57 protein-coding genes and 3 riboswitches (1 of these 60 cut by a window edge) are annotated in these 57,319 nt (G+C 63.1%); of the genes, 24 read left to right on the top strand and 33 right to left on the bottom strand.

Annotation, left to right across the window (positions count from 1 at the left end; all coding sequences use genetic code 11):
- Positions 1-166 precede the first annotated feature (166 nt).
- The 3 genes from QM716_RS20015 to thiO all read right to left on the bottom strand — a co-directional run bounded on the left by QM716_RS20015 (position 167) and on the right by thiO (position 2,203).
- Positions 167-919: a thiazole synthase gene (locus QM716_RS20015; RefSeq protein WP_283305827.1), complete on the bottom strand. Its 753-nt coding sequence runs from the start codon at positions 917-919 to the stop codon at positions 167-169.
- Positions 912-1,127 carry a sulfur carrier protein ThiS gene (thiS, locus tag QM716_RS20020; protein ID WP_003944402.1) on the bottom strand — a complete coding sequence of 72 codons (216 nt, stop codon included), beginning with the start codon at positions 1,125-1,127 and terminating at the stop codon, positions 912-914. The genes QM716_RS20015 and thiS overlap by 8 nt, the downstream gene beginning before the upstream one ends.
- The gene (gene thiO / locus QM716_RS20025; RefSeq protein WP_283305829.1) at positions 1,124-2,203 is read right to left on the bottom strand and encodes a glycine oxidase ThiO; all 1,080 of its coding nucleotides are present in this window, start codon (positions 2,201-2,203) and stop codon (positions 1,124-1,126) included. The genes thiS and thiO overlap by 4 nt, the downstream gene beginning before the upstream one ends.
- A riboswitch (TPP riboswitch) is annotated at positions 2,203-2,350 on the bottom strand. (Overlaps the previous gene by 1 nt.)
- A 26-nt stretch (positions 2,351-2,376) precedes the next feature.
- On the opposite strand from thiO, the gene thiE reads away from it, so the two are divergent.
- Both thiE and QM716_RS20035 read left to right on the top strand, forming a co-directional pair.
- Positions 2,377-3,072, top strand: coding sequence for a thiamine phosphate synthase (gene thiE / locus QM716_RS20030; protein WP_283305830.1), 696 nt, complete (start codon positions 2,377-2,379; stop codon positions 3,070-3,072).
- 249 nt (positions 3,073-3,321) lie between these two features.
- Positions 3,322-3,453, top strand: coding sequence for a hypothetical protein (locus QM716_RS20035; protein ID WP_269068504.1), 132 nt, complete (start codon positions 3,322-3,324; stop codon positions 3,451-3,453).
- A gap of 93 nt (positions 3,454-3,546) precedes the next feature.
- On the opposite strand, the gene QM716_RS20040 is transcribed toward QM716_RS20035, so the two are convergent.
- On the bottom strand, positions 3,547-4,161 hold the full coding sequence (locus tag QM716_RS20040) for an NUDIX hydrolase (protein ID WP_283305831.1): 615 nt from the start codon (positions 4,159-4,161) through the stop codon (positions 3,547-3,549).
- Positions 4,162-4,322: 161 nt separating this feature from the next.
- Here QM716_RS20040 and QM716_RS20045 point away from each other — a divergent pair, with 161 nt between their 5' ends.
- Genes QM716_RS20045 through QM716_RS20055 form a run of 3 tightly spaced genes read left to right on the top strand, consistent with a single transcriptional unit; the run spans position 4,323 to position 9,110 of the window.
- Complete coding sequence (locus QM716_RS20045; RefSeq protein WP_283305832.1) at positions 4,323-5,684, top strand: GlnX family signal transduction membrane protein; 1,362 nt, start codon at positions 4,323-4,325, stop codon at positions 5,682-5,684.
- Positions 5,685-5,710: 26 nt separating this feature from the next.
- Positions 5,711-6,715 (top strand): glutamate ABC transporter substrate-binding protein, encoded by a 1,005-nt coding sequence (locus QM716_RS20050; protein WP_283305833.1) that lies wholly within the window; start codon positions 5,711-5,713, stop codon positions 6,713-6,715.
- 7 nt (positions 6,716-6,722) lie between these two features.
- Positions 6,723-9,110, top strand: a complete 2,388-nt coding sequence (locus tag QM716_RS20055) for a serine/threonine-protein kinase (RefSeq protein WP_283305834.1) — start codon at positions 6,723-6,725, stop codon at positions 9,108-9,110.
- A gap of 15 nt (positions 9,111-9,125) precedes the next feature.
- Here the strand turns inward: QM716_RS20055 and QM716_RS20060 are convergent, their stop codons facing one another.
- From QM716_RS20060 to QM716_RS20085, 6 genes are all read right to left on the bottom strand, one after another.
- Positions 9,126-10,325 carry an acetate kinase gene (locus QM716_RS20060; protein ID WP_283305836.1) on the bottom strand — a complete coding sequence of 400 codons (1,200 nt, stop codon included), beginning with the start codon at positions 10,323-10,325 and terminating at the stop codon, positions 9,126-9,128.
- A gap of 2 nt (positions 10,326-10,327) precedes the next feature.
- Positions 10,328-12,406, bottom strand: coding sequence for a phosphate acetyltransferase (gene pta / locus QM716_RS20065; RefSeq protein WP_283305837.1), 2,079 nt, complete (start codon positions 12,404-12,406; stop codon positions 10,328-10,330).
- A 148-nt stretch (positions 12,407-12,554) separates the two neighbouring features.
- The gene (gene fgd, locus QM716_RS20070; protein ID WP_003944371.1) at positions 12,555-13,568 is read right to left on the bottom strand and encodes a glucose-6-phosphate dehydrogenase (coenzyme-F420); all 1,014 of its coding nucleotides are present in this window, start codon (positions 13,566-13,568) and stop codon (positions 12,555-12,557) included.
- A 95-nt stretch (positions 13,569-13,663) separates the two neighbouring features.
- Positions 13,664-14,011, bottom strand: a complete 348-nt coding sequence (locus QM716_RS20075; RefSeq protein ID WP_230816265.1) for a YidH family protein — start codon at positions 14,009-14,011, stop codon at positions 13,664-13,666.
- Complete coding sequence (locus tag QM716_RS20080) at positions 14,008-14,481, bottom strand: RDD family protein (protein WP_283305840.1); 474 nt, start codon at positions 14,479-14,481, stop codon at positions 14,008-14,010. The genes QM716_RS20075 and QM716_RS20080 overlap by 4 nt, the downstream gene beginning before the upstream one ends.
- Positions 14,481-15,215: a hypothetical protein gene (locus QM716_RS20085; protein ID WP_283305841.1), complete on the bottom strand. Its 735-nt coding sequence runs from the start codon at positions 15,213-15,215 to the stop codon at positions 14,481-14,483. The genes QM716_RS20080 and QM716_RS20085 overlap by 1 nt, the downstream gene beginning before the upstream one ends.
- A 115-nt stretch (positions 15,216-15,330) precedes the next feature.
- On the opposite strand from QM716_RS20085, the gene QM716_RS20090 reads away from it, so the two are divergent.
- Entirely contained in the window at positions 15,331-16,272 is a 942-nt protein-coding gene (locus tag QM716_RS20090) for an alpha/beta hydrolase (RefSeq protein ID WP_283305842.1), read from the top strand.
- A 39-nt stretch (positions 16,273-16,311) separates the two neighbouring features.
- On the opposite strand, the gene QM716_RS20095 is transcribed toward QM716_RS20090, so the two are convergent.
- The 14 genes from QM716_RS20095 to QM716_RS20155 form a co-directional block, all read right to left on the bottom strand.
- Positions 16,312-17,454 (bottom strand): LLM class flavin-dependent oxidoreductase, encoded by a 1,143-nt coding sequence (locus tag QM716_RS20095; RefSeq protein WP_283305843.1) that lies wholly within the window; start codon positions 17,452-17,454, stop codon positions 16,312-16,314.
- On the bottom strand, positions 17,451-18,275 hold the full coding sequence (locus tag QM716_RS20100; protein ID WP_283305844.1) for a DUF1684 domain-containing protein: 825 nt from the start codon (positions 18,273-18,275) through the stop codon (positions 17,451-17,453). Before QM716_RS20100 ends, QM716_RS20095 begins: the two co-directional genes overlap by 4 nt.
- Positions 18,272-19,642 carry an NtaA/DmoA family FMN-dependent monooxygenase gene (locus QM716_RS20105; protein ID WP_283305845.1) on the bottom strand — a complete coding sequence of 457 codons (1,371 nt, stop codon included), beginning with the start codon at positions 19,640-19,642 and terminating at the stop codon, positions 18,272-18,274. The genes QM716_RS20100 and QM716_RS20105 overlap by 4 nt, the downstream gene beginning before the upstream one ends.
- Before the next feature lie 15 nt (positions 19,643-19,657).
- Positions 19,658-20,785 carry an LLM class flavin-dependent oxidoreductase gene (locus tag QM716_RS20110; protein WP_283305846.1) on the bottom strand — a complete coding sequence of 376 codons (1,128 nt, stop codon included), beginning with the start codon at positions 20,783-20,785 and terminating at the stop codon, positions 19,658-19,660.
- Complete coding sequence (locus QM716_RS20115) at positions 20,772-22,394, bottom strand: dipeptide ABC transporter ATP-binding protein (protein ID WP_283305847.1); 1,623 nt, start codon at positions 22,392-22,394, stop codon at positions 20,772-20,774. The genes QM716_RS20110 and QM716_RS20115 overlap by 14 nt, the downstream gene beginning before the upstream one ends.
- Entirely contained in the window at positions 22,391-23,281 is an 891-nt protein-coding gene (locus QM716_RS20120; RefSeq protein ID WP_283305848.1) for an ABC transporter permease, read from the bottom strand. Before QM716_RS20120 ends, QM716_RS20115 begins: the two co-directional genes overlap by 4 nt.
- On the bottom strand, positions 23,274-24,272 hold the full coding sequence (locus tag QM716_RS20125) for an ABC transporter permease (RefSeq protein ID WP_283305849.1): 999 nt from the start codon (positions 24,270-24,272) through the stop codon (positions 23,274-23,276). Before QM716_RS20125 ends, QM716_RS20120 begins: the two co-directional genes overlap by 8 nt.
- 2 nt (positions 24,273-24,274) lie before the next feature.
- Positions 24,275-25,915 carry an ABC transporter substrate-binding protein gene (locus QM716_RS20130; protein ID WP_283305850.1) on the bottom strand — a complete coding sequence of 547 codons (1,641 nt, stop codon included), beginning with the start codon at positions 25,913-25,915 and terminating at the stop codon, positions 24,275-24,277.
- A 160-nt stretch (positions 25,916-26,075) separates the two neighbouring features.
- On the bottom strand, positions 26,076-26,180 hold the full coding sequence (locus tag QM716_RS29270) for a putative leader peptide (protein WP_019749498.1): 105 nt from the start codon (positions 26,178-26,180) through the stop codon (positions 26,076-26,078).
- A riboswitch (SAM riboswitch) is annotated at positions 26,174-26,268 on the bottom strand. Its footprint overlaps the gene before it by 7 nt.
- Before the next feature lie 17 nt (positions 26,269-26,285).
- On the bottom strand, positions 26,286-26,876 hold the full coding sequence (locus QM716_RS20135; protein WP_283305851.1) for a GNAT family N-acetyltransferase: 591 nt from the start codon (positions 26,874-26,876) through the stop codon (positions 26,286-26,288).
- 8 nt (positions 26,877-26,884) lie between these two features.
- The gene (locus tag QM716_RS20140) at positions 26,885-27,994 is read right to left on the bottom strand and encodes an FAD-dependent oxidoreductase (RefSeq protein ID WP_283305852.1); all 1,110 of its coding nucleotides are present in this window, start codon (positions 27,992-27,994) and stop codon (positions 26,885-26,887) included.
- Positions 27,995-28,004: 10 nt separating this feature from the next.
- Positions 28,005-28,976: an ABC transporter substrate-binding protein gene (locus QM716_RS20145; RefSeq protein WP_283305853.1), complete on the bottom strand. Its 972-nt coding sequence runs from the start codon at positions 28,974-28,976 to the stop codon at positions 28,005-28,007.
- Positions 28,977-29,010: 34 nt separating this feature from the next.
- Positions 29,011-29,796, bottom strand: a complete 786-nt coding sequence (locus QM716_RS20150; protein WP_411742576.1) for an amino acid ABC transporter ATP-binding protein — start codon at positions 29,794-29,796, stop codon at positions 29,011-29,013.
- A complete protein-coding gene (locus QM716_RS20155; RefSeq protein ID WP_502942100.1) occupies positions 29,793-30,767 on the bottom strand; it encodes an amino acid ABC transporter permease in 975 nt (324 codons plus the stop codon). Before QM716_RS20155 ends, QM716_RS20150 begins: the two co-directional genes overlap by 4 nt.
- Before the next feature lie 230 nt (positions 30,768-30,997).
- Positions 30,998-31,092, bottom strand: a riboswitch (SAM riboswitch).
- 199 nt (positions 31,093-31,291) lie between these two features.
- Between QM716_RS20155 and QM716_RS20160 the strand changes: the two genes are divergently transcribed.
- From QM716_RS20160 to QM716_RS20195, 8 genes are all read left to right on the top strand, one after another.
- Positions 31,292-32,059 carry a sulfite exporter TauE/SafE family protein gene (locus tag QM716_RS20160; protein ID WP_283305854.1) on the top strand — a complete coding sequence of 256 codons (768 nt, stop codon included), beginning with the start codon at positions 31,292-31,294 and terminating at the stop codon, positions 32,057-32,059.
- A 37-nt stretch (positions 32,060-32,096) separates the two neighbouring features.
- Complete coding sequence (locus QM716_RS20165; protein WP_283305855.1) at positions 32,097-32,912, top strand: HAD-IIA family hydrolase; 816 nt, start codon at positions 32,097-32,099, stop codon at positions 32,910-32,912.
- A gap of 286 nt (positions 32,913-33,198) precedes the next feature.
- On the top strand, positions 33,199-33,756 hold the full coding sequence (locus QM716_RS20170) for an alternate-type signal peptide domain-containing protein (protein WP_283305856.1): 558 nt from the start codon (positions 33,199-33,201) through the stop codon (positions 33,754-33,756).
- A 4-nt stretch (positions 33,757-33,760) separates the two neighbouring features.
- Positions 33,761-34,345: a hypothetical protein gene (locus QM716_RS20175; RefSeq protein ID WP_283305857.1), complete on the top strand. Its 585-nt coding sequence runs from the start codon at positions 33,761-33,763 to the stop codon at positions 34,343-34,345.
- On the top strand, positions 34,342-34,986 hold the full coding sequence (locus tag QM716_RS20180; RefSeq protein WP_283305858.1) for a signal peptidase I: 645 nt from the start codon (positions 34,342-34,344) through the stop codon (positions 34,984-34,986). Before QM716_RS20175 ends, QM716_RS20180 begins: the two co-directional genes overlap by 4 nt.
- A complete protein-coding gene (locus tag QM716_RS20185) occupies positions 34,970-35,572 on the top strand; it encodes a SipW-dependent-type signal peptide-containing protein (RefSeq protein WP_283305859.1) in 603 nt (200 codons plus the stop codon). Before QM716_RS20180 ends, QM716_RS20185 begins: the two co-directional genes overlap by 17 nt.
- A gap of 5 nt (positions 35,573-35,577) precedes the next feature.
- The gene (locus tag QM716_RS20190; RefSeq protein ID WP_283305861.1) at positions 35,578-37,188 is read left to right on the top strand and encodes a signal peptidase I; all 1,611 of its coding nucleotides are present in this window, start codon (positions 35,578-35,580) and stop codon (positions 37,186-37,188) included.
- Positions 37,188-37,784: an alternate-type signal peptide domain-containing protein gene (locus QM716_RS20195; RefSeq protein ID WP_283305863.1), complete on the top strand. Its 597-nt coding sequence runs from the start codon at positions 37,188-37,190 to the stop codon at positions 37,782-37,784. Before QM716_RS20190 ends, QM716_RS20195 begins: the two co-directional genes overlap by 1 nt.
- Positions 37,785-37,842: 58 nt before the next feature.
- Here QM716_RS20195 and QM716_RS20200 read toward each other — a convergent pair whose 3' ends face one another.
- The 3 genes from QM716_RS20200 to QM716_RS20210 are packed head-to-tail and all read right to left on the bottom strand — an operon-like array spanning position 37,843 to position 39,963.
- Positions 37,843-39,066 carry an O-succinylhomoserine sulfhydrylase gene (locus QM716_RS20200; protein WP_283305864.1) on the bottom strand — a complete coding sequence of 408 codons (1,224 nt, stop codon included), beginning with the start codon at positions 39,064-39,066 and terminating at the stop codon, positions 37,843-37,845.
- On the bottom strand, positions 39,063-39,491 hold the full coding sequence (locus tag QM716_RS20205; protein WP_230816478.1) for a rhodanese-like domain-containing protein: 429 nt from the start codon (positions 39,489-39,491) through the stop codon (positions 39,063-39,065). The genes QM716_RS20200 and QM716_RS20205 overlap by 4 nt, the downstream gene beginning before the upstream one ends.
- 46 nt (positions 39,492-39,537) lie before the next feature.
- Complete coding sequence (locus QM716_RS20210; protein WP_283305865.1) at positions 39,538-39,963, bottom strand: Rv0361 family membrane protein; 426 nt, start codon at positions 39,961-39,963, stop codon at positions 39,538-39,540.
- Between the two features lie 230 nt (positions 39,964-40,193).
- Between QM716_RS20210 and QM716_RS20215 the strand changes: the two genes are divergently transcribed.
- A complete protein-coding gene (locus QM716_RS20215; protein ID WP_283305866.1) occupies positions 40,194-41,591 on the top strand; it encodes an FAD-dependent oxidoreductase in 1,398 nt (465 codons plus the stop codon).
- 109 nt (positions 41,592-41,700) lie between these two features.
- Positions 41,701-42,540 (top strand): amidohydrolase family protein, encoded by an 840-nt coding sequence (locus QM716_RS20220; RefSeq protein ID WP_283305867.1) that lies wholly within the window; start codon positions 41,701-41,703, stop codon positions 42,538-42,540.
- Here the strand turns inward: QM716_RS20220 and QM716_RS20225 are convergent.
- From QM716_RS20225 to QM716_RS20235, 3 genes are read right to left on the bottom strand one after another with little or no spacing between them, the layout of a single operon-like run.
- Positions 42,444-42,926, bottom strand: coding sequence for a DUF456 domain-containing protein (locus QM716_RS20225; RefSeq protein ID WP_283305868.1), 483 nt, complete (start codon positions 42,924-42,926; stop codon positions 42,444-42,446). The genes QM716_RS20220 and QM716_RS20225 overlap by 97 nt on opposite strands.
- Positions 42,923-44,158, bottom strand: a complete 1,236-nt coding sequence (gene purT, locus QM716_RS20230; protein ID WP_283305869.1) for a formate-dependent phosphoribosylglycinamide formyltransferase — start codon at positions 44,156-44,158, stop codon at positions 42,923-42,925. The genes QM716_RS20225 and purT overlap by 4 nt, the downstream gene beginning before the upstream one ends.
- 40 nt (positions 44,159-44,198) lie before the next feature.
- On the bottom strand, positions 44,199-45,704 hold the full coding sequence (locus tag QM716_RS20235; protein ID WP_283305870.1) for a sensor domain-containing diguanylate cyclase: 1,506 nt from the start codon (positions 45,702-45,704) through the stop codon (positions 44,199-44,201).
- Positions 45,705-46,238: 534 nt separating this feature from the next.
- Between QM716_RS20235 and QM716_RS20240 the strand changes: the two genes are divergently transcribed.
- The 3 genes from QM716_RS20240 (at position 46,239) to QM716_RS20250 (ending at position 51,234) form a co-directional block, all read left to right on the top strand.
- The gene (locus QM716_RS20240; RefSeq protein ID WP_283305871.1) at positions 46,239-47,972 is read left to right on the top strand and encodes an ABC transporter ATP-binding protein; all 1,734 of its coding nucleotides are present in this window, start codon (positions 46,239-46,241) and stop codon (positions 47,970-47,972) included.
- Positions 47,969-50,026 (top strand): ABC transporter ATP-binding protein, encoded by a 2,058-nt coding sequence (locus tag QM716_RS20245; RefSeq protein WP_283305872.1) that lies wholly within the window; start codon positions 47,969-47,971, stop codon positions 50,024-50,026. The genes QM716_RS20240 and QM716_RS20245 overlap by 4 nt, the downstream gene beginning before the upstream one ends.
- A gap of 107 nt (positions 50,027-50,133) precedes the next feature.
- The gene (locus QM716_RS20250; RefSeq protein ID WP_283305873.1) at positions 50,134-51,234 is read left to right on the top strand and encodes a CaiB/BaiF CoA transferase family protein; all 1,101 of its coding nucleotides are present in this window, start codon (positions 50,134-50,136) and stop codon (positions 51,232-51,234) included.
- A gap of 59 nt (positions 51,235-51,293) precedes the next feature.
- Here QM716_RS20250 and QM716_RS20255 read toward each other — a convergent pair whose 3' ends face one another.
- On the bottom strand, positions 51,294-52,397 hold the full coding sequence (locus QM716_RS20255) for a class I SAM-dependent methyltransferase (RefSeq protein ID WP_283305874.1): 1,104 nt from the start codon (positions 52,395-52,397) through the stop codon (positions 51,294-51,296).
- 47 nt (positions 52,398-52,444) lie between these two features.
- Positions 52,445-53,920 (bottom strand): MocR-like transcription factor YczR, encoded by a 1,476-nt coding sequence (yczR, locus tag QM716_RS20260; RefSeq protein WP_283305875.1) that lies wholly within the window; start codon positions 53,918-53,920, stop codon positions 52,445-52,447.
- A gap of 61 nt (positions 53,921-53,981) precedes the next feature.
- Between yczR and QM716_RS20265 the strand changes: the two genes are divergently transcribed.
- From QM716_RS20265 to QM716_RS20275, 3 genes are read left to right on the top strand one after another with little or no spacing between them, the layout of a single operon-like run.
- Positions 53,982-54,212 carry a hypothetical protein gene (locus QM716_RS20265; RefSeq protein WP_283305876.1) on the top strand — a complete coding sequence of 77 codons (231 nt, stop codon included), beginning with the start codon at positions 53,982-53,984 and terminating at the stop codon, positions 54,210-54,212.
- A gap of 60 nt (positions 54,213-54,272) precedes the next feature.
- Positions 54,273-54,443 (top strand): HAD family hydrolase, encoded by a 171-nt coding sequence (locus QM716_RS20270; RefSeq protein ID WP_283305877.1) that lies wholly within the window; start codon positions 54,273-54,275, stop codon positions 54,441-54,443.
- Positions 54,431-54,610, top strand: a complete 180-nt coding sequence (locus tag QM716_RS20275; protein WP_283305879.1) for a hypothetical protein — start codon at positions 54,431-54,433, stop codon at positions 54,608-54,610. Before QM716_RS20270 ends, QM716_RS20275 begins: the two co-directional genes overlap by 13 nt.
- 52 nt (positions 54,611-54,662) lie before the next feature.
- Here QM716_RS20275 and QM716_RS20280 read toward each other — a convergent pair whose 3' ends face one another.
- On the bottom strand, positions 54,663-55,952 hold the full coding sequence (locus QM716_RS20280; RefSeq protein ID WP_003944351.1) for an adenylosuccinate synthase: 1,290 nt from the start codon (positions 55,950-55,952) through the stop codon (positions 54,663-54,665).
- Between the two features lie 283 nt (positions 55,953-56,235).
- On the opposite strand from QM716_RS20280, the gene QM716_RS20285 reads away from it, so the two are divergent.
- Both QM716_RS20285 and QM716_RS20290 read left to right on the top strand, forming a co-directional pair.
- Entirely contained in the window at positions 56,236-56,910 is a 675-nt protein-coding gene (locus QM716_RS20285; RefSeq protein WP_283306149.1) for a hypothetical protein, read from the top strand.
- Positions 56,907-57,319 carry the 5' portion of a site-2 protease family protein gene (locus QM716_RS20290; RefSeq protein WP_283305880.1) on the top strand. 358 nt of this gene lie beyond the right edge of the window, so 413 of the gene's 771 nt are visible here — the first part of the coding sequence; it begins with the start codon at positions 56,907-56,909; its stop codon lies beyond the right edge, outside the window. Before QM716_RS20285 ends, QM716_RS20290 begins: the two co-directional genes overlap by 4 nt.

A 57,319-nucleotide genomic window follows, 5' to 3' on the forward strand; every position in this document is an offset into this window, starting at 1 on the left:
GTCCGTAAACCTTGGTCAATCCCCTCAGTTCAATCATGAGGAGAACTGTGCCCTATCGGCAATGACCAGCACATCGGCCACAGGTCTAGTTCCGAGTGGTACTCAGGTAGGACACGAAGTCGGGCAATCCGGGCATAACCCTGAGAAAACACCCGGGAATGGTCCGTCAGGACGACGCTTGGGCCCAGAACCGCTTCGGGATTCGGCCGGCGTGACGCGCCTCGAAACCGGCTACCACTGCGTGCCGCATCGCCGACGCCATCAGCGCGGGATTCTTGGCGCGCGTCACCGCTGTCGCAAGTAGGACGGCGTCGCAGCCCAACTCCATGGCAAGGGTGGCGTCACTGGCCGTTCCGATTCCGGCGTCGAGGATGACGGGCACGCCGGCGCGCTCGACGATCATCTCGATGTTGTGCGGATTCGCGATACCAAGCCCGGTGCCGATAGGTGAACCGAGCGGCATGACTGCCGCGCAACCGACCTCTTCGAGGCGGAGCGCCAGCACCGGGTCGTCTGTCGTGTACGGCAGGACGGTGAAACCGTCGTCCACCAATTGTTCTGCGGCGGAAACTAGTTCGATCGCATCGGGCAGCAGTGTCCGCTCTTCGGCGATGACTTCGAGTTTCACCCAGTTCGTCTCGAGTGCTTCCCGTGCCAGCTGCGCCGTCAGCACTGCTTCAGCGGCTCCGCGACAACCGGCGGTGTTCGGCAACGGTTCGATTCCGAGGCGTCGGAGCAGGTCCAGTACCCCCGTGCCGCCGGCCGCGTCGACTCGCCGCATCGCGACGGTGGTCAGTTCGGTGCCGGAGGCAACCAGCGCTTCTTCGAGCACCGCGAGGTTGGCGGCGCCACCTGTCCCGGTGATGAGCCGGGAACCGAAACTACGGCCCGCAATGGTGAGAAGATCCTGCTCAGCCACCCTGCACCGCCGTGAGGATCTCGATTTCCCAACCACGTCCGACGGATTCGTCCCAACGCCCGCGCGGAAACAGTGCACCGTCGACGGCGACGGCGATGCCCTTACTGGGCAACTCGAGGTGCGTCAGTAGTTCGGTCACCGTGACTGCTCGATCGAACTCGAGATCTTCGCCGTTGACGGTGATCCCGATCGGGACCTGCTCACTCATGAATTTTCCTTAGCTGCTGCGAACCGCTCGGGTTCGGTTCCTTTTACCTCGACCAAAGATGTGCCGTTCAACAACGCGAGCGTTGCATCTGCGGTGACGGGCGTCAGTAGAACGCCGTTGCGGCCGTGCCCGGTGGAGACGACAACACGATCGGACACGCGCCCGATCAACGGCAGGTTGTCCGGCGTCATGGGACGCAGGCCTGCCGCGCATTCGTAGAGTTCGTATTCGCCGATGGCGGGCATCAGCGCCTCGGCGTCGTTGATCAGGTCCCGCACTCCCGCCAGGGTGACCTGTGTGTCTTCACCGGACTCGTATTGTGTTGCGCCGACGACGATTCCGTCGCCGCGCGGGACGAGATACGCGGGTCGTCCGTGGACGCTTCCGCGGATTGTGCGGCTGGGCGCCGGGGTGACTCCAGGTCTGCTGCGCAGACGAAGGATCTCACCCTTGACCGGCCGCACTGGCAGCCCGGGCCACAGCTTGGGTGACGCGATACCGGCGGTGAGCACTATCTGATCGGTATCCAGTTCGGCGAGGTCGTTGACGGCACGCGCGATCAATTCGACGCCGGATTCCACACAGGCCTTCTGCAACGCCTCCAGCAGCAGTCTGTTGTCGACGGCGGACTCACCGACAGCCATGAGTCCCGATCTGATGCCCCGGCCGAGCATCGGTTCGAGTTCACGGATGCGAGCGCGGCCGAGGATTTCGAGTTCATGGCCCTGCGAGCTCACCCATTCGGCGATGGTCTGCAGGTCCTGCGCGTCGGCAGCATCGAGAGCGACCGTCAGCGAGCTGTCCGCAGTGAAGACCGAGGGCCCGAATTTTCCGAGCTCTTCACCGAACGTCGGCCACCGCTCCAGGGAGGCCGCGCCGACGGTCAACGCTGTTTCCTCACCCGGCCAGCCTTCGGACAGTGGGGCAAGCATTCCGCCCGCCACCCACGAAGCCCCTGATCCGATGGACGGGTCGTACAACCGAACGGACCAGCCGTCGCGGGCTGCGCGCCACGCTATGGCGAGACCGATGACACCGCCGCCGACCACCGACACCGTACGAGCGTGTGTATTCACGAAACTCCACCTCCACTTCCTGCGCCGGCATGATCCGGGTCAGGTCTGACGGTCGGGATCTGGTCGCGATCCCCTCTCAGCCCTACGAACCTCGCAGTCACGACCAAAAAGTGACGACGACGTTTCAGGACTCCCGTGTCGAACCTTGCTCCCTAGAGGCTACCGTTTGCTCCGTGCACCCCACACATCCCAGTAACGTCATCGACCGGCGCGAGCGCCTGGCAGCAGCACGGCTGTACCTGTGCACCGACGCGCGCCGCGAGAAAGGCGACCTCGCGCAGTTCGCCGAGGCAGCATTGTCCGGCGGAGTCGACATCATCCAATTGCGCGACAAGGGCTCTGCCGGTGAGCGCGAGTTCGGTCCGCTCGAGGCCAAAGACGAACTGGTAGCGCTGGGCATTCTCGCAACTGCAGCGCGACGCCACGGCGCGTTGTTGGCCGTCAACGATCGCGCGGATCTCGCCATGGCTTCCGGTGCCGACATCCTCCACCTCGGCCAGAACGACATTCCCGTCCCCTACGCGCGAGCTGTTGTCGGCGAAGACGTCGTCATCGGCCGTTCGACGAGCAGCCGCGCGCAGGCGAGTCTTGCCGCCATCGAAGAGGGCGTCGACTACTTCTGCACCGGGCCGGTCTGGGCGACGCCGACAAAACCGAATCGAAGTGCTTCCGGCCTGGAACTGGTTCGATCGACTGCCGACGCCGCACCGCCGCGCCCCTGGTTCGCGATCGGCGGCATCGACGAGGAACGCCTGCCCGAGCTGCTCCATGCCGGTGCCACTCGCATCGTCGTCGTGCGTGCAATCACGCAAGCGTCGGATCCCCAGGCGGCCGCGCAACGCCTCGCCGCGGCAGTCGCCGGACGCTGAAAACCGGTAACTGGCGACTGTCAACTGTTTGCCGGGACAAATCCGCACAGTTACGGGTCAGCACGCCTCGCGTGAAACATGAACGGAAGTTGTCCGATCAGACAACAAACCCCCAGTTCCTAGGTGTGATTGAATATCCAATATGCCCCATTGAGTGATTTTGATCACACTTATTTCGATTGCGTGTTTCATCCCATTCGGTTTGTTGTAGTTTACTCCCAGTTACTAACCGAAACCTAGGAGTTTTAAATGGGATCCCTCGACACCGGCTCACTCAGCACCGAATCGCTCGAAGACCTGAACCTCGGCAAGGTCAGCGAGCTGCTCAAGCTCGGTATCACCGCGGTCAGCTTCATCACGGCGCTGAACTCGCTCAGCTGAGCCTCGTTTCGGTCGACGACCGAAACACAGAAGGGCCGGACTCTTGAGGAGTCCGGCCCTTCTGCTGTGTGTGAACTGTTGAGACTCGAGTTGTTACGACTGGGTACTGCTCACCTCAGACAGGTTCTGGTCACTGTCCTCGGTGGAATTGCCCGACAACCATCCGAATCCGCCGCCTTCGAATACGACGGTGTGCGGGGCTGCGTTGTGCTGATCGCCGGGCTGCTGGTCTCCGGTCTCGGTTGGAACAGGCGCAGTCCGGAGTTCGGGCCACGAGGAACCGAATCCCGGATGCAGTGGCAGCGAGTCGACGTCGGCTTCACGGACCCACCGCAGCTCGGTGCTCTCACCGTTGGCAACCGTCGACAGTGGATGCGCCGCATCAGCTACGACGGTGGTGTAAGTCCACCCGCTCTCGGCGCGCATGGTGACTACCTCCCCGCGAACGCGGACGGCGTCCTCGGCGATACCTGCTTCTTCGTGTGCCTCGCGGACAGCGGCGTGCGTCGTGCTCTCGTGTGAGTCCCGCGCTCCGCCGGGCAGTGCCCACGTTCCGCCCTGATGGCTCCACGCAGCACGATGCTGCAGCAGGACCATGGGCGATCCGTCCGAATCGGGGGCGCGCAAGAGCAGCCCGGCGGCACCGTGTTTACCCCAATGCCGCGTACCGTCCGACCCGATGGACCAACCGTCACCGTCACCACGCATCGACTACCTCGCTCCGCCTGCACTCGCCGTTGTCCCACACTAACCGTTTCAATCTGCTCCAGGTGTAGGTGATGCTTATATGCTCGCGAAGATGCCCTGAATCATTTCTCGGCGGCATCATTTCTCGGTAGCCCGACTACAGCAGCGAAGTGAGGTGCTCGATGGTCGACCGTGTCGTCCCGTCCATCGAACCCCGGTCGCTGCCGCCCTCCGAAGCCACGTCCGTGTCGCCGCAGGACGAGCGCGCGCTTCTGAGGCGCGAACTCCAGGCATTCGTGTCGTCCACACCTGGTCGGCTGACTGTCGTCGGACTGATCCTGATCGCGATCACCCTGATCGCCGGACTTCTCGCCACTGCAGCGATCGAGAACCGTCAGGCAAATCTCGACCTCCTCCTCGTCGAAACCGAACCTCTCGCCAACTCCGCTCAGAATCTCTACAGCGCGCTGTCGTTGGCAGACGCCGCCGCGGCCACTGCCTTCATCTCCGGCGGCCTCGAACCCGCCGACGTACGCGACCGCTACACGCAGTCGATCGGTGAGGCGTCGGCCGAGATCGTGCAGGCATCGGCCGGCCTCGACTCGACGGATCTTGCCGGCCACAGCGCGTTGACCACCATCTCGACCGACCTGTCCGTCTACACCGGGCTGGTAGAAACCGCACGGGCAAACAATCGCGTCGGAAACCCGGTCGGGGCAGCGTACTTGAGCGAGGCCTCGCAGTTGATGCAAACCTCGCTGCTGCCGATGGCTCAGCAACTGCACGCGTCGCAGGAGACTCTGGTCTCCCAGGTACAGCGAGATTTCGAGACTCCACCGTGGTGGCCGATCGTGGCATTCGTCCTTGTCCTGTGCGCGTTGGTCGCGGTGCAGGTGTACTTCTCCCGCAAGAGTCGCCGACGCTTCAATCTCGGGTTGATCCTCGCCTCGCTCGCGGTCGCGGCAGCGCTGCTGTGGCTGCTCACTGTCGGACTGGTCTCCGCGCTGGCCACCGGACGCGCTCTCGACGCGGGCGCCGAGCCACTGCACGAACTGACCGAAGCACGAATCATGGCGCAGCAAGCACGCACCGTCGAAACTCTCACCTTGGCGAGACGGGATTCAACCGCCGAGGACAACGTGACGTTCACCCGCAAGGTCGACGCTCTGCGCGACATCCTCGAGCGCCTGCAAGACGATGATCGCGCCCGAGTGAACAGCGAAGTGCTGACCGCCGCACTCGACTCGCGCCAGCAGTGGGTGGCTGCGCACACGCGCATGTACGACCGTCTCGGAAACGGCGACTTCACATCCGCCGCAGCCATCACCATCGGCGCCGGAGAACAGGATTCGGCCGCGGAGTACGGAAAGCTCGATCACGAACTCTGGCAGGGAATCGTGGATTCGCGTACAAATCTGCGATCCGACGTCTCGTACGCCTCACGTGTGTTGGCGGCCTCCGCACCGGGCATGACTGTATTGGCAGTTCTCGGTGTATCCGGAATCTTCATCGGGTTCTGGCCCCGACTGCGGGAGTATCAGTGACAAGAACAGCGGTGACAAGAACAGCGGTGACAAGAACAGCAGGGGTACAGCGGAAGCGCCCGGTTGCATGCATCGCGATTCTTGCCGCGACCGTGCTGCTACTCGCTGGGTGCGGTGCGGAACGAGTCGAAGACCTGAACAACGCAGCCGCCACGTCGTACACGGAACCGCCACTACCCGCCGAGGCCACGATCGCTCCCAGCCCGACGCCGACGACCACCACCGCGTGCACCAACCTCACTGCAAGCCTGCGGCCCACCCCCGCGGACGCTTCGCCGCAACCACCCACACCGAGCCTCGACGCCATCCGAGCCCGCGGGCGACTGATCGTGGGCCTGGACACCGGTTCCAATCTCATGAGCTTTCGCGATCCCGCCACCGGACGCCTCGAGGGTTTCGACGTGGACATCGCCCGCGAGATCGCCCGTGATCTGCTCGGCGACCCGGAGAAAATCGAGTACCGGATCCTGACGTCGGACGACCGGATCGCTGCGCTTCAGGAATCGATGGTCGACGTGGTCGTCAAAACCATGACCATCACGTGTGACCGGCGCGAGAAGGTCGACTTCTCGACGCAGTACTTCTCCGCTGAACAACGAATTCAGGTCTTGCAGGGGTCACCCGTCCGCGGCATCGACGACCTCGCAGGCAAACGGGTCTGCGCTGCCCGGGGAACGACGTCGGCCACTCGAATCCAGCAGCTCCAACCGGAAGCCACCGTCGTGACCGTCCCGATGTGGTCCGACTGCCTGGTCGTCCTGCAGCAGGGTCAGGTGGATGCGATCAGCACCGACGACACGATTCTCGCCGGCCTCGCCTCGCAGGATCCGTACCTGATGATGGTCGGCGGATCACTGGGCGTCGAACCGTACGGAATCGGCGTCAACAAGGACAACTCCGATCTGGTCAGATTCGTCAACGGAACACTGGATCGGATCCGGGGCGACGGGACCTGGAACCGCATCTACGACCGCTGGCTCAGTGTCCTCGGTCCGTCACCCGGTCCCCCGCCGGCCGTCTACCGGGATTGAGGCTGACATGACCGAAGAGACCGGCCCCGAGCCCGACGCCACCCAGGCCGCCCTACGCCCCGAGCCCGATTCCACCCAGGCAGTTCACCGCGAGCCTGACTCCACGCAGGCAGTTCACCGCGAGCCTGACTCCACGCAGGCAGCCCTACGACCCGAACCCGAAGCCACCGGCGCCTACGAGCGTCTCGAACCGACTTCGGCCCAGATGCGGGGAACCACGCCGTCTGCGTCCTCCTCCCCCACCGGCCGTTCCACCCGATCCCGCCGCAGCCGGTCGGGACGCAAGCTGCGCCTCGGCGGCGGTCTGGTCGAGGTTCCCCCCGTTCCCCAGATCGACCCGGCATCCGCGGTGATGAGTGACCCGACGGTCCCCGAACGAAAACGGTTCTGTTGGAAGTGCAACGAACCTGTCGGCCGTAAGAGTGCAAGCACCAAGGCAACTCAGCACGGAACGTGCCCCAAATGCGGTTCCACCTTCGACTTTCGCCCGCTCCTCGAAGAGGGCGAATTGGTGTCGGGCCAGTACGAGGTTCAAGGACCGATCGCGCACGGCGGTCTGGGATGGATCTACCTCGCAATCGATCGCAATGTCAGCGACCGATGGGTTGTTCTCAAGGGACTCTTGCATTTCGGTGATTCCGAAGCGCAGGCCGTCGCGGTGGCCGAGCGTCAGTTCCTCGCCGAGGTTGCCAACCCCAGCATCGTCAAGATCTTCAATTTCGTCGAGCATCCGCGCCCGGACGGCACACCCATGGGGTACATCGTCATGGAGTACGTGGGCGGACGATCGTTGCGCGAGGTGCTGGCCGAATTCCCCGACAGCAAGCACATGCCGATCGAGCAGGCGATCGGCTACGTACTGGAAATCCTTCCGGCGCTGAGCTATCTGCATTCCACCGGCCTGGCGTACAACGACCTCAAACCCGAGAACGTGATGGTCACCGAGGATCAGTTGAAGTTGATCGACCTCGGCGCCGTGTCCGGAATCGAAGATTACGGATACCTGTACGGCACTGCCGGTTATCAAGCGCCGGAGATTATCGAGACCGGCCCGACTATCGCGTCCGACATCTTCACCGTCGGAAGAACACTCGCGGTTCTCACCCTCGACATGCCCTCGAAGCACGGGCGGTACCTCGAGGGCCTCCCCGAACCCGAGGACGAGCCACTGCTGCGAGACCACGAGTTCTTTCACCGCCTGCTGCTGCGCGCCACCGACCCGGACCCGAAGAAGCGATTCCAGTCCGCCGAGGAGATCGCGGGCCAGCTCACCGGCGTTCTGCGAGAAATCCTCGCGGAGCAGACCGGGCAGGAGAATCCCGGACTCTCGCTCGTGTTCAGTAGGCAGCGAACATCTTTCGGCACCGACGAATTGGTCGGACAAACCGATGTGTACGTTGACGGCGTCAGCCACGACGCCGCTCTCGATCCGCGTGAAGTCGCGCACGCGCTTCCCATTCCACTGGTCGACCCCACCGATCCCAGTGCGCCGTTGCTGGCGGCAGCCGTGCACAGTGAACCGTCTCAGACTCTCGATGCGCTCAAGCACGCCCGCGAGAACGGCATCGACCGAACATCCGGCATACCGGCGGCTTCCATCTCGGGCGAGGTTCGGCTGGCAGAGGCCAAGGCTCATCTCGATCTCGGCGATCCGGAAACCGCACTGACTGTTCTGGATGAACTCCAGCAGAGCATCGGTGACCACTGGAAGATCGAGTGGTATCGAGGACTTGCGGCGTTGCAGTCAGGCCGATTCGAGCCCGCTTTCAGTCATTTCGAGACAGTCCTCACCGCGCTGCCCGGCGAGGCTGCACCCAAGCTGGCGTTGGCAGCGACGGCAGAACTGATTCTCCAGCACTGGGAGAGCGACGACCCGGACCAGTGGTGCCGCTTTTCCGAAAAGTACTACCGCACCGTCTGGCGGACCGAACGGAACTACGTGAGCGCTGCGTTCGGGCTCGCTCGCCAACTCGCCGATCACGGCAACAAGAAGGCCGCGATCGCCGCCCTCGACGAAGTACCCACGTCATCTCGGCACTACAACGTCGCACGGATGTCGAGCGCGCTGACGATGCTGTCCGGCGTTCCGATCGCCGAACTCGACGAATCGACTCTGCGGGAAGCCGCCCGGCGCGTTCGGGCGCTACCGGCCGAGGAGAGCCGAAGCCTGCAGATGCGAACCCTGGTGTTGGGCACGGCACTCGATTGGATTCGCTACGGCAACCGCTCGCACACCGAACTCGAACCCATCCTCGATCTCCCCTTCACCGAGCAGGGTCTGCGTACGGGAGCCGAGGCCTGCCTTCGCGCCCTCGCTCGCGCCACGACTTCCCGCACGCACCGCTACGCCCTCGTCGACCGGGCGAATGCGGTGCGTCCCCGCAGCAATTTCTGACGGACGCCCCGAGGTTTACAGCGCGACCACCAAAGCCTTTGCCGCGCGGGCGATCGCCAATTCCTCGTTCGTGGGGACCACGAGTACCTCGACGGCCGACGAGGACGCGGAGATACGACGCTCGCTGCGACTCTTCGCCTCGTTGAGAGCTGGGTCGACCTCGATACCGAGACGGGAAAGGCCGGCCAGGCTGTCGCGTCGTACGTCGATGTTGTTCTCCCCGACGCCGCCGGTGAAGGTGATGACATCGACGCCGCCGAGTTGAACGATGAAGGCACCGATGTACTTACGGAGCATGTGTACGTAGACGTCGTACGCAAGTTTTGCGTCTTCGTCGCCGCCCTCGATCAGTGCGAGCAGAGCACGGAAATCGTTGACTCCCGAGAGACCTTTCAAACCGGAACGACGGTTGAGGAGGTCGTCGATCTCGTCGACCTTCATTCCCGAGTTGCGGTTGAGGTGCAAGATGATGCCGGGGTCGATGTCGCCGCTACGGGTGCCCATGACAAGACCCTCGAGCGGGGTGAGACCCATCGTGGTGTCGATAGCCTTGCCGCCCTTGATCGCCGAGGCCGAAGCGCCGTTTCCGAGGTGCAGAACTATCTGATTCAGCTCGGCCGGATCCTTGCCGAGGAAGTCCGCGACGCGTCCCGACACGTATTCGTGTGAGGTCCCGTGGAAGCCGTATCGGCGAATCTGGTTGGCCTTGGCCACGTCCCGATCGATCGCGTACGTCGACGCTGCCGCGGGCAACGTATGAAAGAACGCTGTGTCGAACACGGCTACGTGCGGAACATCGGGCAGTTCTTCGCGCGCCACCTCGATACCGATCACGTTGGCCGGATTGTGCAGCGGCGCAAGGTTCGACAGATCCGCGATGGCTTTCACGACGCCGTCGTCGATGAGCGTCGGCGAATAGAAGATGTCACCACCGTGCACGACGCGGTGACCGACTGCGATGATTCCGGCCTCGCTCAGCGGCCGTCCGACCTCGGCGACGATGTCGAGCACCATCTTCAGACCCGCGCGGTGATCGGCGATGGGAAGGCTTCGATCTTCGACTCCGGTGCGGTGGTTGTAGACGATGTGTCCGTCGGGTTCACCGATGCGTTCGATGAGACCGTGCGCCACCGATTCCGCAGTATCCGGGTGCACAAGTTGAAATTTGATGGATGACGAGCCGGAATTGATGACCAGTACGGTGCCGTCGCTCACTCTTACGCTCCCTGTGCCTGAATTGCCGTGATAGCCACGGTGTTGACGATGTCCTGGACCAACGCACCACGCGAGAGGTCGTTGACCGGCTTGTTCAGTCCCTGCAGAACCGGGCCGACGGCAATTGCGCCGGCGCTACGCTGGACTGCCTTGTACGTGTTGTTGCCGGTGTTCAGGTCCGGGAACACGAACACCGTGGCTTTGCCCGCCACCAACGAATCCGGCATCTTCTTGTCCGCGACACTCTGCTCGACAGCGGCGTCGTACTGAATGGGCCCTTCCACTAACAAATCCGGGCGACGCTCGCGCACCAGTGCGGTCGCGCTACGAACCTTGTCGACGTCAGCTCCGCTACCCGAATCGCCGGTGGAGTACGAGAGCATCGCGATACGCGGATCGATCCCGAACTGCGACGCCGTCTGTGCCGACGAGATCGCGATGTCCGCCAACTGCTCCGACGTCGGATCCGGAACCACGGCGCAGTCGCCGTAGGAGAGAACGCGGTCGGCCAGGCACATCAGGAAGATGCTCGAGACCGTCGAGACGCCGGGGGCCGTCTTGATGATCTCGAAGGAGGGCCGGATCGTGTGAGCGGTGGTGTGGGCGGCACCGGAGACCATGCCGTCGGCAATACCCAAGTGCACCATCATCGTTCCGAAGTACGAGATGTCGGCGATCACCTCGCGGGCTCGTTCGATGGTCATGCCCTTGTGTGCACGAAGCGCGGTGTATTCCTGTGCGAAGCGCTCGGTGTACTCGGACTGCGCAGGTGCGAGTACCTGTGCGCCACTGATGTCCACACCGAGTTCCGCTGCGCGCCGACGCACACTGGGTTCGTCGCCGAGGATCGTCAGGTCGGCAACCTGGCGTTGCAGCAGTCGACCGGCAGCACGCAGGATCCGGTCGTCGTCACCCTCCGGCAGGACGATGTGCTTGCGGTCGCGTCGAGCACGATCGATCAGCTTGTACTCGAACATCTGTGGGGTCACGACCGACGGAATCGGCAGCGCCAGTCGGTCCATCAGGACGTCGGCGTCGACGCGCTGTTCCATCAAGCTCAGCGCGGTGTCGACCTTTCGCTGCGAACCGACTGCCACGCGTCCGCGGGTTTGGGCTGCGGCGCTTGCGGTGTCGAAAGTGCCGAGGGTTGTCGTGAGAATCGGAAGCCGCTGCTTGAGGCCGGCCATCAACGCCGCGATGGCCGGGTGCGGTGTGATCCCGCCGTTCATGATGATGCCCGCGAGCGACGGAAAACCCTCCGCCTCATGAGCATTGAGCAACGCGAGCAGGACGTCCGAGCGGTCGCCCGGTGCGATCACGACCATGCCCTCGACGAGACGCTCGAGGATGTGCTCGGCGGTCATACCGCCCACCATCACCTTCAGGGCCTCGCGGTGCAGCAGTTCCGGGTCACCCGAATACAACTCGCCGCCGGTGGCTTCCATCAACTCGGCCATCGTCGGTGAGACGAGTAGGGGAATCTCCGGCAGGCTCCACGTCGGAACACCGATGTCGGACAGCGCTGCGGTGACCTCGTCGAGCTTGTCGGGATCGCAACGGTTGGCGACGACGGCGAGCAGATGAGCGTGGTTGGCTGCCAACTCGGCGGCGCACAGGTGCGCGAGTTGGGCGACTTCCTCGACGCTGCGCCGAGCGCCGCGTACCGCCAACAGGACCGGGGCGCCGAGGTTCACGGCGATGCGGGCGTTGAAGCTCAGTTCGCTGGGGCTTGCGACGTCGGTGTAGTCACTTCCGATGATGACGACAGCGTCGCACTGCTCTGCCACGGTGTGATACTTCGCGACGATGTCGGCCAGAGCGGCTTCAGGGTCAGCGTGAACCTGCTCGTAGGTGACGCCGAGTGCGTCGGTGTAGGAGAGATCGGCGGTGGTGTGCTCGAGCAGCAGTTCGAGGATGTAGTCGGTTTCCTCGGTCGAGCGAGCAATCGGGCGGAACACACCGACCCGGGCGACGGTCGCGCACAGCATCTGCAGCACGCCCAGCGCGATGGTGGATTTTCCGGTGTCACCTTCAGGAGAGGCGACGTAGACACTCGACACGGCAGCGGGCGCTTCTGGCATGCCCAACAGCCTAGTGTGGGCCGCCGCCCACCTTGCCACTGATCGTGGCCACGCTCACGCTCGTGCCGATAACCGGCAGCTACGAGAAAGACGAACGGTGCCTGCCACACGTCGAGTGGCAGGCACCGTGATCAGCTTCTGGGTTACGTCAGCCCAGTGCGCGGAGCCGCGGCGCCAGGTCGCGCTCGAACAGTTCGAGGAACCGGCGCTGATCGTGGCCCGGTGCATGGAACACCAGGTGGTTCAGGCCGGCGTCGACGTAGGCCTTGACCTGCTCGACCGCGTCGTCGGGATCGGAAGCGACGATCCAGCGCTTGGCCACCTGCTCGATGGGCAGAGCGTCGGCAGCAGCTTCCATTTCGATCGGATCCTCGATGCTGTGCTTCTGCTCCGGTGTCAGGGACAGCGGCGCCCAGAAGCGCGTGTTCTCGAGCGCAGCCTCCGGGTCGGTGTCGTAGCTGATCTTGATCTCGATCATCTTGTCGATGTCGGCGACGTCGCGCTCGGCCTTGGCTGCGCCCTCGGCGACCGCCGGAAGCAGCTTCTCGGTGTAGAGCTCCATGCCCTTGCCCGAGGTGCAGATGAAGCCGTCGCCGGCACGTCCCGCATACCGGGCGACAACCGGTCCACCGGCCGCGATGTAGACGGGAATCCCGCCCTCGGGAACGTCGTAGATCGAGGCGCCGCGAGTGGTGAAGTACTCACCTTCGAAGTCGACGCGATCGCCGAGCCACAGCTCACGCATCAACCGCACGGACTCACGCAGCCGCGCGAACCGTTCCTTGAACTCGGGCCACTCGCCCTGGAAGCCGGTCGCGATCTCGTTGAGAGCCTCGCCGCTGCCGACGCCGAGCATGATGCGTCCCGGGTAGAGACATCCCATCGTCGCGAACGCCTGAGCGATGACCGCCGGGTTGTAGCGGAACGTCGGCGTCATCACGGACGTGCCGATCTGCACACGCTCGGTGCGCTCACCGACGGCCGTCATCCAGGCGAGCGAGAACGGCGCGTGCCCACCGTTGTGGCGCCACGGCTGGAAATGATCGCTCACCGCAACGGAATCCATGCCGTGCTGCTCGGCCAGAACTGCCAGCTCTACCAGTTCGCGAGGGCCGAATTGCTCAGCCGAGGCCTTGTATCCGAGCTTGAGTTCCTGCGCCACCGTGCACTCCCTTGTCGTCTGTTTCGTTTACTTCTCTGACATGCTTCTCGTTCTTTGCAGACTATCCAGACACCGCAAGGACTTCTCTGCGTATATCAGCGAGCGAGGCTGGTGACCACCGTCGCGATACCGGCTGCCACGGCAACCCCCGCCAACGCCAGGGCAAACAGCCACAGTGCGTGCGGTTCCGGCATCGCGGCTCCGTCCTCGAGCGCCTTCTTCACCTGTAGCCAGCGTCGCATACCTACCAGTGCGGCTGCCGCCGAGAGTGCGATCAGGATCAAACCGAGCGCCGTGCGGACCCACCCGGTGCTCCACTCCGGCACCAACTGGACAACGGCGATGCCGCCCGCCAACAAGGCAAGTGAGCTACGCATCCAGGCGAGGAAGGTGCGCTCACTGGCGAGAGTGAAGCGCTCGTCCGGGCGATTGGGTTCACTCATGCGTGCTCGCCTCCGTGCGGTGCCACCAGATCCGGGTCCTGACGCCAGTCGTAGACGACCTCGGTGCGCAGAACGATGTCCTGCAGCGATCGTCGTCGTCGATCGACCGCCGACCACAACAACCCGAAGGCGAAGAGTACGCAGAGCACCGCGCGGACGAACGCCAACGGCCAGCGCACGAGGCGATGCCCGGACGTGATCACCCGCAGCCCCATCACGAGGGAGCCGACGGTCCGGCCGGTGGTCGCCCAGCAGGCAGTCAGATAAGCCACCGAGACACCGAGAAATGCCGTCGTGGACAGAAAGATTCCCGGTTCCGAGAAAGTGAAACTCTGCGGTGAGAAGAGCAGTCGTACGAAGGCGAAGCCCACGTACACGGAACCCATCAGGAGCAGGACGACGCCCAGGTCGATCAGTCCGGCAAGTCCACGGGTGACGATGCCGGCCGGGCCGGAACTCTCCTGGGCCACTAGCGTTCGCCTGCGTTCGTGTCCGGATCGGTCTCTGGTGACGGCTTTTCTGGCGACGGCTTTTCTGGCGACGGTGCGTTGTCGCGGCCGAACAGCCGCCCGACGAACCCGGCGACAGCGTCGTCCGCCTGCATGCCCTGCACCCGCGCTCCGTGCACGGCTTCCGTGGAGAGTGAGCCGGTCGATTCACGAATCATCTGTGGGAGGTCGACTCCCTCGATGACCTGGTCGGCAATCTTGACGAGGTCGATGCGATTGACCTGGCGTTCGAGGTCGACCGTGTCGACTATCCCGTCGAGATCGAGGCGATCGATCACCGCTTTGACGTCGAGACGACTTGCGATCTCGTCCACGTCGACCCGGTCGATGATCGGTTCGAGCGAGACCCGCTCGGCAATCTTGTCCACGTCGATGTTTTCGGCGATCCTGTCGATGTCCACGTGGTCGACGACGATCTTCGTGATGTCGACTTCGGCCAGAGCAGCGTCGACGACTGCTTTGATCACCGTCCGCAAGGCGGAGTCGGCGAATTCCGCGGTCGAACGAATCGCTTCGGTGCCACGGGTGGTGACCTGGGTGATCGCGTCGTCGAGAGTGCCGCCGACTACGGGGATCCGCTGCACGGAATCAAGGGCGAGACCAGCGGTTCTGCGCGCCGCACCGGCAGTGATCGCAGCCAGCCCGAAGGCCAGCCGAATCACGTCGGATTCGGGGTGATGCGACTGCGGTCCCACGCAATTGTCTCCATCTTCTTATCGGACTGTTACCCGGACATTCGTCACTCTTCTTCGCATTGTGCCACTGTTGGAAGGCACAAATACGCTGTCCGGCTTGCGCCTGGGGGGAAATATGAAGACACGTCGTTTCACGGTTCGGCTGACGATGGCGGTGGCCATGGCTGCCGGCTTTCTCGGCCTCAGCGCGCCGACCGCGAGCGCGGATTCCGTGGTCAGTCGCATCGACGTCTACTCCCCCTCGATGGACCGTTGGATCGCCAACGACGTGATTTCCCCGGCCGGCGGCGGCGCTGCCCCGACGTTCTATCTGTTGACCGGCGTCGGCGGCGGCGAGGACGGGATCTCGTGGTTCAACAACACCGGAGTTCGTGACTTCTTCAACGACAAGCACGTCAACGTGGTCATGCCGGTCGGCGGCAAGTTCAGCATGTACACCGATTGGAACGCCGACGATCCGGTGCTCGGGCGCAACAAATGGCAGACGTACCTCACCAAGGAACTACCGGCAGCAGTCAACGCTCGGTACAACACGACCGGCGTCAACGCGCTCGGTGGTGTGTCGATGGCCGGTGGACCGGTTCTGGACCTTGCGATCCAGTCGCCGGGCACCTATCGCGCCGTCGGCTCGTACAGCGGCTGCCCGCGCGCCGGCGACCCGCTCGGTCAGGCTGCGGTGCGTTCGATGGTCGAGATACTCGGCGGCGGTAACGCAGGAAACATGTGGGGGCCGTGGGGTAGCCCGCAGTGGGCTGCGCACGACCCGCTGATCAACGCCGAGAAACTGCGCGGTACAACACTGTTCATCTCGACCGGCAACGGACTTCCCGGCCCGGTGGACGGAATCAACTCACTGGCGATGGCTGCCGGGGTCGTTCCCGGCGCTGTGCTCGAAGGCATCACCAACATGTGCACTGCCGCGTTGCAGGGTCGCTTCGGTCAACTCGGAATTCCCGCGACGTTCAGCTTCCGCCCCGAGGGCACCCACACCTGGGGACTCTTCGAAGCTGATATGCGTGCATCGTGGCCGATGATCGCCGGTGCTGTCGGGGCGTGAGCTTCGCGGTCCTGATCTTGTCCGCAAAGCGCGGCAAGCTCATGCTGCCAGCAGCGCGGGCAGCCCCCATTCCTTGGCGAGCAACTCATACGAGCGCAGGCGATCCTCGTGTCGATAGGTCACTCCGGTGATCACCAATTCGTCCGCCCCGGTGAGCTTCTGCAGACTGTCGAGCCTGTCGGCGACGGTAGTGGGCGAACCGACGAACTGCGTGATCAGCCGGTCCTCCACCACTGCTTTGTCGGCATCGGAGAGTGGGAGCGCTGTCTCCGGATCGGGGTACGGGATGGCGCCGTGCCCGCTGCGGATGCTGTACGTCCAATGCCCGAACGTCGACGCCAACTCTCTCGCCGTCGCATCGTCCTCCGCGGCAACAACATCCGCGGACACGACAACGTATGGCTGGGAAAGAACTGCCGACGGCCGGAATGCCGCACGGTATGCCTCGACCGCGTCGAGCGTACTCGACGGCGCAACATGGTAATTCGCACCGAACGGCAATCCGAGTCGACCGGCGAGTTCGGCACTGGGGCCTGCACTGCTTCCGAACACCCACAATTCGACGTCGGCGTCCTCGCCGGGACTGGCGTGCAATTCGATACCGTCGCGGGTGCGGTGGGTACCGTTCAGGAGCGAGAGTATGTCGTCGACCTGCTGCTCGAAATCGGGAGCCTGCGCGCCCGGAAACGCCAATGCCTCGAATGACGCCTGCAACCTCGGTGACGTGAGGAGCCCGGTCGGATCGAAGGGCGCCGGGATCACCACGCCCTCACGTACGGCGTTCTCCCGCTTCGATTCTGTGGGGGCAGGCTTTCCGGCAGCGACAGCACGAAGTGCCTCCACCCGACGCTGACCGCTGCGCCCGATACCCAGATCGATTCGCCCCGGATACAACGCTTCGACGGTACCGAAGGCTTCCACCACCTGTGCTGCCGTGTTGTTGCCCAGCAGCACGGCGGCCGAGCCGACCCGAATGGTGTTGGTGGCGGCCGCGATCAGCCCGACAAGCACTGCCGGTGACGACGAGGCGACACCGACGAAATGGTGTTCGGCGACCCAGTACCTCTTGTATCCCCAGGCCTCGGCAGAGCGCGCCAGATCCAGCGAATTCCGCAGAGCCTGGCGGGCGGTTCCGCCCTCACTGATCGGCGAGAGGTCGAGTACGGACAGCGGCGCGCTCACCTCGGTGCGCTTTCAGAGTGGGCGTCGGGTGTCTTCTCGCCGGCTTCCACCGCGAACGTCAGACGATTCTCGGCGGGGGCCACGGGGCACGTCGCGTAATCGGTGAAGGCGCAGGGCAGGTTCGACGCCCGATTGAAATCGAGGGTTACCGCGCCACCGGGTTCCGGTGCGCTCACGTGCAGCGAGCGTGCTGCCGGGTAGGTGGACACCCCGCTGGTCGCGTCGGTGAACAGGATGTGAAAGCCGTTGTCCTTGCCCGCGAACGCGATCAGCGTATGCGTTTCTCCGTCGTAGTCGAAGCTGATGGTTCCGCGGGCGTCGTGATGATGCTCGAGGCGCTCGACGACCGCACCCGTCGTTACCGTGCGTGCCTCCTCGAAAGCGGTGAAGACACCGTCGATGCGCCACTGCGGGTTCGGCTCGAAGGTCGGGATACCACTGAACTGCGCCAAAGCCGGGGCTGACGAATCGTGGATCCGCAGGGCCACCTCGCCGGTGCGGCGGATGACCTCGACCAGCCGCGCGCCCTGCTTGACGATCAGGCCGGGCGCGCCCTCGATCGGATTCAGGGTGGCTGAACCGTCCACTGCGACACCGTCGATCGAGAGATCGTCTGCCTGCGTTGCGGTGACGACTACGGCATTCGCGTCGGCGCGCCATGCACCAGGTAGGTCTGCGAACGTGGAATCGGTGTCCACCAGCCAATGCAACGCAGTCAGGCTCAGCCAGCCGAGTGGTTCGCTGAAGGTCGCGTCGCGCGAGGCATGCCAAGCATTCCAATCGCCGGCGAAGGTGCTGGTGGACGTGTCGGTAACGGTCATGATGCGCGGACTCCTTCAGCCTGCTCGTGCGGGTGGCGCAGCCCGAGATGGCTGCGCAGAGTGGTTCCTGAGTATTCGGTCCGGAAACTGCCGCGGTCCTGCAGTTCTGGTACGACGGTGTCGATGAACTCGTCGAGGCCCGCGGGAGTGAGGTGGGGAACGAGGATGAAGCCGTCGCTCGCGTCGCCCTGGACGTAGCTGTCGATCTCGGCAGCCACCTCGGCGGCACTGCCCACGAACTGTTGGCGGGCAGTCACTTCGATGATGAGTTCACGGATGCTGAGGTTTCCGGCCTCTGCCTTCGCTCGCCACTGATCGGCGACCGCTCGCGGATCCTTGACGTGACGGACGCGTCCGCGAGTGATGTTGACGTCGTCCGACGGATCTTCCTTCGGCAATGGGCCGTCGGCGTCGTACTGCGAAAGGTCCCTGCCCCACACCTGTTCGAGAAAAGCGATGGCAGTCTGGGGTCCGACCTGCTGCCGCCGGATGTGATACGCCTTCTCCTGTGCGTCCGCTGCGTTGTCCCCGAGGACAAAGGTGGCGGCGGGGAGAATCTTGAGGTCTGCGTGCGTGCGTCCGTACTTGGCCAGGCGCCCCTTCACGTCGGCGTAGAAGGCCTTGCCCGCTTCGAGGGTTCCGTGCCCGGTGAAGATGGCATCGGCCTTGGCCGCGCCGAACTCGCGTCCTTCGTCGGAGTCACCTGCCTGCAACAGAACTGGGTGCCCCTGTGGACTCCGTGGTACTTCGAAGCGTCCGGCGATGTCGAACTGCTTACCGGAGTGTTGGAACTGTCCGACCTGCTGGTCGGTGGCAAAAACACCGCGCTCACGGTCGACGATCGGACGGTCGATGCTCCAACTGTCCCACAGCGTCCGTACTGCGTCGACCAACTCGTTGGCGCGTGCATACCGCTCGGAATCCTCCAGATACCCGCCGCGGCGGAAGTTCTCGCCGGTGAAGGCGTCCGAGGATGTGACCAGGTTCCAGGCGGCGCGGCCGTCGGAGAGATGATCGAGCGTCGAGAACTGCTTGGCCAACTCGTACGGCTCGTTGAACGTGGTGTTGATCGTCCCGGCCAGGCCTAGATGTGTTGTCACACCGGCAACCGCATTGAGAATACTGAAGGTGTCCGGGCGCCCGACCACGTCGAGGTTGTGAATCTTGCCCTGATGCTCGCGTAGGCGCAAACCTTCTGCGAGGAAGAAGAAGTCGAACAATCCGCGTTCGGCACTGCGTGCGAGATGCTCGAACGAGCTGAACTCGATCTGGCTCTTGGACGCCGGATCGGTCCACACCGTGGTGTTGTTCACTCCGGGAAAGTGAGCGCCCAGATGAACTTGCTTGCGAATCCTGTTCTGTGTCATCGGTGTTCCTGTTCTTTACTCGCGCGACGCGAACTGATTGACGGGCAACTCGAAGCCCAACCGCTCGCGCAGTGTCGGGGCGGTACTCGGTCGCGGATTGAGAGTTGGCACCACGTCCGTCGCGATCTTGTCCACTGCGGCGGCCAGCGCCAGGGGACGCAGAACCACACCGTCGATCCCGGCGAGCCCACCGATCTCACGCAGCAGCGCAGTCAAACCCGCGCTGTCACCGCGATAGAACAGCGAGTGCGGTGCATACGGCGCTCCCGCCCATTCCTCGAGTTCCGCCAAAGCGTCGTCGGCGGCTCCGCGATCGGCCCCGAGAAGCACGTCGACATCGAGGAGAACTCTGACGCTGCGCCCGAGAGCAGCCGCACTCGTGTGGACCAGCTTGCCCGTGGCTTTCGCCTCGCCGAGGTCGGTTGCCGAAATCCGAATCAGATCTCCGCGTGCAACAGCGAGTTCGCGGGCCTCCGGTCGACTCGCGTCGACGGCGATCAGCGGCTGACCCTGTGGCGAGCGCGGCGTGATCGACGGACCCTTGACGGAAAAGTTCTTTCCCTCGAAATCGATGTAGTGCAGCTTGTCCCGGTCGATAAATCGTCCGCTCGCAGCATCACGTATCTCGGCGTCGTCCTCCCAGCTGTCCCACAGCCGACTGACCACCTCGACCGCCTCGGACGCTTCCTCCCACGCGGATTCCGGACCCTGCACTGTCTTTCGGCCGAACAACGCCGTCTGCTCGGCGGTGTCGGACACCGCGACCTGCCAACCGGCCCGCCCAGCGGACGAGTAGTCGATACTCGCGACGGCCTTGGAAATATGGAACGGTTCGGTGTGTGTGACCGTCGCAGTGGGGATCAGGCCGATGCGCGAGGTCACAGCACTCAGCCTCGCCGCAGTTGCCACCGCCTCCAACCTGCCCCGCACAGCGTGCTGGCCCTCGGATTGGAGCCCGAACGAATCAGGGAGGAACGCCAGATCCACCCCACCCCGATCCGCGGCGGTCACCAGGTCCACCCAGTACGACGGCGTGAACAGATCTTCGGCGCGCGAATCCTCGCGTCGCCAGGAGTACGGATGAGCTCCGGTGCCCTCGAATTCGAGGCCGACCAGGAATGCTCCGGAACTACGCTCGGACATGTTCGGCCTTTCCTGTCGAATGATCCCGCCCGGGGATCGCGTCGAGAAGTGTGCGTGTGTACTCGTTTCGGGGATTGTCGAAAATCTCGGTGGTAGTGCCGATTTCGAGCAATCGCCCAGCTTGCATGACGCCGACTACGTCACTGATCTGGCGAACAACCGCAAGATCGTGGGAGATGAAGAGATAGGTCAGGCCCAGTTCCCGCTGCAACTCGTCGAGTAGCGCCAGGATCTGCGCTTGAACCGAGACGTCGAGAGCGGACACCGGCTCGTCGAGAACGAGTAGATCCGGCTTCAGAGCGAGCGCGCGAGCGATCGCCACCCGCTGACGCTGGCCGCCCGAGAGTTCGGCCGGCTTGCGGCTCAGGAACTGCTCGGGCAGTGCAACCTGATCGAGCAGCTCGGCGGCACGGCTCTGTTGCTGACTGCGTCCTCCAACCTTGAAGGCCCGCAACGGCTCCGCCACGATGTCTTGGACGGACAATTTCGGGTCGAGTGATGCATAGGGGTTCTGATACACGAGCTGAATCTTTCGACGCAGCTCGCGCAGGTCTCTGCCCTTGACCTTCGTGATGTCCTGTCCGTCGAAGGTGATGGTGCCGGCGTCCGCCTGCTCCAATCGCACGGCAATGCGCGCGGTGGTCGACTTGCCGGAGCCCGACTCCCCCACCAGTGACACCGTCTGACCCTTCGGAACAGTCAGCGATACTTCGTTCACCGCGGTGATCGAACTCCCGCGGCCGACGTTGAAACGCTTGGTGATTCCGGTCAGCGTCAGCAGCGGTGTCGTACCCTGACGGACCGGGCGATCAACCGGCCCCGAGGACAGGCTCGGCGCAGAGTTCAGCAGCTTCTTCGTGTACTCGTCTCGCGGGTCTCCCAGAATATCTGCGGTACGGCCGGATTCGACGATCCTGCCGCCCTGCATGACCAGGATCCGATCCGCGCGGTCTGCGGCCACACCCAGGTCGTGCGTGATAAGGAGCACGGCGGCACCGGATTCGGCGATTCGCTCGTCGAGATGGTCGAGAATGCGTCGTTGAACCGTGACGTCCAGAGCACTGGTCGGCTCGTCGGCGATGACGAGGGCCGGGTTCGCCACAAGAGCGATGCCGATCAGAACTCGTTGCCGCATACCGCCGGAGAGCTCGTGTGGGTACTGGCGTGCCCGGATTTCCGGGCGGTCGATACCCGCGCGCTCGAGCCCGTCGACGGCATCCAACCGCGCTGTGCGCCGGTCGGCGAGGCCGTGGATCCGCAGGACTTCTGCAACCTGGTCGCCGATCCGGGTCACCGGGTTGAGTGAGGTCGTCGGATCCTGCGGCACCAAACCGATACGAGCGCCGCGGATTCGCTGCCATGCTCGGTCCGAGTACGAATCGATTCTGTCATCTTCGAACTCGACGCTTCCGCCCGTGACGTGGCCGCTGCCGGCGAGCAGGCCCAGTATCGCGTGGGCTGTTGTCGACTTTCCCGAACCCGATTCCCCCACCACGGCAACCACTTCGCCGCGGCCGACGGTGAAACTGACCCCGGATACCGCGGGCTCGTTGCCGTAGGAGATCTGCAGATCGGTGACGGAAAGCAACTGTTCCTCGGTCGTGCTCATCGCCGGTTGCTCCTTTCGATCTCGTGGCCGATACGGTGTGCCGAGATGACCACGGCGACAATCGCGAGACCGGGAAGTGTTGTCATCCACCAGGCATTGGCGAGGAAGTTGCGCCCCTCGGACACCAGCGATCCCCATTCCGGGGTAGGCGGAACGGCGCCGAATCCCAAGAAGCTCAGTGCCGACACTGCAAGAACTGCCTGCCCGAACTCGACTGCGGACAGCGCAACCACGGGCGCGTACGAGTTGGGCAGCACGTGCCGACGCAGGACACCGAGCCACTGCACACCCGAGCTGAACGCGGCCTCGACGTACTGAGCGCCGCGCACCCGCATCACTTCGGCACGCATCACTCGCGCAAAATTGGCGACCATACTGACGCCGACCGCGATGGCGACGTTGATGGTGCCGAAGCCGAGTGCGGTCACCAACGCCAGCGAGAGCAGCAGTGCCGGAATGGACAGCAGGACATCGACGATGCGCATCAGAACGGCGTCGACGACTCCGCCGACAAAGCCCGCGAGCAGACCGATGATCGATCCTGCTACCAACGCGATTCCCACCGCTACCAAAGTCGCGGTCAGGGACAGTGCAGCGCCGTGGACGAAGCGTGTGTACAGGTCACGCCCGAGGTTGTCGGTTCCGAACCAATGCGCCAGGCTCGGGCCCTGCAGTTTTTCCGCCGGGACGCCGGACAACGGATCACCGCTGGCGAAGAACCCGGGCGCGACGGCAAAGCCGATGGCAAGCAGCACGATCAGCACCGGAATGACCAGACCGGGCTTACGGATAAAGCCGATGGCAGTCGACCTTCGGCGCGAAACAACTGGCGCCTTGGCCTCGACGCGCGGATCGAGGAGTAAGGGTTCGATCAATGTGTCAGACATGGGCCGGCTCCAGATCGGTCGAGCTTTCGGTATTCGAGCTTTCGGCACGTGTCTTCTTCGCCTGGATGATTCGTGGATCGATCAGGGGGTAGAAGAGGTCGACCACGAGGTTGACGAGCACGAAGACCAGGGAGGCGAACACAACGACTCCCTGCACCACCGGGATGTCCTGCGCCATCACCGACGTCTGGGTCAGACGGCCGACGCCCGCGCGGGAGAACACCGTCTCCACGACCACCGAACCAGCCAGCAGAGTTCCGACCAGTACACCGGCGATGGTGAATGCCGGAATGCTCGCCAGTCGCAACGCGTGACGGGTCTGCACGCGCCAACGGCTGGCGCCCTTGGCATAGGCGGTCTCCACGTGCGGCGAACGCAGCGTCGACTGCAGGCTGGTCGTGAGCACCTGCGCGATAACGGCGCCGGTCGGGATCGCCAGGGTGATCGCGGGGAGAATTACCGTTGCGAATCCCTTGTCCCCGAATGCCGGGAAGATGTGCAGACGGAACGAGAAGAGTTGCAGGAGGATCAGACCCACCCAGAAGGTGGGCACTGCCACACCCAAAGGTGGCAGCGAGAACAGCAGGTTCGCCAGCCACCGCTTGCGGGTGTAGGTAGCGAAGAACGCGATCGCCACTCCGAACAGCACGGCGAGAACCAAAGCCGTAGTTGCCAGCACCAGGGTGCTCGGCAATGCCGAGAAGATGGCATCCGTCACCGACTGACCGGTGGAGATCGACGTACCGAAATCGCCGCGAAGAGCGTTGGTCAGCGATGTCCAGTACTGCACCCACACCGACTGGTCCAAGCCGTATCGTGCCCGAAGCTGATCGAGCGCAGCCTGATCCACTGCAACACCCTGCGCGGACGAGTCCGCGGCCATGCTGACCGGATCGCTCGGCAGGAGGAACAGAATCACGAACGAGATGGTGAAGGCGGCCCACAGGACAACCGCGGCCTGGCCCAGTCGGGTGAGTACGTATCGAGTCATGATTACTTACCCGACAACCATGCGTCGTAGAACTGCAGGCGTGACGAGGCTTCGAAGTTCAGATCCTGAACACTCGATCCGGCGCCGATGGCCTGCGAGAGCTCGATGGTGGGGATGGAGAGCCCACGGTCGAGGATCAATTCCTGTGCGGTGGAGACTAGTTCGCCGCGCTGGCCGTTGTCCGTGGCGGCAAGCTGGTCGGTGAGGACCTTGTCGAGCTCCGGGTCTGCGCCGCGACGGTTGAGGTTGCGGCCCTCGGTGCTGAACGACGCCCGCAGGATGTCGGCGTCGGCCCGAGTGCTGTTGTAGTACAGCGAATCGTAATCACCCGACACCCCCTTCTCGGTCCATTCCCCGTTCGAGACCAGATTGAGCTGCAGGTCGACGCCGACCTTCTTGAGCTGCTGCTGAACGAGCTCGAGAATGGCCTGATTACCCGAGAACACCGGGCTGAACGTGACGCTGAAGGTGAGCTTCTGCCCGTCCTTCTCGCGGATACCGCCGCTTCCGGTCTTCCAACCGGCTGCGTCGAGAAGCTTCGCCGACTTGTCGGCGTCATACGTCACGACACTGGATTCGTCGCTGTAGAGCGGAGTGGTGTGAGCCAACGGGCTCGTGGCCGGGAAGAACGACGGATCAAGAACGGTGTCGACGAGCTCTTGGCGGTTGATCGCCGGAATGATGGCCTGGCGGACTGCCTGATCAGCGAGAACTCCACGACTGACGTTGGGCTGGAAGAAGAAGCTCACACCCGGGTTCGGCCGGGTGAGGATGCGTCCACCTGCGCCCTCGATCTGCGGTGCGTCCTGCGGGAGCGCATCGCTGACCGCATCCAGCTGAGCGGAAGCCACGCTGCCCGCGCGCACACCGGATTCGGGGACCACGGTGAAGTCGACGCCGTCGAGGTAAGCCTCGCCCTGGTGTGCGACCGCGTCCGACGCCCAGTTGTATCCCGCACGCTTGGCGATCTTGACGCTCTTGTCCTGCTGCCAGTCGGTGTAGACGAACGGGCCGGAGGCGATCACCGCTGCACCGGGGCAGCGCTGCTCGGATGCCAGGGCGGTGGTGGAATCGGCAAGGATTCCGAGCTGCGGCGTCGAAGTTGCCTGCAGGAACTGAACATTGGGTCCGGAGAAATTGATCTTCGCCGTGTGTGCGTCAACGACGTCGGTACCCGTGTACGAGGACAGGTAGCTCTTCGCCAACGACGCGTTCGGCCCGAGGTTCTTGACCGAGTCGAAGGTCTTCTTCACCGAATCCGCCGTCACCGGTGTGCCGTCACTGAATGTGGCATCGTCGCGAAGGACAAACGTGAAGCTCGCGGCGTCGGGGCTGATCTCCCAACTCTTGGCGAGCCACGGGGTGATCTCTCCGGAGTCGGGATTTTGATCGGTCAGCGAATCCACCACGGTACGAGTGACATACACGGTCTGGTTGCTACCGGCCTGGGCCGGATCGGCGCACGTCGGCGCCTGCGAGAGTCCGTAACGAAGGGTTCCACCGGACTGCGCGGGACCCGCGTCGGCACCGCTGTCACTTCCGTTGCTGCTGCAGCCGGCGAGGACGGTTCCGAGAACCGAGACAGCACCGATACCGGCGATTACGGTGGCGCGTTTGCGGGCACCGAATGAGGGCGAGGACACCAAGAACTCCTAAAGAGGCATGCCGAAGAGCGCACCCGACGCCTTGAAGCAAGAAACGAACAGGAAGCTTCGAGAAAGGCGATCGAGCACGAATCACTTGTGCAGAGAAGAGAAAACAGACTTGTCGACGACTCGCCTGAGTGTGAATGACTGACCGAGGTCAGTTGGTACAGAAAGATCCCGCGGTGCGGCACAGGTCTACGTGACGACGTGACCAGGCGGTATCGAAACCGCCTTCGACTGCCTTCATTTCGTGTTCCTCCATCGGTCCTGGCGGTAGCACCCGCACCCGATCACTCGGGGGGTTGCTGCGACTTCAATGAGCCAGGTCTCTCGGTCGCTCTGGATGGTCGTTCGCAAGTGTACGAGGTCAAACCCGGGTGTTGTCAACCCGGTCGGTAGGAATTGCTGCTCGGGTCATATTTTCGAGCACCCGAAGTTGTTTCTCGAACGGGTGGACGCCCACTTCTTCGGGCGAGAGTGAAGCGTCGTAAAGCGGTGTGTATCCGCTGGACAGATACAGCGCGAGCGCCTCGGGTTGCCGAGGACCCGTCGTGAGGAACACCCGGTTGTATCCGCGAAGCTCGATCTCTCGTTCCAACTCGCGAACGACGACCTTGCCGAGGCCGCGCTTCCGATGGTCGACCGATGTCCAGATTCTCTTCAGTTCGGCAGTGGTGGAATCGAATTGGCGAAACGCACCGCCCGCAATCGGTACATCCTCGTGGGTGAGCACAAGTAGTGCTCCCTGCGGATACGCAAATTCTTCTGCCGGGTACGTGGTGAGATCCTCGAGCATCGCTTCGCGAGTTCCGCCGTAGCGCGAACTGTATTCGAGCGCCAACTCCGCGATCAGTGGAGCTGCCAAGGGATCGTCCTGCGATACCGAGTAGACCTCTACCGCGCCGATACCCTCGACCTGCCGAGTCCCGAGCTCCAGTGCCACAACACTTTCCTCCATGAATCTGGTCAACGCTCCCCCAGCCGAAAAACTTCCGGAGCTAGAGCGGTTCCGTCGACGAGGTCCGACACAAGTTCACCCAGGGCTGGACCGAATTTGAATCCATGACCCGAGAATCCCGCCGCGACCGTGACATTGCCGACTCGGTCGATGACGAAGTTACTGTCCGGCGTGCTCGTGTACAGGCACGTGATCGACTCGACCTGGGTGGAATCGACACCGGGCAACCACGACTCGGCGTACTCCACCAACCGCTGTTCTCCGTCGACATCAGGGGTGTAGTCGCGGGTCCGTGGAGTCACGACCGGCCCAGTCGCATGTTCGCCGATCTTGATGCCTTCCTCGGAACCGAGTCCGTAGATCCCCGCAGTCTCCAATTGTGCACCCGGGTGGTGAACGAAACTCGGCCACTCGACTCCCGGATCGAGCGGTGCGAAGTGCGCCGGCTGTTCCTGCGTCGTGCGCAGTGTCGGGAGCACGATCTCGGAGCCGGGGCCGCTGTCTGCGGTCAGGCCTGCAGTCCACGCACCAGCCGCGATCACGACCTGACGAGCCGCCAGCGTTCCACTGTCCGTCACCACGTCCACGCCGTACGACCCTCGCGCGAGTGCCAACACCCGAACGTCGTGACGGACCTCGGCCCCGGCGAACACCGCTCCCGCTTTCAGTGCGGTCACGGCGCGATCCGCGTGCAACCGGCCGGCATCGGGGTGATGGAGCACGGTGGTGTCGAACCGCAGCCCCGGCCAGCGGGCGGACGCCTCGGCAGGAGTGAGGATCTCACCCTTGATGCCCGCCTCGACCAGTATCTGCGCCTTGGACTGCACTGCCTGCGGCAGACCGTGATCGACGGCACCGGTCAGTTCCAGGAACCCGATGTCCGTCGTGGTCTCCAACTCCCGCCACAATGGCAGCGCGTCGGCCGCCAACCCCGTGTACAGGTGATTGTCGTAGGCCTGACGGTAGATGCGCGAAGTACCGTGCGATGCACCGTGCTTGTGCCCGGGCCCGAACTGTTCCAGCTGTACGACGCTACGTCCGCGCGCCGCGAGCCGCCATGCGGCGGAGGACCCGACGAGTCCTCCGCCGATGACGATCACATCGAGAATCTCACTCATGGACGAGAGCTCACTTGGCCTTCGGAAGGCCGGGCGGGTTGATCAGGGACGCGTCGACGGCTTCATTCGTGATGTTCCAGCGCTCGAGGATCTGCTGGTACGTACCGTTCTCGATCGTGTGGTTGATCGCGTCGTTGACGGCCTTGATCAATCCGTTGTCCTTCTTCACCAGCACCGCGATCTGTCCTTGCAAAGTGTCGCCGGCACCGGAGAACTCACCGACAACTTCGGTTTCGCCCGACTGCTTGGCGTGGAACTGGGACGACGGGTTCGGGCCGAAGTAGGCGTCGATTCGGCCGGACTGCAAGGGGAGGTAGTAGTCGGTGGTGTTCTGGTAGTAGGAGATGTCGGTAGGCGCCAGGCCGGCCGCGACGTTCTGCTCACTCCACTTGACCAGCAACGCTTCCTGATTGGTGCCGGATCCTACCGCGATCTTCTTGCCTGCGACGTCCTTGGGTTCCTTGATGGAGATGCCGGAGTCCTTCTTCGCTTCGAAGGCGAGAGTGTCGAGTCGGTAGGTCGCGAAGTCGTACTTCTCCTTACGCTCCTCTGTGACAGTCACATTGGAGAGGAAGGCGTCGGCTTCTCCGGAGTCGACGCGGACGAAGTTCTGCGCCCAGTCTGCTGTCTGCAGGTCGACCTTCAAACCGAGAACGTCACCGATCAGGTAGGCGAAGTCGGTCTCCGAGCCGATGAGGGTGGTGTCGTCGTCGGCGTAGAAGCGAAGCGGCGGAGCGGCACCGGCACTACCGGTGACTCGCAGCGTGCCGCGGGCGCGGATGTCCTGCGGAACCTCGGCGGCGATGGAATCCACCTTGTCGGTGGTGATGCGATTCTGGTCGGCGGTGAGGTTGTAACCCGCGGCATCGGTGACCTGGGCGCCGTCGGATTCGGCGTCAGCACTGCTGCACGCAGCGCTGAGCAGTCCGACTGTGGCGATAGCCGAGATCAGGAAAGTGGCGCGGCGGGATGGGGAGAACATCAATTTTTCCTTTCGGGAATGTGTCTTGGTCGCGTCAGAGAACGCGGGAGAGAAAAGCCTTGGTGCGTTCGTGAATCGGGTTGTCGATCACCTGCGAAGGTGGGCCCTGTTCGACGATGACGCCGCCGTCCATGAAGACCGCGGTGTCCGCCACTTCCCGAGCAAAGCCGACCTCGTGTGTGACGATCACCAAGGTGGCGCCGTCACGGGCCAGCTGAGCCAGGACTTCGAGAACCTCGCCTACCAGTTCGGGGTCGAGCGCCGACGTCGGCTCGTCGAAGAGAATGACCGCCGGCCGCAGTGCCAGTGCTCGCGCTATGGCGACGCGCTGTTGCTGGCCACCGGAGAGTTGGCGGGGATACTCGTCTGCCTTGTCCCCCACTCCCACTCGCTCGAGCAGTGCACGAGCCTCGCGGTACACCTCGTCACGGTCTCGTTTCTGGGCCGAGAGCGGTGCTTCCACCACGTTTTCCAGCGCAGTCAGGTGCGGAAACAGGTTGAAGTTCTGGAACACGAATCCGATGTGCGAACGCTGTTTCAGGATCTCGCGGTCACGCAGTTCGTGAAGTCGATTTCCCTTACGCCGGTATCCGATCAGTTCTCCGTCGATCCGCACGGTCCCACGGTCGACCTTCTCGAGGTGATTGAGGGTACGCAACAAGGTGGACTTACCGGAACCAGACGGACCGAGAATGACGGTCACTTCACCCTTGCGGACCAGGAGATCAACGCCGGCAAGTACTTCCAGCGCGCCGAACGACTTGTGGATTCCGCGCGCTTCGACGGCGTACACCGTCTCTTCGGCCAGTTCTGCGGTCATCGGGTCGCACCTCTCGGAATATCGAGACGCGCATCACGAATCTCTTCGAACTTCTTGCGCGCCTTCTGTATCGGAGTCAACGGAAGGGCACGGGCGGATCCGCGTGCGTAGTGGCGCTCCACGTAGTACTGACCGATCGAGAGCAACGTCGTGAGGATGATGTACCAGATGGTGGCGACCATCAGCAGGGGCACAACTCGTCCGTTGCGGCCGAAGATGACCTGTACCTGGTAGAACAGTTCTGCGATCGCCATGGTGGAGACGATGGACGTTCCCTTGAAGAGCCCGATGACCTCATTGGCGGCATTGGGGAGGATCGCCCGCATCGCCTGCGGGAGAACAATCTTGAAGAACTGGCGGCTGCGCGGAATACCGAGCGAGTGAGCAGCTTCGATCTGACCGTGATCTACCGAGATGATTCCGGAGCGAATGATCTCGGCCGAGTAGGCGGCCTGATGTAATGCCAAACCGATGACTGCTGCGGTGAATCCGCCGATCACGCCACTGACCTGGAAGGTGAAGTACTCCGGCCCGAAAGGTATTCCGAGAGAAAGCGTCTGGTACAGGTACGTGATGTTGAACCAGAAGAGCAGCTGCACGATGAGTGGAATCGAGCGGAAGGCCCAGATGTAGGTCCAGGCGATCACCTGCAGGACCGGGTTCTTCGACAGCCGGCCCAGTGCCAGGAAAACACCGAGCCCGAATCCGAGGATCGTCCCCCACAGGGTCAGTTTGATCGTCATCCACAACGCGGCGAGCACTGATTTCGCGGTGAAGTACTGCGCGAACGTCGGCCAGTCCCAGCCGGGGTTGACAACGAGCCCGTGTATGAACTGAGCAAGCAATACCAGCACAACTGCGCTGATCACCCAGCGCAGCGGGTGCCAGGTGCGAGCAACGACAAGCTCCGAGTCGGGAAGTTGCGGCTCGGCCACCGACTTTTCGGGGCGGACATCGGTGGGCGCGCTCACGGCGCACTACCTGACGGAGTGGACATCACGAATAGACCTTTCGGGGAATGGGAACGCAGCTGTGTTCTCGAGGTGGCGTACTCGAGTTGCGAAGACGACGACAGTTCGGTCAGTGACAGTGAGGTCAGTGACAGTGAGGTCAGTGACAGTGACAGCGACACGAAGCGGTGCGGCACAGATCGATGTGACGACGCCTGTGCGCAGCGTGCGAAGTGGAAACCATGTGATGCCTTCCATCGGTCCTGGCGGTAGCACCCGCTCCCGATCACTCGGGGGGTTGCTGCGACGTCGACGAGCCAGGTCTCTCGGTCGCTCTGGATGGTAAGCAAAGACTAGACGCGAAATCCCGAGTCGTCAAATGTTGTATTTCCCTGCGCTGCAAGGGAAATGAAGGTATCGCCATGCTGAAATCGCACTGATTTCAACGGTGTTCGAAGCTTTGTTCGCCGTGTTCAATGGAGTGTTCGAATCAAGACCGGGACCGCCGTTCGGACTGACTTTTCCTCTGCCGTACCGTCTGCGGAGTGAGTGGAATCGACGCTTTCTTCATCTTGTTGGCCGGCATCGGTGCGGGCGCGATCAATGCCGTCGTCGGCAGTGGAACGCTGATCACGTTCCCGACACTGGTCGCCTTCGGTATGCCGCCGGTGACCGCGACGATGTCCAACGCTGTCGGGCTCGTCGCCGGCGGGGTTTCGGGGACGTGGGGCTACCGGCGTGAGTTGTCGGGACAGTGGAATCGACTGAAGTGGCAGATTCCGGCGTCGCTCGCCGGCGCGCTCCTCGGTTCGTGGTTGCTCATGCATCTACCCGAGAAACTGTTCGAGACCATCGTTCCGGTGCTGTTGATCCTGGCTCTCGCACTTGTCCTCCTCCAACCACGTATCCAGGCGTGGGCGAAGAAGCGTTCCACCGAAGAAACGACGCTGTCCACCAAGAGGCTCATGCTTCTGACCGCGGGCACCTTTGCAGTCGGCATCTACGGCGGCTACTTCACCGCCGCGCAAGGCATCCTCCTCATCGGTGTGATGGGCGCCATCCTCCCGGAGACCCTCCAGCGCATGAACGGCGCGAAGAACCTGCTCTCACTGCTCGTCAACATCGTCGCAGCCGGGATGTACATCACTCTGGCCTTCGACCAGATCAATTGGGCAGCAGCCGGTTTGATCGCTGTCGGCTCACTCGGTGGTGGCGTTCTGGGCGCCCGCTACGGACGTCGCCTGTCCCCCACTGCACTGCGCTACACGATTGTCGTCGTCGGTCTGATCGGGCTGTGGCGTCTTCTCGCTTGACCGCCCACATCGGGCGACACCCGCACATACTGGAGATATGACCAGAACAGACGATCAGACCGGTTGGACCTACCTCATGGACATGGACGGGGTTCTCGTCCACGAGGAGCACTTGATACCGGGAGCGGATACGTTCCTGGCAGAACTGGCGTCGAACGACATTCCGTACATGGTGCTCACCAACAACTCCATCCGCACCCCGCGTGACCTGCGAGCACGCCTGCTCAACTCGGGACTCGACATCCCGGAGAAGTCGATCTGGACGTCAGCACTCGCTACCGCGACGTTCCTGGCCAGCCAGCGTCCGGGTGGCAGCGCCTACGTGGTCGGCGAATCGGGCCTGACCACTGCACTGCACGATATCGGCTACGTCCTGACGGACAGTGACCCCGACTACGTCGTCCTCGGCGAGACGCGCACGTACTCCTTCGAGGCGATCACCACGGCCATTCGCCTGGTCGAGCGTGGATCGCGGTTCATCGCCACCAACCCCGACGCCACCGGACCGTCGCGCGACGGCTCGCTACCGGCCACCGGCTCTGTCGCGGCCCTCATCACCAAAGCGACCGGACGCGATCCCTACTACGTCGGCAAGCCCAACGCCTTGATGATGCGGTCAGCCCTGCGGTCCATCGGCGCTCATTCGGCCAACACGTTGATGATCGGCGACCGCATGGACACCGACATCGTCTGTGGCCTCGAAGCCGGACTGCAGACGATTCTGGTGATGACCGGCATCTCGACCCGCGCGTCGGTAGAGCTCTACCCGTATCGCCCGACCGTCGTCCTCGAATCGGTGGCAGACCTCGTCGGAACGACAACCGATCCGTTTCGTAGCAATACGAACAATTGATGCGATTGCCCAGTAAGGCAGATACGTCGGTAATTAGCCGATAACAACAAACCATTCGCTGTCGCGTTGCTCATACTCCAGCTCAACCGAACAAATCGGACATTTTTTTCGAGACGAACTTACACCCCTGTAGTTCGATGCAGGTCAGAGATCCTTTCTGTACCGGTTACAGTTCGACCACTGTCGTAAATCCCATTTTCGAAAATTAGTAACGAATCGTTTGCCAGAGCTGATACTCATGTCTGAAGGACCTTTTTACGGATCCCAGACATGAAAAGAGTGCGACATGAAGAAGCAGACCAAGGGCGCAATCGCGGCCGCAGCGGCAGGTGCCCTTCTCCTCGGCGGCGCGGGCTCGCTCGCGGTGTGGAGTGACTCGGCAGACGTCGGCGGTGGCGGACCCGTCACCTCGGGCGCACTCGACCTGAGCACCTGTGCACCGGTCGGTGGGGGTTGGAATTCACTCAACCCCGCCCCGGTCCCGATCAGCGATATCGCCGCGTACCGCATCGTCGACACCGAGAGCATCCAGTACACCTGTGACGTCACGGTCACCGCAGTCGGTGACCGTCTGGCCGCAAACCTCACCGCCGACACCGCAGGCGTCGTTGCCGGTCCGGGCAGCGCCGAGCTGGTCGCCGCTGTGCAGGTAGTCACGACGATCAAGGACGCGGGCGGCGCCCCGATCACGCAGATCACGAAGGCTCAGAACGGAACCGTCGTCCACGTCGGTGTCCGTCTGAACTTCAACGAGGTCAACAATCAGGTCGCCCAGAATCAGTCGTTGAATCTGTCGGCAATGAAGTTGGTCGTCACCCAGACGCCGCTGACGGCGGCTCCGTAATTCCATGAGAAAAAAGGTCTGGGGGGCCATTGCAGTCGCAACGGCAGCTGTGGCGGTGTTCGCATCGTCACAGCAGTCGTTCGCGCTGTGGTCCGATTCCGCGAGCGCCGCGGGTGGAGTCGCGACGGCAGGCAACGTCAACCTGACGGTCGGCACCTCCGCCGGCACCAGCGCTGCGTACACCCTGTCGAACTTGACCACGGGTGCCACACCTCTGGTCCCGGGAAACACTGTCCAGGCACCGGTGACCGTCAAGAACTCCGGAACCGACCCGTTGGTGTGGCGAATGCAGTCGACGACCCAGTTGACCGGTTTCTCGTTGACCACCTACGCCGCAGCCAACGAGGCAGCGTGCCCGGCCGGAGTAAATCTGGCCGCTCCCGCGTCGGCGGTCGTCATGGCGACCGCATCGATGGGAGCTTCGCTGCAGTACCCCGTCTCGCCCGCCTATATGCCGGCAGCGCTGGCCGGCGGCGGAAGTTACGTCCTCTGTCTACGGCTGTCGGTCGACGGCACTGCCACCTCGACCACTGCACCCTCCGGTGCAACCAACACGGTGACGCTCACCTTCCAGGCAGGTGCGGTATGAGCACTCGTGCACAGGCTCGTGGAGAACGCACCGGCCCGATCTGGTGGGTCACATCCGTCGTCAGCTGGGTTCTACTCCTGGCGGTCAGCGCAGTCATCGTCGCGACGATCGTGGTTCCGTTCTTCGGCGGAGCCCAACGGTTCACCATTCTCACCGGATCCATGCGGCCGAACTACAACCCCGGCTCCTTGGTAGTGGTCAAGCCAGTGGACCCGTCCGAGCTCGGGATCGGAACGCCGATCACATATCAGCTCGAATCCGGGGAGGCGGCTGTAGTCACTCACCGCATCATCGCGACGAGCGAAAACCAAAAGGGCGAAAGAACTTTCGTCACCCAGGGCGATGCGAACAACATTCCGGACGAGAAGGAAGTCCGGCCGGTGCAGATTCGCGGCAAGGTCTGGTACAGCCTGCCCTACCTCGGACACGTCAACACCTGGCTCACCGGCCGACAACGAACAGTCATCGTCGCAGCGGTCGTCACCACGCTGCTGCTCTACGCAGCGTTCATGGTGGTGAGCGGAATCCGTGAGGGACGAAGAAAATCTCTCGAATCCCGTCCCGCCGACGACCTCGGATCCAGCACGGCCGATGACGAAACACCGATCGCGAAAGGCTCGCACGATGTCCAAGTACTCTGACAGTCCGGTCACCCGGATACGCCACCTCGTGGCCAGCACACGATTTCGTGCGCTCCTCGCGGTAGGGATGGTGCTCGGTGTCGGCGGGGTGACCACCCTGGCAGCGTTCACGTCCTCGGCAACTGCAACCTCTGGCAACATCGTCACCGGCTCGATCAACCTGCAGCTCAACAGCGTGGCCCAGACAACGCTGACGAAGAGTCTGAACTTCAATGAGCTGAGCAAGACCGGCATGATCCCTGGCGATTCGAACTCGGCCATCCTGAAGGTGAACAACACCGGTGCCACGGCGACGGTCCCGCTCAAATACACCATCACGTCGACCAGCAGTGGCGCGCTGACCACCTACTTACGCATGACGGTCTCGTCCGGCGGAACTGTCGCGAACAAATGCGCCGACGGCACCAACGTCGTCTCCTCGCTGGCTCTGACGACCGCCGCGAATCAGGCTGTAGGAACCGGCAACCGGCCACTTGCGGTGGGCGCCACCGAAAATCTCTGCGTGTCCGTCCAGCTACCGATCACCCCGACACCGCCGACGAGCACCACGTCGAGCATCGTCCTGTCATTCACAGCGCAGGTGTGAGCCTCATGTTTGAACATCCGAAGGACTCAAAGGCGCCCGCAATCGGTCGTCGTGTCAAAGAGCTGGCACTTACGCTCGGAGCTCTCGCCGGGCTGGTATCGATCCTGCTATTTGTCGTCGGCCTGGCGTTCGGCGTCACTCCCCTCATCTTCCGCAGCGGTTCCATGTCACCGGCGATCGAGACCGGTGCTCTTGCGCTGTCACGGACCGTGCCGGCATCTCAAGTTCAGGTCGGCGACATAGTCAGCGTCTACGACATCCAAGGCAATCGGATCACTCACCGCGTCGAGGCAATCGAGCAGCAAGGTAACTCACTGGCGGTCGCGACCCTCCGCGGCGATGCGAACCCCGTGGCCGACCCCGACGCTTACGTGATCACCGAAGCCGATCGAGTCTTCTTCAGCATCGATCGACTTGGATACGTCGCAGCGTGGCTGTCCGGCCCCAGGGGCGCTGTCCTGGGTGCAATCGCCGTCGGTGGACTCCTCTACATCGCATTCCGTCCGCGAAAGAAGTCCGACGACTCCGACGGCTCGAGCACTCCCGATGTCGAAACAGTCCTCACCACAGTGGATCACACGCCCGAACCCAAGGCCGATTCCCGCGCCACGCGATCGATCGTCACACTCGCCGCCGTCGGATTGACGGTGATCGGCGCGTTGAACATCGGCGGTACGCAGGCCGCGTTCGTCGACTCCGCAACGGCGAATTCCATCCAATTCGGCACAGCGGCAAGTTTTTCCACGCCACCTGCGACAGTGTCATGCACGTCGAACATATCCACCGTGACTCTGAGTTGGCCTTCGACCGCAGGACAGACTTTCCGAATCATCGTGCGGAATGCAACGAATACGGGCCAGACGCCGTTTGTCAGAAACGTCACCGGCGGATCTACGACGCTGACACTTACCGACCTACCCAGCGGAGGGATCCTCCTGGCGAACACCAACTTCGACGTGGAGGTACACGGCCTTAACGGAACGACGGTGACTCCGGCCTACACGGGGTACCGCATCAGCAGTTCGACACTCTTCTTCTTCAGTACGATGGCCTGTGTATCCGGACCTACGAGCGGAACCACGGCCTCAGCTCTGGCTGCACGGTCTGCACTCGCTGCAGTGGCGCCGAATTCGTCTGCCGCCACGTCCACCACCACTCCGGTAAATACGACCACCTCTGAGGCGACGACAACGGCCCCAACGACCACCACGACTACGACCCCGGCCGCGGCAACCACCACGGCGCCGACAACCACCACTTCCACTACTTCGCCAACCACCACACCCCCGGCACCTACCACGACCAGCGTGCCGCCGATCACGACAACCCCTCCGAGCGAAGCCCCCATCGGTGCCCCGGTGACAACGACCGGCCTCAGTGCCCAGAAGCTCTCGACGGCCACTGGAACTGTTGTTTCCGTGTCGAATTCGTCAGGTACCGAGGTGTATCGAGGTCCCGTCGACAGCACTGCGGTACTGCATTGGCTGACTGGCTCCAATGAGCTGTACGTGATCACGACCTCGGGCGTCACCGTCATCGACACGTCGACTGGCATCTGGGCCGAATCGGCTGCCCCGAGCGAACTTCCGGACGAGATCAAAGCACTGGTGCCATGATGAAAAAGACAACGAAAGCTGCCATGGCAGTTGCCGCGGCCGGAGCCCTGCTACTGGGTGGTTCGGGCACTTTAGCCAAGTGGACGGACAGCGCGACGCTGACGAGTGCACCCGTCCAGTCCGGCACACTCGATCTGGGTCCTTGCGTAACCACGAACGGCGGCGGCTGGTTCTCACAGATTTACACCGGTTCGGGCAACAATCCGAACCCGCTCGTGCCCATCCCCGACATCACTACCTATCGACTCAAACCTGGGTTCAACTACACATATTTCTGTGATGCCACGGTGTTGGCTTCCGGTCCACGATTGAAAGCCAACGTCACGGTCGACAAGGCCAAGTTGAGTGGAGGACTCACGACTGCCAACGTCGCACTTCGGACCTCCGTCGTCGATCAGAACGCAAACGTGCTGTACGACAGCAGCGCATCAACACCCAACGTCGGGGTGGTCACCTCGGCATCGAACAACACTCGTCTGACGGCGCGGGTTCTGTTCACGATCTTCCCGGGCGACACGACCAGCTCGGGACTCACGCTGAATACGACAGCGCTGACGATCGATGTCAAACAATTGGGCCTGGCACCTGCGCCATAGGGCGCCCTGTCCCCTTAGGGCGCCCTGTCACCGCGCAGGAAAGGCCTCCCACGACGGGTCAGCCGAGAGCGCGTGCCAGATCAGCCAACAGATCGACTGTGTCCTCGAGTCCGACGGACAGACGCACGACGCCATCCGTAAGACCCACTGCTGCACGGCCTTCCGGACCCATGGCCCGGTGCGTCGTCGTGGCGGGATGGGTGATCAAGGACTTGGAGTCACCGAGGTTGTTGGAGATGTCGATCACGCGCAGGCCGTTGAGAACCTCGAATGCCCGCTTCTTGCCCTCACCGTCGGGGGCGTTGAGCTCGAACGTGACAACGGTTCCACCGCCGCTCATTTGAGACTTCGCGAGCTCGTGCTGCGGGTGCGAAGTCAGGTACGGGTACTTGACCCACTTGACGCCGGAGTGCCCTTCGAGGAATTCGGCGATCTCGAGGGCCGAAGCCACGGAGTGCCGAATGCGGACCGGCATTGTCTCGAGACCCTTGAGCAGCGTCCACGCGTTGAACGGACTGAGCGCAGGTCCGGTGTGCCGCATCAGCTCTCGAACGGGACCGCTGATGTACTCCTCGGTTCCGAGGATCGCGCCACCGAGCACGCGACCTTGACCGTCGATGTGCTTGGTACCGGAGTACACAACGACGTCGGCGCCCAGATCAAGGCTGCGCTGCAGCAGCGGTGTCGCAAAAACGTTGTCCAGCACTACCTTTGCCCCGGCTGCATGAGCAAGCTCCGACACCCGCCGAACGTCGACGAGGGACTGCATCGGGTTGGACGGCGTCTCGAAGAACACCGCCGTGGTGGGCACGGACAGCGCCTCTTCCCACTGCGCATTGTCCTCGCCGTCGACAAAGACGACCTCGACGCCCCAGCGCGGGAGGATCTCGTTGCACACCACGAAGCAGGATCCGAAGAGGCTGCGCGCCGCAACCAATCGGTCGCCGTTGCCCAACAGCGCACCCAACGCCGTGAAGACGGCCGACATTCCGCTGGCCGTCGCAAAGCAGGCTTCCGCGCCTTCGATCAGACGCAGACGCTCTTCGAACATCTTGACCGTCGGGTTGCCGTAGCGGGAGTAGACAAAATGATCCACCTCGCCGGTGAAGGCTTGTTCGGCGGCTTCTGCACTCTCGTAAACGAATCCGGAGTTGAGGAACAGCGCTTCGGACGTCTCCTCGAACCCGGTGCGCATCAGCCCACCGCGAACACCGAGAGTGCCGAGACCGACGTCGTCCGGCAGCGCTCGTTGAAATGCGCCACCCTGGGGAATTCCGCTCACTGCTGCCTCCATGGCAGACCGATGGCCCGCCAACCTACAAGTCCGCGATGTCCGTCGGCACCCAAAGCGCCTTCGAACCCGTCGAGCACGTTGAACGACGGGCCGATGCCCGCCGCAGTCGCAGCTTCCGCCGCACCGATGGAACGCTGCCCGGATCGACACAGGAAGATCACCGGACGCTCCGACCCGGAGGAATCGGCAGTGATGCCGGCTTCCTTCAACTGGTCGACGAAGTTGTCATTGCGCGCACCGGTCGGGTGGCTCACCCATTCGATCAGTGCGGCCTGCTTCCCGAGGGACGAGACATCGGGGACACCGACGTACTTCCACTCTGCATCGGTCCGCACGTCGACCAGCACGGCGTCGGGGTTTTCGCGGAGCAGCTCCCAGGCTTGCTCCGGCGTCAGATCGCCTGCGTAACTCACGTAGTCCATGTTTTCACAAGAGCGCCGTGAGCGCCTGAGCGGGCCGTCAGTTACAGACGACCCAGCGGTTGCCGTCACGGGTCAGTGCCCAGGTCGAGACTCGATCGCCCGCTCCGCCGCCGGTGATCGCCACGTCGGCCCGGGCGCGATCGCCGTTGACCTCGACCTTGTCCACACCTTTGATTTCGACGGTTCCGTCCACGCCTGCCAGCGGACCAGTGCTCGAATTGAAGCTCGCGCAGGTCAGGGTCTTGATTGTCTCCGCATCATCTCGGTTCTCGGCATCGACGTAGTCGGTGACGGAACGGCTCACACGGTCGGACTCGGTGACGTTTTCCTCGGCCGGCGAAATCCACGACGCGACAAAGATTCCACCCAGAATCAAGGCGACGATGGCGACAGCCAAGAGGAACGGCCCCGCAGACGCCTTCTTGCCATCGATGTTGTCGGATTCGCGAAGCTCGTCACTCATATGGCCAATACTCCCCCACAACTTGAAATTGTGGCCCGTCAAGGATCAGGCCCCTACCCCGAATACCCGAGACAACGGGAGAATGGGAAGAAAGAATAGGTTTACCCACAACCGATCGAGTGAGAGTGTGGATCCGTTCGGCCGCAACCGAGGCACTGTGCTTAGGTTCGGCTAAATTGGATACTTGTCGATATGTTGTCCGAACTTCGAAGAAGGTAGCTGTCCTCACGATGACTGACTCCAACCGCCCACTCCGGGTCGCGATCGTCGGCGCCGGCCCCGCCGGCATCTACGCCGCCGACGCCCTCATGAAATCCGACACCGCAGTTTCAGGCCGCGGCGTCAGCATCGACCTCTTCGAGCGCATGCCCGCTCCCTTCGGCCTGATTCGCTACGGCGTCGCGCCCGATCATCCGCGCATCAAGGGCATCATCACCGCCCTCCACAAGGTGCTCGACAAGCCTCAGGTACGCCTGCTCGGCAACATCGACTACGGCACCGACATCACCCTCGACGACCTGCAGTCGTTCTACGACGCGGTCGTCTTCTCCACCGGCGCCAACGCCGACCGCGCGCTCGGCATCCCGGGTATCGAACTCGACGGCAGCTACGGCGCGGCCGACTTCGTCTCCTGGTACGACGGCCACCCCGACGTCCCGCGTGCGTGGCCACTCGAAGCCGAGAAGGTCGCCGTCCTCGGCGTGGGCAACGTTGCACTGGACATCGCCCGCGTCCTCGCGAAGACGGGCGACGAGCTGCTGCCGACCGAGATCCCCGCCAACGTCTACGAGGGCCTCAAGAACAACAAGGCCGTCGAGGTTCACGTCTTCGGACGCCGCGGTCCGGCCCAGGCCAAGTTCACGCCTCTCGAACTGCGCGAACTCGACCACTCGCCGACCATCGAGGTCATCGTCGACCCCGAGGACATCGACTACGACGAGGGCTCCGAGCATGCTCGCCGCAACTCCAAGCAGGTCGACATGGTTGCGAACACCCTGCAGGACTGGGCAATTCGCGACGTCGGCGCCCGTCCCCACAAGCTGTTCCTGCACTTCTTCGAATCTCCTACCGAGATCCTCGGCGAAGACGGCAAGGTCGTCGGCCTGCGCACCGAGCGCACCCAGCTCGACGGCACCGGCAACGTCAAGGGCACCGGCACGTACAAGGACTGGGATGTCCAGGCCGTGTACCGCGCCGTCGGTTACCTCTCGCAGAACGTCACGCAGCTGCCGTTCGACGACCAGGCAGGCACCGTTCCCAATGACGCCGGTCGCGTTGTCGCCGACGACAACGCCGAAGGCGCGGCCCGGTTCATGCCGGCCACGTACGTCACCGGCTGGATCAAGCGCGGCCCCGTCGGCCTCATCGGCCACACCAAGGGTGACGCCAACGAAACCGTCGCGAATCTCCTCGAGGATTCCGTCAACTTCGCCGGCGCCGCGAATCCCGACGAGAACGCCGTCATCGAGTTCCTCGAAGGCAAGCAGGTGCCGTACACGACCTGGCAGGGCTGGTACCGCCTCGACGCCCATGAGCGCAGCCTGGGTGAGCCCGAGGGCCGCGAGCGCATCAAGGTTGTCGAGCGTCACGACATGCTGAAGGCTTCCGAGCCCGACCGCACCAACTGAGCGCACAAAAGTAACTGAACAGTAGCCATCTACCGGCCCGACGCGACCCAAGTCACATCGGGCCGGTGGTGTGTGCAGGCACCCAGGGCAACAGGGCAAAATAGACTTCGTGTTTGACGCCCATGTGCATATCATCGACCCGCGCTTCCCGCTGGTCGAGAATCACGGGTACCTGCCTGCGCCCTTCACCGTGGCCGATTACCGGGCGCGAGTTGCCTCGCTGAAGGGCTTGAGTGTGGACGGCGGAGCGGTGGTGACGGCGTCGTACCAGGGCAATGACCAGGAATACCTGAAAGCCGCGCTGTCCGAACTGGGCGAAGGCTGGGTAGGCGTCACTGCTTTGCCACTCGATGCGACGGACGAAGACATCGTTGCTCTGGACGCGTTGGGAGTGCGCGCCGTCCGGTTCAACCTGCGCCGCGGCGCCACCGACCTGCGTCTGCTCGCCGATCTCGCCAACCGCGCATTCGATCTGGTCGGCTGGCACGCCGAGTTCTACGTCGATGCCACACTGTTGCTGTCGCTGGAACCTGTTTTCGCCAAATTGCCTGCGGTGAGCATCGACCACTTGGGAATGTCGACCCGCGGACTGCCGTATCTCCTCAACCTCGTCGACCGCGGGGTACGCGTCAAAGCCACCGGGTTCGGCCGCACCACCATCTCCGACGTCGGCGACGTTCTGCGACAGATCCACGCGGTCAACCCCGCTGCGCTGATGTTCGGCACCGACTTACCCGGCACACGGGCACGTCGAGCTTTCGAGGTCCACGATCTGGACGTGATCGCCGAAGCGGTCGGCGACGACCTGTCCGCGGTCATGGGCGACAACGCCCGCTCCTGGTACCGGCGCGGTCAGGTGAATGCGACGGCGCCCAGCCACAGCCCCGCCGCGATCAGTGCTCCGAACAGTTCCACCAGCATGGACAATCCGACCGCCTTCACCGCGTGAAGCGTCGACACCCAGGCGATGTCGTAGCGGCGAAGTCGCGCTAGTTCGGCGAAGTACGTTCCGACGATGAATCCCAGGAACAACCCCACCACCGGGATCACGAAGAACCCGATGATGCCGACGACGCCGCCGACCACCACCGACAGGTTGGGTACTCCCCCGGACTTCATCCGCTTGCCGGGCCACGTGTACTTCACGATCCCGGTCACAACCAGCGCCAACGTGGACAGTGCGAACACCGTCCACGCCGTCGCGCCACCGGTCATGATCGCCCACACCAGAATTGCGCCGAAAACGAGGAGTGTCCCCGGGAGGATCGGAACGACGACTCCGATCAAGCCGACCAGGATGACCAGCCCGACGAGGATCTCGGCCGCTGGACTCATCCGACCGGACGCACCTTCGACGCGGCTTCGCGGGCACGGGCGCGTGCAGTCGGGACATCGGTGGCCGTCGACACGGCAACACCCATGCGACGACGCGTGAAGCTCTCCGGCTTGCCGAAGAGCCGCAGATCCGTCTCGGGAACCTCGAGAGCCTCTGCGACGCCGTCGAATCCGATTCCCTTTGCCTCAGTGCCGCCGTAGATCACCGCCGACGCTCCTGGAGCCGTGAGTGTCGTGTCGACCGGCAAGCCCAGGATCGCGCGGGCATGCAGTTCGAACTCGGAAAGTCGCTGCGTACGCAGAGTCACCAATCCGGTGTCATGCGGACGTGGGCTCACTTCGGAGAAGAAGACGTCGTCGCCCTTCACGAAAAGTTCGACGCCGAAGATACCTCGCCCGCCCAAAGCCGTGGTCACCTTCTCGGCGACGTCTCGGGCCGATGCGAGGGCAACCGCGGACATCTGCTGCGGCTGCCACGATTCGATGTAGTCGCCGGCCTCCTGCAGGTGCCCGATCGGCTCGCAGAACGACGTCTCGACCTCACCGCTCTCACCGACGGCGCGAACCGTCAATTGGGTTATCTCGTAATCGAAATCGACAAAACCCTCGACGATCACCCGGCCATGATTCACACGACCTCCGGCCATCGCGTAATCCCATGCGGCGTCGAGATCTTCGGCGGATCGAACCGTCGACTGTCCTTTCCCCGACGAGGACATGACGGGCTTGACGACGCACGGGAAACCGATCCGGTCTGTCGCTGCCTGTACTTCGGCAAGCGAGTCCGCGAAAGCGTACGGCGAAGTGGGCAGACCCAACTCTTCGGCTGCGAGTCGGCGGATTCCCTCACGATTCATCGTGAGCTGAGTGGCCCGGGCAGTGGGAATGACCACTGCGCCTCCGCGCTCTTCGACAAGTGCAAGCGCATCCGTCGCGATGGCCTCGATCTCGGGAACCACGAAGTGGGGCTTTTCCAACTCGATGACGGCAAGCAGCGCTTGCGGATCGGTCATGTCGACGGTATGAGCACGATGAGCCACCTGGTGCCCAGGGGCGTCGGGATACCGATCCACCGCAATCACTTCCACGCCCAGACGCTGCAACGCGATGACAACTTCCTTACCCAACTCGCCTGATCCCAACATCATCACGCGGATGGAGTTCTCGGTCAGTGGAGTCCCGAATCGGAGTGGAAGCGTCGGCAGGTGCGAAGGCGTCGAATCAAGCTGCATGGGTGCGACTATATGCCAATCCCGATGCAGGTCAGCGCAGTTATCGACCGTCCACCACACCTTCGCGGTCAAAACCTCGCCTGATCGTTCGTGGTACGGCAGGCTTGCGATAGGTGCGGGTGACCGTCTCCGGCTCGGAATTCTGTTGCGGCAACGCATCGTTGCCGACCTGGCGCACTTTCACAAGGTTGCGCCCGGCGCGCTTGGCGTCGTACAGAGCCTCGTCCGCGACACTCATGAGGGTGGTCAACGTCGGCGTCGCATGATCGACCCACGCGACTCCGACACTGACGGTGCTCGTCACATCTGATTCGGCGGAGTACTCGACTTGTGCGCCGCGGACGGCCTCGGCGACGTCGACTGCTCGCGTGAAGCTGCAGTCCGGAAGCAGAATGGCGAACTCCTCGCCGCCGAGCCTTCCGATCAGATCGCCGTCGGACAATCGGGCAGCGGCCCGTTCGGCGAAGTTCGCGAGAACACTGTCACCGGTCATATGTCCGTGAGTGTCGTTGATGCTCTTGAAGTGGTCCAGGTCGAGCATCAGCAGGCCGACCGGGGACTGTGCGCGGGCCGCGTCGGCAAGTTCCGATTCCGCGTGTCCGAGAAAGGCACCGCGCGAGAGGACCCCGGTCAAATGGTCGAATTCCACCGCGAGAAATAGTTCGCGCTCGGCAGCACGACGTTCCTCGGTCGCACAGGCCACCGCGATCGGCCCCAACGCGATCAACGTGACCGCAATGGACGTGATGACGTCCTCGTTCCAGCTCGAGGTGCCCTGGTCCCCGATATCGAGTCGACCGCTACCCGCCATCATGAGTGACCACACCGACCAGACCACGGAAACGAAGGCAGTGCTCGGGACCGAGATACGAGTGGCACACCAGAGGAGAGCTGGAATCGGCAGGACCAGCGCGATCGGCCCTTCGATGTTGAGGGCGATCGGCACGCAGGCTGCAGTCGCGAGCAGGGGCACGCTCATTGTGGCGACGGTTTTGACAGTCAGTGTGCGGCGGAACTCGGCAAGGCTCGCGGGGATCGTGAAAGTGAGGATGAGGGGTAGAACCAGCAGGTACGCCATCACCTCGGTACTGCCCCAGTGCACAAAGGTGTCGGTGAACGACTGCCCGCGCAGCACTCGATCCAAGGCTCCCGCTGTGGCTGCGGTGCCCGTCGCCGCCGCGAACGAGACGAAGACCATCCACATCAGCGACTGCGAATCGACCAATCGGAACGGAGTGCGCTTCAAGTAGTGCAGAACAAGGACTCCGACCGTCACTCCGGCGAGATTCGCCCCGTTCAACTGCAACGCGAGCGGCAGGGAGTTGCCGGTTACCAGGTCAGCGCAGACGTATCCGACCGCCGCGGCGATCCACGTCGGCCACTCGATCAGAACCGGCCACCTGACCATCATTCCCAGCAGCAGAGCGTTCGCGCACCAGAACGTCGCGAGCAAGCCTGGTGGGCGCGTGAGGATGCCGATCAGCGAAGCCGCAAGCACAACGGACAGCACGAGGAGAAGACGCAGTAAGCGACTTGTCCTAACCATGTGTCACCTCGCGGTCTGCTACCTCTGAAAACAGGAGCACTGGACGTCGCGACACGTTTGCATGCCGTCGACGGTATGTCGATGTCGTCGATCCATCGTACGCAGGTGCGCCCACCCGCTGGCCTTCGTTCAATCGCCGAAAACACCAACTACGAAAGCCCCGCAAATACGGGTGCCCTCCGACCACGAGAGTGGACAGAGGGCACCTGCAACGCACTTCGAAGTGCAGAGCCGAATGGATCTGCCGGAAAGGAATGACTATTCGGCGGATCCGCTGGAGCGACCTGAAAGAGAGCTGGTGGACGAGCCCTCGCCCTCCTGTATGTGAGGTGGTGTGATGTTCCAGCGCCAGACCGGCCGCAGGCGGTGACCGGAAACCAACCTCAAACTCAAGCGTGTTTGACATCACAGTAAATCGGGACAAAAGGACGCAATCGTCAGAGTCGGTGCCAACCCCGACCGCGATCTGTCATACCGTGTGCGTGTGATCAATCGCGAACGAGCGGCAACCCACGCAACTCACCGGGAACCGTCGTGTTAGCAAAACTCCTCAAGGCGTACCTGCCGCCGTACCGCTGGTTGCTTGCCGGAGTCCTCGCACTTCAACTCTTCGGGGCTATCGCGTCGTTGGTCCTCCCCACGCTCAACGCGCGGATCATCGACGACGGCGTCGCCCGCGGCGACACCGGATTCATCATGTCCACCGGCGGGATCATGCTTCTGGTCTCGCTTGCGTCGATCATCGCGTCGGTCGCATCGACCTATCTGGCCGCAAAATCGTCGATGGGCTTCGGCCACGACGTTCGAGGCGCCTTCTACAAGGCCGTCGGCGGTTTCTCGGATCGCGAATTCAACAGTTTCGGTGCGCCGACGCTGATCACACGAAACACCAACGACGTCCTGCAGATCCAGGCCCTGGTCATGCTGACGTCGTCGATGCTCGTCAGTGCCCCACTGATGTGTATCGGCGGCATCATCATGGCGCTGCGCGAGAACCTGCAGATGTCCTGGCTCCTGACGATTTCGGTACCACTGCTCGGCATCACCGTCTCGGTCGTGGTCGCCAAGCTGATCCCTCACTTCCGGACGATGCAGACGCGGATCGACAACATCAATCGATCACTGCGCGAACAGCTCACCGGTATGCGTGTCATTCGCGCCTTCGTTCGCGAACCTGACGAGACGATCCGCTTCGACAAAGCCAACAAAGAACTGACCGACACGGCACTCCTCATCGGTCGGTACCAGGCGATTCTGCTGCCCACCGTCATGTTGATCGCCAACCTGTCGAGCGTCGCGGTGCTGTGGTTCGGCGCGCATCTGGTCGACACCGGAGACATGCAGATCGGTCAGATCAGCGCCTTCCTCGCCTACGTCATGCAGATCCTGATGTCGGTGGTCATGGCAACCATGTTGGCCGTCGTGATTCCGCGCGCGGCCGTGTGCGCCGACCGCATCACCGAGGTGCTCGACACCGAGCCGACCGTGCCTGCGCCCGCCCAACCCCTGCGCCCGACCAGTCCCTATGGTGTTGTCGAGTTCGGTGGAGCCGGATTCACGTATCCGGGAGCAGAAACGCCGGTCCTGTCGAATGTTTCGATGCGATGCATGCCAGGCACGGTCACCGCGATCGTGGGAAGTACCGGTAGTGGCAAATCGACCCTCGTCTCACTTATCCCCCGACTCTTCGACGTCACCGCAGGCGCTGTCCTGGTCGACGGCTTGGACGTCCGCGGCTGGGATCAGGACGAACTCTTCGCCAACTTCGGATACGTGCCTCAGAAGGCGTACCTGTTCGCCGGCACGATCGCGAGCAATATCCGCTACGGAAACCCGACGGCCACCGACGACGACATCTGGGCAGCCCTCGCCATAGCCCAGGCAGACGACTTCGTCCGGGAACTGTCCGACGGTCTCGAGTCACCCATCGCCCAGGGCGGCGGCAATCTCTCGGGCGGACAAAGACAACGTCTCGCCATCGCCAGAGCTGTGGTCCGCCGACCCCGGATCTTCGTGTTCGACGATTCGTTCTCCGCACTCGACATGCACACCGACGCTGCAGTCCGGCGCGAACTTCGTACCGTCTCGACGCATTCGACTGTCATCATCGTCGCGCAACGCGTCGCGTCCATCATCGATGCCGACCAGATCATGGTCCTCGAGGACGGCGCTCCTGTCGGCCTCGGCGACCATCAGTTCCTCCTGGCGAACTGTCCGACCTACCAGGAGATCGTGGCTTCCCAGATTCCCGCGGAGATGAGCGCATGACCAGCCCGCAGGACCCGACATGGGGCAGTCCCAACAGCCAGTACTTCGACGATGCGCCGACCGTAGTGTTCGCCAAGATCCCGAGCGAACCGGAATCCGCAGACGGCGAGGCGAAGTCGAGTAATCCCGACAAAGAGCCGAAGCCCGCGCTGACCGCGACGGACACCAAGCCACGCCACTTCAAGGCGACGATGAAGCGGCTTCTCTCGCTTCTGCAGCCACACAAGTTTGCAGTCTGCTGTGTCGTCGTTGCGACGATCGCCAGCATCGCACTCTCCGTCGCGGTGCCGAAGATCCTCGGTCACGCGACAGACCTCATCTTCGCCGGGTTCATCGGCAAGAGCCTGCCGGCCGGACTGACCCGCGAGCAGGCCGCAGACGCCATCCGGGCATCAGGAAATTCGACGTTCGCCGACCTCGTCGCCAACTCGACCGACGTCGTACCCGGTGTAGGTCTGAACTTCGACGCCATCGGCAAGGTCGTCATGCTCGCGATCGGCGTGTACTTGCTCTCGTCGCTGCTGGCCTGGTTGGAAGCATTCCTCCTCAACATCATCGTCCAGAAGACCATCTACAACCTGCGTGCCTCGGTCGAGGCGAAGCTTCATCGCCTGCCCCTTCCGTACTTCGACAAGACACCGCGCGGCGAGATCCTCAGCCGCGTCACCAACGACATCGACAACATCTCGTCGACGTTGTCGTCGACGTTGACCTCGCTCCTGACGTCGGTACTCACTGTCCTCGGTGTCCTGACGATGATGTTCGTCATTTCTCCGATGCTCGCCCTGATCGCGCTGATCGCCGTGCCGGTATCGGTACTGCTCGTTGCCAGGGTCGCCAAACGCGCACAGGTGTTGTACAAGGCCCAGTGGGCTGAGACGGGCAAGATCAACGCACAGATCGAGGAGAACTACAGCGGTCGCGATCTGGTTCGCGTGTACGGGCATCAGGCCGAAGCCGAGCGTGAATTCGCCGCGCAGAACAAGAAGCTGCTCGACGCGTCCTTCGGCGCACAGTTTCTCTCCAGCCTGATCATGCCGGTCATGAACTTCGTCGGAAACATCACCTACGTGCTGCTCGCGGTGGTCGGCGCGCTCAAGGTCGCCAGCGGCAACATGTCGCTCGGTGACGTTCAGGCGTTCATCGTCTACTCACGCCAGTTCAGTCAGCCGCTCACGCAGATCGCGTCCATGTCGACGAGTCTGCAGTCCGGAGCAGCCTCAGCCGAGCGGGTTTTCGAGCTTCTCGACGAGCCCGAGCAGAAACCCGACATCGACGTGCCGCTACTCCCCGAGCCTGCCGGACGCCATCGCAACGTCGGTCACATCGAGTTCGAGAACGTCTCGTTCCGTTACCAGCCGGACAAGCCTCTGATCGAGAACGTGTACCTGACGGCTCGGCCCGGGCAGATGGTCGCCATCGTCGGACCTACCGGCGCCGGCAAGACCACCCTGGTCAACCTGCTCATGCGCTTCTACGAAGTCGACTCGGGCCGAATCACTCTCGACGACGTCGACATCTCGCAGATGCGTCGCGCAGACCTGCGCAAGCACGTCGGCATGGTTCTGCAGGACACGTGGCTCTTCGGCGGCACGATCCGCGACAACATCGCCTACGGCCGACTCGACGCCAGCGAATACGAGATCCACGAAGCAGCACGCGCAGCCTTCGTCGACCGCTTCATCCACACGCTCCCGAACGGGTACGACACCGTGCTGGACGAGGAGGCGTCGAACATCAGCTCCGGAGAGAAGCAGCTCATCACGATTGCCCGCGCCTTCCTGTCGGAGCCGTCGCTGCTGATCCTCGACGAGGCGACCAGCTCGGTCGACACACGTACGGAACAACTTGTGCAGCAAGCAATGTCCGCGTTGCGCGTCGGGCGTACCAGCTTCATCATCGCGCACCGACTGTCCACCATCCGCAACGCCGATCTGATCGTCGTGATGGAGGCGGGCAAGATCGTCGAGCAGGGCACACACGACGAACTCATCGCAGCAGCGGGCGCGTACTTCCGTCTCTACAACGCCCAGTTCGAGGGTGCCGCCGTCTAGTGATCGGCGCCTCCCTCGGCGGACACAGTGCCCCGGAGCACACCTGGTCGATCCGACAGGTTACCGTCGGGTCAGAAGTGTTGTCACCGTCTGAATTGGGAGTGCGTGTGTCTGCAGAAGCTGTGGAGAAGAAGGGCCCGCTCGCGGGCATTCGGATCGTGGAATTCGCTGGATTGGGACCGGGCCCGCACGCCGCGACGCTGTTGGCGGACATGGGTGCCGACATCGTCATCGTGCAGCGCGCAGGGCAGATTCCGCAGGACTCGAACGCAACCGACCAGATCAAGCGCGGCCGCCGCATCATCGAGGCCAACCTGAAGGACCCGGCAGACGTCGCCAAGGTGCTCGATCTCCTGGGTCGCGCCGACGTCTTGATCGAGGGTTTCCGCCCCGGCGTGATGGAACGCATGGGACTCGGACCCGACGTGGTGTCGGAGCGCAATCCGCGTCTCGTCTACGGCCGCATGACGGGCTGGGGTCAGGAAGGCCCGCTCGCCAACGCTGCCGGTCACGACATCAACTACATCTCACTGACCGGTGTCCTCAACGCCATCGGACGCAAGGGTGAACGCCCCGTTCCGCCGCTCAACATGGTCGGCGATTTCGGCGGCGGTTCCATGTTCCTGATCTTCGGCATTCTGTCGGCTCTCGTCGAACGCTCGACGTCCGGTAAGGGCCAGGTCGTCGACGCAGCGATGGTCGACGGTACCCTCGCGCTCTCACACATGATGTGGGCATTCCGAGGTCGCGGCGTGTGGTCCGACGAGCGTGGCGTCAACCTCCTCGACACCGGCGCCCCGTTCTACGACACCTATGAGACCTCCGACGGCAAGTACATGGCCGTCGGATCCATCGAACCGCAGTTCTACGCACTGTTGCTCGAGGGCCTAGAACTCGATCCGGCGACCCTCCCCCACCAGATGGACACGTCCAAGTGGGACGACATGAAGAATCTCTTCACCGAAAAGTTCTTGTCCAAGACTCGCGACGAGTGGGCCAAGATCTTCCTCGGCACCGACGCCTGCGTCTCGCCGGTCCTGACGTTCGCCGAGGCTCCGTCGAACGAACACATCGCGGCCCGCGGTTCGCTCATCGAACTCGACGGCGTCACCCAGCACGCACCGGCACCGCGCTTCTCGCGCACGCCCACCACGACGCCCGCCGCCCCGGCGCGTGAGGCAACGGATATCGACACGGTCTGGACCTAGGGCCTTCGGCCCCGTGCGTGGTTAAGGAGTCCCGAGACTCCCTAACCGCGCACGGGGCGTCAGCCCAACCTGTAGAACCTGAACATCTCGTGCTCGATCGGCAGCACGTCCACCCGCTCGAAACCTGCTGCCTTGGCATAGCTTTCGAGTGTCGAGTGCCTCATCACCGTCCCGGTAGCAATGCTCCCCGGATGCGAAAGACTGTCCGGCAAGCAACAGGTCAGCGAAAAGCCGTACAGCAATTGCTCGATCGGGCCCGCCTCGGGATCGAATGCATCCGCCGTTCGTTCGTCCATCACGATCACCGGAGCGCCCGGCTGGGCAATCGCCCGAGCCGTGGACAGAAATCCCACCGGATCCGGTACATCGTGGAGGCACTCGAAAGCAAACACGGCATCGTAGGTCCCGGCATCGGCTCGGCCGGTCTCCGGAGCTTGGCCGGCAACGTCGACCAAAGAGAAATGCACGCGGTCGTCCACCCCGCGATCGTAGGCGTTGCGACGGGCAGCGTTCACCGAGGCTGCGTCGACGTCGAAGCCGTGCACCTCGATCTTCGGGTACCCGAGGGCGAGCGCGATCGACGACCAGCCCTCCCCCATTCCGAGATCAGCGACCTGTCCGCCGCCGACAAGAATGGCGTGCAGGTCGGTGATTACAGGCAGGAATTGCTGACAGAGCTGCTGGAGATACAACGGCCGGTTCAGCAGTGCCTGGCCCTCGCGAGCGTCCGGTCCCATCGATTCCCACGTGACTCCGCCGCCATGACGATAGGCGTCCAGTAGACGTGGCATCGACCCTGTCGTCGCGACGAACAGCCTCGCCAGCGGTGTCAGGAACAGCAGGTTTTCGTCGTCGACCAACACTTCGGCGTGGGCCGGCGACAGGCTGTACCGACGATTGGCATCCGAATTGACGTCCACATATCCGGCCACGGCCTGCTGCTCGAGCCACTCCCGCGCGTACCTTTCGACGGTCCCCGTCCGGTCCGCCAGCTCCGTCGACGTGAGCGGGCCGTGATCGCTCAGCACGCGGTACCAGCCCAACCGGTCGCCCAGATACACAGCCTGCAGCTCCGACGCGCCGAGTGTGGCCGCGAACAATCGTTCTGCCAGCGCCTCCGCCGCACTGGTTCCCGCTGCGCCTGTACCGTCTACGACCGTCATGCCTGACCTCCTGGTTTCACGCCTCTTTCAGTGTGTGTACCCAGATCTCAGACGACGACCATTCGTTGATCGGCCGTGTCGCGATCCGTCGCGAGAGTGTCGTATGCAGCAGCGATGGATGCAACGCCGCGAATGAGGTCCTCAGGAGAACGCGCGTACGGCACGCGGATGAATCGTTCGAACGCGCCTTCGACGCCGAAACGCGGGCCGGCAGCGAGGAGCACTCCGAAGTTGGGTGCCACCGCCGCCAATGCCGTCGAGACGGGCGCCGACATACGCATCCAGACCGACATACCGCCGGAGCCGATGGTGGGGCGCCAGTCCGGCAGACGCTCGGCCACCGCACCGAGGAGTACTGCGCGCTGTTCGCGCAGAACTTCGCGACGCTGTTCGAGGAGCGAGCGGTCGTCGGCTAGTAGATAGGCAGCCGCGAGCTGATCCATGACGGGAGTACCGAGATCGATCGCGGCACGCGCACCGACCAACTGTGTGATGAGCGCGGCGTCGGCGCGAATCCAGCCGACACGCAGTCCACCCCACAGCGACTTCGCCGTCGAACCGATCGTCACCACTTCGGTTTTCGCAGCGCCTCTCCCATACGAGGCGACCGGCGCGGGCGGTGGTGCGTCGAGCCACAGGTCCACCATCGTCTCGTCGACGACCAGAGTCATCCGCGTTTCGTGCGCGATCTTCGCAAGTTCGGCGCGCCCGGCAGAATCCATGCAAAGTCCGGTCGGGTTGTGGAAATCGGGAATCAGGTACGCCATTCTGGCAGCGGTTTGCCTTGCTGCACTTCGAATCCCGTCGAGGTCCCAGGCTCCGGCTGCCGCGAATTCCGGCCGCACCGGTGCCGGGACCGGTCGGGCACCGTTTCGCCGAATTGCTTCCAGCGCATTGGGATACGTCGGATGATCGACCAGCACTCGCTCGCCGGGCGAGGTGAGCACCGACAGCAACAACCGAAGCGCGTGCTGCGCGCCCGAGGTCACCATGATCTGTTCGGCGGTGGTGGGCAGACCTCGGGCCGTGTAGCGCTGCGCGATCACGTCACGCAAGTCGCCGATTCCGACCGGCTCCATCCCGTGCGTGGGCAGGTAGTTCGGAAGTTCCTGCAGCGCAGACGCATACGCAAGTTCGACCTGGGCGGCGGGAGCTGCCATCGCCGCGTAGCTGAGGTCGACGACGGGTCCACTCGGCCCCGGTTGATGGGATCGGAACATCAACCCGTTGGGCCGCGCGCCGGCTGGCAAAGCCACGGTGCTTCGCGAGCCCTGCCGGCTGATCAGATACCCCTCGTCTCGCAGCACCGAGTACGACGACGTGATCGTGGTTCGGCTGAGTTCGAGCACCGTCGCAAGTTCGCGCTCACTGGGCAGCGCGACGCCGAGCGGAACGCGACCGTCGTGCACGAGCAGGCGGATACCGTCGGCAAGCGCGCGGTACGCGGGCCTGCGTCCAGACTCTTCCTGCCAGGACCCCAGATCGCGCGCAAGCGAACGGGCACCGAGAACTCGAGTCATCATGCAGTCCAGTATCGACAACTTGGCTATGTATTTCAATACCAGTCGAGTTGATCATATGTCCATGACTACCTTCGCAACCCTCATCGGCATCGGCCTCTTCGTGGCACTCGTCTACTTCTTTGCCCCCGCCGAAGGTGAAGGTACCTACATTCGCCTTGAGCAGTTTCGCCTGGCAGCACCCCTCGGCGGCATCTTCCACGACGCGACTGCAGACTGCGAGAACAACTCTGTCAGAACTCGGTGCGATTGTGATCAAGGGGAAGAATTCACTGATCTCAGTCCAGTTCCATAAAACTGGACTCTTTGCGTACCTAGAAAATCTCCAGACGAGGCGCCGCACATCTTCTCTCGGATGGACCCACTCGACGGTGCTATCGACGCCTACCACCAACTGGCGCAGCAATTCGACACCTACATCCTCTCGACAGCGCCGTGGAAGAACGCCACAGCCTGGCACGACAAGGTTCTGTGGGTCCAAGAGAACCTCGGAATGGAGGAGGGCAGCGCCGCTTGCAGCGACTGATCCTCTCGCACCACAAGCACCACAAGCACCACAACCGAGGCGACTTCCTCGTCGACGACCGCGGAGCAAACGGCGCAGACCGATTCGAGGGTGAGTGGATCAAGTTCGGCAGCACCGAGTTTCCCGACTGGAAGACCGTCACCGCACACCTGTCGAAGCTGGCTTGAAACACGAAATCCCCGCTCCTGCTTGCAGGAACGGGGATTTCGAAGAAACGAACTAGCGGACGATCTCGCGCCGGACGATCGTCTCGTCGCGGCCGGGGCCGACACCGATGCAGGAGATGAACGCACCCGAAAGCTCTTCGAGTCGAAGCACGTAGTTCTGCGCATTCTGCGGCAGTTCCTCGAAGGTGCGAGCCTCCGAGATGTCTTCCCACCAGCCAGGCATCTCTTCGTAGATGGGCTTGGCGTGGTGAATGTCGCTCTGCGACATCGGCATTTCGTCGTGGCGGACACCGTCCACCTCGTACGCGACACAGATCGGCACGGTGTCGAGGCTGCTCAGCACATCGAGCTTGGTGAGGAAGTAGTCGGTGATGCCGTTGACGCGCGTCGCGTAACGCGCGATGACAGCGTCGAACCATCCCGTACGACGAGCGCGTCCGGTGGTGACACCGACCTCGCCGCCCTGCTTGGCCAGGTATGCGCCGTGATCGTCGAACAGCTCCGTCGGGAACGGGCCGGAACCGACACGCGTCGTGTACGCCTTCAGAATTCCGAGGACGGTGGTGATCTTGGTGGGACCGATTCCCGAACCGACTGCCGCGCCACCCGAAGTGGGGTTGGACGAGGTCACGTACGGGTACGTGCCGTGGTCGACGTCCAGCAGAGTGCCCTGCGAACCTTCGAGCAGAACGGTCTCGCCGCGCTCGAGGGCAAGGTTGAGTTCCAGGCGCGTGTCCGAGATGCGGTGCTTGAAACCCTCGGCCTGCGTCAGTACCTCTTCGACGACCTGCTGCGGGTCGAGTGCCTTGCGGTTGTAGATCTTGACCAGCACCTGGTTCTTGAATTCGAGTGCTGCTTCGACCTTCTGGGTCAGGATCTTCTCGTCCAGGACATCCGCGGCACGGACACCGACACGGGCGATCTTGTCCTGGTAGCACGGGCCGATACCGCGGCCGGTCGTGCCGATCTTCTTCGCTCCCAGGAAGCGTTCGGTGACCTTGTCGATGGCCACGTGGTACGGCATGATCAGGTGCGCATCAGCAGAAAGCAGCAGGCGAGACGTGTCCACGCCGCGCTCTTCCAGGCCTGCCAATTCGGTCAACAACACACCCGGGTCCACGACGACACCGTTACCGATGACGTTATTGACGGCGGGGGTGAGGATTCCGGACGGGATGAGGTGCAGTGCGAACTTGTCACCGTTGGGCAGAACGACGGTGTGTCCGGCGTTGTTACCGCCCTGGTATCGCACGACCCACTGAAGCTGCTCGCCCAGTAGATCTGTAGCTTTGCCCTTACCTTCGTCGCCCCACTGGGCGCCGATCAGGACGATTGCCGGCATGACGTTGTCTCCTACGGTCGACGTGCAGCAGTTGTCCCGCCGCATTGGTACTGCCTGGCTTCCGCGCACATGATGCAGCGCCGAACTGTTGCAGTGACCGAAGGAGCAGTCTAGCCCAGAGCACCAGACCAGACCTGACGGTCCAGAATTTGGCCGGTGACCATCACGATTGCGAGTCGACACAGGCACTCGCACTAAGATCGTCGGCAGTGATTCGGACGGCCATTTCGGGGACGGGTGGCGAGGTCCCACTACCCGAGAAGAAGTCTTGATCGAGCTAGGAGTGGCCTTGACCCCTGTGGTGCTCAAATGTGGCGATTCGCCGGTTCCACTCCCCCTGGGTGAACTCACGTCGTTCACTGTCCCGGAACTTCCGGAGAAGCAAGACTTCGACGAGGCCCTGTCCCAACTGCGGGTCGTCACGGAGCCGCGCTTGATCGTCGTCGGTAACGACGGCGCGTTCGCCGCGGCATTGACGCGGTTGATGCGACTGGAGCGACTCCACGTCGAACTCGCCTACGTCACCGAGAACAGGTCCGACGCAACCGACGCGTACAAACTCGCAACTGGTGCACGAGCTGCGCGCACGGCGTTGAAAGGCACAGTCCACACCGTGCCGCTGATTCGTGACGACGCCGGAATCGCGCTGGTCGGCGCAGCAACCGTCACGGGTCCAGGCGATGCCGCCGAACTGATCGGCGAGTCTTACGTCGACGACAACAAACTGTTCTCCGGCACAGTCCCCGGTATCCGGATCGTGCCGAGCCCCAAACTTCCCGGCATCAAGGCATCTGTCGATCGTAAGAGTTGGTGGAGCGGACGACGCTGGCTGGAAGGCCGAGCGATTCAGCTGGGCTCGCCCGCGGCGCATCTGGTTCGCGACGGTGTGCCCAACCCGCGTGATCTCAAGCGTTCGACCTTCTACCGGCACGACAAGACTTGGTTGTTGGTCAGGTGAGAACCGGAGCAGCACGGTCGGCGGTTCGACCCAGCCCCGTCTTCCTCGGTGTAGTTGCCGTCACCGTCATCGCCGGAGTCGTCGCTTGGAACTCGACGTGGGGTTCCATCGCGGGCCGCGCAGGTGTTTTTGTCCTCGTGGTTGCCGGCTGGGTGGTCACGCTGTGCTTGCACGAGTTTGCCCATGCGTATCTGGCGTGGCGTCACGGAGACACCGACGTCGAGGCTCGTGGCTATCTGACGCTCAACCCGCTCAAGTACAGCCATCCGATGCTCTCCATCGGACTGCCGGTGCTGTTCATCGCGTTAGGCGGCATCGGGCTTCCCGGCGGCGCCGTGTACCTGCGCACCGGGATGTTCCCACCCAAGGTGCAGGCGCGAATATCGCTCGCCGGTCCTTTCACCAACGC

This window comes from Rhodococcus sp. IEGM 1409 (assembly GCF_030056735.1).
In the GTDB taxonomy this organism is placed as follows: Bacteria; Actinomycetota; Actinomycetes; order Mycobacteriales; family Mycobacteriaceae; genus Rhodococcus_F.

Bases quoted from the DNA above. Each gene is read 5' to 3' on its own strand.
- QM716_RS20150 (WP_411742576.1), bottom strand. From the start codon at position 29,796: ATGACCGCAGAACTGGCCGAAGAGACGGTGTACGCCGTCGAAGCGCGC.
- QM716_RS20225 (WP_283305868.1), bottom strand. From the start codon at position 42,926: ATGAGTCCAGCGGCCGAGATCCTCGTCGGGCTGGTCATCCTGGTCGGC.
- QM716_RS20195 (WP_283305863.1), top strand. From the start codon at position 37,188: ATGAAAAAGACAACGAAAGCTGCCATGGCAGTTGCCGCGGCCGGAGCC.
- thiS (WP_003944402.1), bottom strand. From the start codon at position 1,127: ATGAGTGAGCAGGTCCCGATCGGGATCACCGTCAACGGCGAAGATCTC.
- QM716_RS20100 (WP_283305844.1), bottom strand. From the start codon at position 18,275: ATGACCGTTACCGACACGTCCACCAGCACCTTCGCCGGCGATTGGAAT.
- QM716_RS20090 (WP_283305842.1), top strand. From the start codon at position 15,331: ATGAAGACACGTCGTTTCACGGTTCGGCTGACGATGGCGGTGGCCATG.
- QM716_RS29270 (WP_019749498.1), bottom strand. From the start codon at position 26,180: ATGGAGGAACACGAAATGAAGGCAGTCGAAGGCGGTTTCGATACCGCC.
- QM716_RS20215 (WP_283305866.1), top strand. From the start codon at position 40,194: ATGACTGACTCCAACCGCCCACTCCGGGTCGCGATCGTCGGCGCCGGC.
- pta (WP_283305837.1), bottom strand. From the start codon at position 12,406: ATGCCAGAAGCGCCCGCTGCCGTGTCGAGTGTCTACGTCGCCTCTCCT.
- QM716_RS20270 (WP_283305877.1), top strand. From the start codon at position 54,273: ATGGACCCACTCGACGGTGCTATCGACGCCTACCACCAACTGGCGCAG.
- QM716_RS20120 (WP_283305848.1), bottom strand. From the start codon at position 23,281: ATGTCTGACACATTGATCGAACCCTTACTCCTCGATCCGCGCGTCGAG.
- QM716_RS20265 (WP_283305876.1), top strand. From the start codon at position 53,982: ATGACTACCTTCGCAACCCTCATCGGCATCGGCCTCTTCGTGGCACTC.
- QM716_RS20075 (WP_230816265.1), bottom strand. From the start codon at position 14,011: ATGAGTGAACCCAATCGCCCGGACGAGCGCTTCACTCTCGCCAGTGAG.
- QM716_RS20175 (WP_283305857.1), top strand. From the start codon at position 33,761: ATGAGAAAAAAGGTCTGGGGGGCCATTGCAGTCGCAACGGCAGCTGTG.
- QM716_RS20140 (WP_283305852.1), bottom strand. From the start codon at position 27,994: ATGAGTGAGATTCTCGATGTGATCGTCATCGGCGGAGGACTCGTCGGG.
- QM716_RS20170 (WP_283305856.1), top strand. From the start codon at position 33,199: ATGAAGAAGCAGACCAAGGGCGCAATCGCGGCCGCAGCGGCAGGTGCC.
- QM716_RS20135 (WP_283305851.1), bottom strand. From the start codon at position 26,876: ATGGAGGAAAGTGTTGTGGCACTGGAGCTCGGGACTCGGCAGGTCGAG.
- QM716_RS20280 (WP_003944351.1), bottom strand. From the start codon at position 55,952: ATGCCGGCAATCGTCCTGATCGGCGCCCAGTGGGGCGACGAAGGTAAG.
- QM716_RS20180 (WP_283305858.1), top strand. From the start codon at position 34,342: ATGAGCACTCGTGCACAGGCTCGTGGAGAACGCACCGGCCCGATCTGG.
- QM716_RS20145 (WP_283305853.1), bottom strand. From the start codon at position 28,976: ATGTTCTCCCCATCCCGCCGCGCCACTTTCCTGATCTCGGCTATCGCC.
- QM716_RS20110 (WP_283305846.1), bottom strand. From the start codon at position 20,785: ATGTCCGAGCGTAGTTCCGGAGCATTCCTGGTCGGCCTCGAATTCGAG.
- QM716_RS20045 (WP_283305832.1), top strand. From the start codon at position 4,323: ATGGTCGACCGTGTCGTCCCGTCCATCGAACCCCGGTCGCTGCCGCCC.
- QM716_RS20165 (WP_283305855.1), top strand. From the start codon at position 32,097: ATGACCAGAACAGACGATCAGACCGGTTGGACCTACCTCATGGACATG.
- QM716_RS20115 (WP_283305847.1), bottom strand. From the start codon at position 22,394: ATGAGCACGACCGAGGAACAGTTGCTTTCCGTCACCGATCTGCAGATC.
- yczR (WP_283305875.1), bottom strand. From the start codon at position 53,920: ATGATGACTCGAGTTCTCGGTGCCCGTTCGCTTGCGCGCGATCTGGGG.
- QM716_RS20185 (WP_283305859.1), top strand. From the start codon at position 34,970: ATGTCCAAGTACTCTGACAGTCCGGTCACCCGGATACGCCACCTCGTG.
- QM716_RS20055 (WP_283305834.1), top strand. From the start codon at position 6,723: ATGACCGAAGAGACCGGCCCCGAGCCCGACGCCACCCAGGCCGCCCTA.
- QM716_RS20035 (WP_269068504.1), top strand. From the start codon at position 3,322: ATGGGATCCCTCGACACCGGCTCACTCAGCACCGAATCGCTCGAAGAC.
- QM716_RS20125 (WP_283305849.1), bottom strand. From the start codon at position 24,272: ATGACTCGATACGTACTCACCCGACTGGGCCAGGCCGCGGTTGTCCTG.
- QM716_RS20255 (WP_283305874.1), bottom strand. From the start codon at position 52,397: ATGACGGTCGTAGACGGTACAGGCGCAGCGGGAACCAGTGCGGCGGAG.
- QM716_RS20235 (WP_283305870.1), bottom strand. From the start codon at position 45,704: ATGGTTAGGACAAGTCGCTTACTGCGTCTTCTCCTCGTGCTGTCCGTT.
- QM716_RS20040 (WP_283305831.1), bottom strand. From the start codon at position 4,161: ATGCGTGGTGACGGTGACGGTTGGTCCATCGGGTCGGACGGTACGCGG.
- QM716_RS20210 (WP_283305865.1), bottom strand. From the start codon at position 39,963: ATGAGTGACGAGCTTCGCGAATCCGACAACATCGATGGCAAGAAGGCG.
- purT (WP_283305869.1), bottom strand. From the start codon at position 44,158: ATGCAGCTTGATTCGACGCCTTCGCACCTGCCGACGCTTCCACTCCGA.
- QM716_RS20245 (WP_283305872.1), top strand. From the start codon at position 47,969: ATGACCAGCCCGCAGGACCCGACATGGGGCAGTCCCAACAGCCAGTAC.
- QM716_RS20105 (WP_283305845.1), bottom strand. From the start codon at position 19,642: ATGACACAGAACAGGATTCGCAAGCAAGTTCATCTGGGCGCTCACTTT.
- QM716_RS20190 (WP_283305861.1), top strand. From the start codon at position 35,578: ATGTTTGAACATCCGAAGGACTCAAAGGCGCCCGCAATCGGTCGTCGT.